The organism is Streptomyces sp. DSM 41931 (assembly GCF_050271085.1).
Classification (GTDB): domain Bacteria; phylum Actinomycetota; class Actinomycetes; order Streptomycetales; family Streptomycetaceae; genus Streptomyces; species Streptomyces albogriseolus.
In genome coordinates, this window is record NZ_CP189902.1 from 2851455 (window position 1) to 2907935 (window position 56481).

51 protein-coding genes, 1 tRNA gene and 1 pseudogene (2 of these 53 running past the window's edge) are annotated in these 56481 nt (G+C 72.1%); 25 read left to right on the plus strand and 28 right to left on the minus strand.

Annotation, left to right across the window (positions count from 1 at the left end; translation table 11 throughout):
- On the minus strand, window positions 1-91 hold the 5' portion of the coding sequence (locus ACP7TJ_RS13055; RefSeq protein ID WP_093765665.1) for an SMI1/KNR4 family protein. Its footprint begins 929 nt before the window's first position; 91 of the gene's 1020 nt are visible here — the first part of the coding sequence; it begins with the start codon at window positions 89-91; its stop codon lies beyond the left edge, outside the window.
- Window positions 92-435: 344 nt separating this feature from the next.
- Between ACP7TJ_RS13055 and ACP7TJ_RS13060 the strand changes: the two genes are divergently transcribed.
- Window positions 436-966 carry a YwqJ-related putative deaminase gene (locus tag ACP7TJ_RS13060; RefSeq protein ID WP_093765676.1) on the plus strand — a complete coding sequence of 177 codons (531 nt, stop codon included), beginning with the start codon at window positions 436-438 and terminating at the stop codon, window positions 964-966.
- A 43-nt stretch (window positions 967-1009) separates the two neighbouring features.
- Complete coding sequence (locus tag ACP7TJ_RS13065) at window positions 1010-1504, plus strand: SUKH-3 domain-containing protein (RefSeq protein WP_093765664.1); 495 nt, start codon at window positions 1010-1012, stop codon at window positions 1502-1504.
- A gap of 17 nt (window positions 1505-1521) precedes the next feature.
- Here ACP7TJ_RS13065 and ACP7TJ_RS13070 read toward each other — a convergent pair whose 3' ends face one another.
- Window positions 1522-2835, minus strand: coding sequence for a sensor histidine kinase (locus ACP7TJ_RS13070; protein WP_367449308.1), 1314 nt, complete (start codon window positions 2833-2835; stop codon window positions 1522-1524).
- 167 nt (window positions 2836-3002) lie between these two features.
- Here ACP7TJ_RS13070 and ACP7TJ_RS13075 point away from each other — a divergent pair, with 167 nt between their 5' ends.
- From ACP7TJ_RS13075 to ACP7TJ_RS13105, 7 genes are all read left to right on the plus strand, one after another.
- Window positions 3003-3875, plus strand: coding sequence for a helix-turn-helix domain-containing protein (locus tag ACP7TJ_RS13075; protein WP_093765662.1), 873 nt, complete (start codon window positions 3003-3005; stop codon window positions 3873-3875).
- Window positions 3876-3883: 8 nt separating this feature from the next.
- Window positions 3884-3956 (plus strand) — tRNA-Gln (locus tag ACP7TJ_RS13080).
- A 120-nt stretch (window positions 3957-4076) separates the two neighbouring features.
- Window positions 4077-5522, plus strand: a complete 1446-nt coding sequence (gene glmU / locus ACP7TJ_RS13085; protein ID WP_401542044.1) for a bifunctional UDP-N-acetylglucosamine diphosphorylase/glucosamine-1-phosphate N-acetyltransferase GlmU — start codon at window positions 4077-4079, stop codon at window positions 5520-5522.
- Window positions 5523-5611: 89 nt separating this feature from the next.
- Window positions 5612-6592 (plus strand): ribose-phosphate diphosphokinase, encoded by a 981-nt coding sequence (locus ACP7TJ_RS13090; protein WP_093765660.1) that lies wholly within the window; start codon window positions 5612-5614, stop codon window positions 6590-6592.
- A 206-nt stretch (window positions 6593-6798) separates the two neighbouring features.
- Window positions 6799-7392: a 50S ribosomal protein L25/general stress protein Ctc gene (locus ACP7TJ_RS13095; RefSeq protein ID WP_093765659.1), complete on the plus strand. Its 594-nt coding sequence runs from the start codon at window positions 6799-6801 to the stop codon at window positions 7390-7392.
- A 74-nt stretch (window positions 7393-7466) separates the two neighbouring features.
- Window positions 7467-8069: an aminoacyl-tRNA hydrolase gene (gene pth / locus ACP7TJ_RS13100; protein ID WP_093765658.1), complete on the plus strand. Its 603-nt coding sequence runs from the start codon at window positions 7467-7469 to the stop codon at window positions 8067-8069.
- A gap of 91 nt (window positions 8070-8160) precedes the next feature.
- The gene (locus ACP7TJ_RS13105; protein ID WP_427763238.1) at window positions 8161-8646 is read left to right on the plus strand and encodes a hypothetical protein; all 486 of its coding nucleotides are present in this window, start codon (window positions 8161-8163) and stop codon (window positions 8644-8646) included.
- A gap of 80 nt (window positions 8647-8726) precedes the next feature.
- On the opposite strand, the gene ppc is transcribed toward ACP7TJ_RS13105, so the two are convergent.
- The gene (ppc, locus tag ACP7TJ_RS13110; protein WP_367471633.1) at window positions 8727-11477 is read right to left on the minus strand and encodes a phosphoenolpyruvate carboxylase; all 2751 of its coding nucleotides are present in this window, start codon (window positions 11475-11477) and stop codon (window positions 8727-8729) included.
- 292 nt (window positions 11478-11769) lie between these two features.
- Here ppc and ACP7TJ_RS13115 point away from each other — a divergent pair, with 292 nt between their 5' ends.
- Together ACP7TJ_RS13115 and ACP7TJ_RS13120 are read left to right on the plus strand one after the other, a co-directional pair.
- Window positions 11770-12783: an acyl-CoA desaturase gene (locus ACP7TJ_RS13115; RefSeq protein WP_266546764.1), complete on the plus strand. Its 1014-nt coding sequence runs from the start codon at window positions 11770-11772 to the stop codon at window positions 12781-12783.
- The gene (locus ACP7TJ_RS13120; RefSeq protein WP_266397900.1) at window positions 12780-13454 is read left to right on the plus strand and encodes a TetR/AcrR family transcriptional regulator; all 675 of its coding nucleotides are present in this window, start codon (window positions 12780-12782) and stop codon (window positions 13452-13454) included. The genes ACP7TJ_RS13115 and ACP7TJ_RS13120 overlap by 4 nt, the downstream gene beginning before the upstream one ends.
- On the opposite strand, the pseudogene ACP7TJ_RS13125 reads toward ACP7TJ_RS13120, so the two are convergent.
- Window positions 13451-13583 (minus strand): annotated as a pseudogene (locus ACP7TJ_RS13125) (glyoxalase); the annotation flags it as partial. The gene ACP7TJ_RS13120 and the pseudogene ACP7TJ_RS13125 sit on opposite strands and share 4 nt — an antisense overlap.
- Window positions 13584-13639: 56 nt before the next feature.
- Window positions 13640-14464, minus strand: a complete 825-nt coding sequence (locus ACP7TJ_RS13130; protein WP_427763241.1) for a trans-aconitate 2-methyltransferase — start codon at window positions 14462-14464, stop codon at window positions 13640-13642.
- A gap of 115 nt (window positions 14465-14579) precedes the next feature.
- Here ACP7TJ_RS13130 and tamR point away from each other — a divergent pair, with 115 nt between their 5' ends.
- On the plus strand, window positions 14580-15077 hold the full coding sequence (gene tamR / locus ACP7TJ_RS13135; protein ID WP_006135804.1) for a MarR family transcriptional regulator TamR: 498 nt from the start codon (window positions 14580-14582) through the stop codon (window positions 15075-15077).
- Here the strand turns inward: tamR and ACP7TJ_RS13140 are convergent.
- Window positions 15036-15803: a LuxR C-terminal-related transcriptional regulator gene (locus ACP7TJ_RS13140; protein ID WP_093765653.1), complete on the minus strand. Its 768-nt coding sequence runs from the start codon at window positions 15801-15803 to the stop codon at window positions 15036-15038. The genes tamR and ACP7TJ_RS13140 overlap by 42 nt on opposite strands.
- 230 nt (window positions 15804-16033) lie before the next feature.
- On the opposite strand from ACP7TJ_RS13140, the gene ACP7TJ_RS13145 reads away from it, so the two are divergent.
- Window positions 16034-16489: a GNAT family N-acetyltransferase gene (locus ACP7TJ_RS13145; protein WP_189910846.1), complete on the plus strand. Its 456-nt coding sequence runs from the start codon at window positions 16034-16036 to the stop codon at window positions 16487-16489.
- 74 nt (window positions 16490-16563) lie between these two features.
- Here ACP7TJ_RS13145 and galK read toward each other — a convergent pair whose 3' ends face one another.
- The 3 genes from galK to galT are packed head-to-tail and all read right to left on the minus strand — an operon-like array spanning window position 16564 to window position 19786.
- Window positions 16564-17736, minus strand: coding sequence for a galactokinase (gene galK, locus ACP7TJ_RS13150; RefSeq protein WP_189910847.1), 1173 nt, complete (start codon window positions 17734-17736; stop codon window positions 16564-16566).
- Window positions 17733-18728, minus strand: coding sequence for a UDP-glucose 4-epimerase GalE (gene galE, locus ACP7TJ_RS13155; protein WP_093765650.1), 996 nt, complete (start codon window positions 18726-18728; stop codon window positions 17733-17735). The genes galK and galE overlap by 4 nt, the downstream gene beginning before the upstream one ends.
- Entirely contained in the window at window positions 18725-19786 is a 1062-nt protein-coding gene (gene galT / locus ACP7TJ_RS13160; RefSeq protein ID WP_167743339.1) for a galactose-1-phosphate uridylyltransferase, read from the minus strand. The genes galE and galT overlap by 4 nt, the downstream gene beginning before the upstream one ends.
- Window positions 19787-19962: 176 nt before the next feature.
- Here galT and ACP7TJ_RS13165 point away from each other — a divergent pair, with 176 nt between their 5' ends.
- Window positions 19963-21642 carry a sodium:solute symporter family protein gene (locus ACP7TJ_RS13165; protein ID WP_189910850.1) on the plus strand — a complete coding sequence of 560 codons (1680 nt, stop codon included), beginning with the start codon at window positions 19963-19965 and terminating at the stop codon, window positions 21640-21642.
- Window positions 21643-21663: 21 nt separating this feature from the next.
- Entirely contained in the window at window positions 21664-21978 is a 315-nt protein-coding gene (locus tag ACP7TJ_RS13170; protein WP_093765647.1) for a hypothetical protein, read from the plus strand.
- Window positions 21979-22127: 149 nt separating this feature from the next.
- On the opposite strand, the gene ACP7TJ_RS13175 is transcribed toward ACP7TJ_RS13170, so the two are convergent.
- The 4 genes from ACP7TJ_RS13175 to ACP7TJ_RS13190 all read right to left on the minus strand — a co-directional run bounded on the left by ACP7TJ_RS13175 (window position 22128) and on the right by ACP7TJ_RS13190 (window position 28801).
- Window positions 22128-22799, minus strand: a complete 672-nt coding sequence (locus ACP7TJ_RS13175) for a helix-turn-helix transcriptional regulator (protein WP_093765646.1) — start codon at window positions 22797-22799, stop codon at window positions 22128-22130.
- A gap of 227 nt (window positions 22800-23026) precedes the next feature.
- Complete coding sequence (locus ACP7TJ_RS13180) at window positions 23027-24922, minus strand: PQQ-binding-like beta-propeller repeat protein (protein WP_093765645.1); 1896 nt, start codon at window positions 24920-24922, stop codon at window positions 23027-23029.
- 68 nt (window positions 24923-24990) lie between these two features.
- Complete coding sequence (locus tag ACP7TJ_RS13185) at window positions 24991-26745, minus strand: PQQ-binding-like beta-propeller repeat protein (RefSeq protein ID WP_167743342.1); 1755 nt, start codon at window positions 26743-26745, stop codon at window positions 24991-24993.
- Window positions 26746-26989: 244 nt separating this feature from the next.
- Entirely contained in the window at window positions 26990-28801 is a 1812-nt protein-coding gene (locus tag ACP7TJ_RS13190; protein WP_167743343.1) for an ABC-F family ATP-binding cassette domain-containing protein, read from the minus strand.
- Between the two features lie 156 nt (window positions 28802-28957).
- On the opposite strand from ACP7TJ_RS13190, the gene ACP7TJ_RS13195 reads away from it, so the two are divergent.
- A complete protein-coding gene (locus ACP7TJ_RS13195) occupies window positions 28958-29554 on the plus strand; it encodes a Uma2 family endonuclease (RefSeq protein ID WP_093765642.1) in 597 nt (198 codons plus the stop codon).
- Window positions 29555-29559: 5 nt separating this feature from the next.
- Here ACP7TJ_RS13195 and ACP7TJ_RS13200 read toward each other — a convergent pair whose 3' ends face one another.
- The 6 genes from ACP7TJ_RS13200 to rsmI all read right to left on the minus strand — a co-directional run bounded on the left by ACP7TJ_RS13200 (window position 29560) and on the right by rsmI (window position 35061).
- Window positions 29560-30456: a 4-(cytidine 5'-diphospho)-2-C-methyl-D-erythritol kinase gene (locus tag ACP7TJ_RS13200; protein WP_427763245.1), complete on the minus strand. Its 897-nt coding sequence runs from the start codon at window positions 30454-30456 to the stop codon at window positions 29560-29562.
- Window positions 30453-31340, minus strand: a complete 888-nt coding sequence (rsmA, locus tag ACP7TJ_RS13205) for a 16S rRNA (adenine(1518)-N(6)/adenine(1519)-N(6))-dimethyltransferase RsmA (protein WP_093765640.1) — start codon at window positions 31338-31340, stop codon at window positions 30453-30455. Before rsmA ends, ACP7TJ_RS13200 begins: the two co-directional genes overlap by 4 nt.
- A gap of 50 nt (window positions 31341-31390) precedes the next feature.
- Entirely contained in the window at window positions 31391-32650 is a 1260-nt protein-coding gene (locus ACP7TJ_RS13210) for a ubiquitin-like domain-containing protein (protein ID WP_427763247.1), read from the minus strand.
- 116 nt (window positions 32651-32766) lie between these two features.
- Complete coding sequence (locus ACP7TJ_RS13215; protein ID WP_266397931.1) at window positions 32767-33648, minus strand: TatD family hydrolase; 882 nt, start codon at window positions 33646-33648, stop codon at window positions 32767-32769.
- A gap of 10 nt (window positions 33649-33658) precedes the next feature.
- Window positions 33659-34012, minus strand: coding sequence for a hypothetical protein (locus ACP7TJ_RS13220; RefSeq protein ID WP_193459197.1), 354 nt, complete (start codon window positions 34010-34012; stop codon window positions 33659-33661).
- Between the two features lie 182 nt (window positions 34013-34194).
- Window positions 34195-35061 carry a 16S rRNA (cytidine(1402)-2'-O)-methyltransferase gene (rsmI, locus tag ACP7TJ_RS13225; protein ID WP_093765636.1) on the minus strand — a complete coding sequence of 289 codons (867 nt, stop codon included), beginning with the start codon at window positions 35059-35061 and terminating at the stop codon, window positions 34195-34197.
- A gap of 85 nt (window positions 35062-35146) precedes the next feature.
- Here rsmI and ACP7TJ_RS13230 point away from each other — a divergent pair, with 85 nt between their 5' ends.
- From ACP7TJ_RS13230 to ACP7TJ_RS13240, 3 genes are all read left to right on the plus strand, one after another.
- Window positions 35147-36892 (plus strand): dolichyl-phosphate-mannose--protein mannosyltransferase, encoded by a 1746-nt coding sequence (locus ACP7TJ_RS13230; RefSeq protein WP_427763250.1) that lies wholly within the window; start codon window positions 35147-35149, stop codon window positions 36890-36892.
- Between the two features lie 181 nt (window positions 36893-37073).
- Window positions 37074-38705, plus strand: coding sequence for a penicillin-binding transpeptidase domain-containing protein (locus ACP7TJ_RS13235; protein ID WP_167743353.1), 1632 nt, complete (start codon window positions 37074-37076; stop codon window positions 38703-38705).
- Window positions 38706-38875: 170 nt separating this feature from the next.
- Entirely contained in the window at window positions 38876-40501 is a 1626-nt protein-coding gene (locus ACP7TJ_RS13240) for a penicillin-binding transpeptidase domain-containing protein (RefSeq protein WP_208840497.1), read from the plus strand.
- Between the two features lie 181 nt (window positions 40502-40682).
- On the opposite strand, the gene ACP7TJ_RS13245 is transcribed toward ACP7TJ_RS13240, so the two are convergent.
- Window positions 40683-41045, minus strand: a complete 363-nt coding sequence (locus tag ACP7TJ_RS13245) for an SsgA family sporulation/cell division regulator (RefSeq protein ID WP_093765618.1) — start codon at window positions 41043-41045, stop codon at window positions 40683-40685.
- 211 nt (window positions 41046-41256) lie between these two features.
- On the opposite strand from ACP7TJ_RS13245, the gene ACP7TJ_RS13250 reads away from it, so the two are divergent.
- The 4 genes from ACP7TJ_RS13250 (at window position 41257) to ACP7TJ_RS13265 (ending at window position 45123) form a co-directional block, all read left to right on the plus strand.
- Complete coding sequence (locus tag ACP7TJ_RS13250) at window positions 41257-42351, plus strand: energy-coupling factor ABC transporter permease (RefSeq protein WP_367461405.1); 1095 nt, start codon at window positions 41257-41259, stop codon at window positions 42349-42351.
- Between the two features lies 1 nt (window position 42352).
- The gene (gene cbiQ / locus ACP7TJ_RS13255; RefSeq protein WP_401542082.1) at window positions 42353-43114 is read left to right on the plus strand and encodes a cobalt ECF transporter T component CbiQ; all 762 of its coding nucleotides are present in this window, start codon (window positions 42353-42355) and stop codon (window positions 43112-43114) included.
- Entirely contained in the window at window positions 43102-43872 is a 771-nt protein-coding gene (locus tag ACP7TJ_RS13260; protein WP_093765615.1) for an energy-coupling factor ABC transporter ATP-binding protein, read from the plus strand. The genes cbiQ and ACP7TJ_RS13260 overlap by 13 nt, the downstream gene beginning before the upstream one ends.
- Window positions 43873-43953: 81 nt before the next feature.
- Window positions 43954-45123: a serine hydrolase domain-containing protein gene (locus tag ACP7TJ_RS13265; RefSeq protein WP_427763254.1), complete on the plus strand. Its 1170-nt coding sequence runs from the start codon at window positions 43954-43956 to the stop codon at window positions 45121-45123.
- Window positions 45124-45165: 42 nt separating this feature from the next.
- On the opposite strand, the gene ACP7TJ_RS13270 is transcribed toward ACP7TJ_RS13265, so the two are convergent.
- The 4 genes from ACP7TJ_RS13270 to ACP7TJ_RS13285 form a co-directional block, all read right to left on the minus strand.
- Window positions 45166-45441, minus strand: a complete 276-nt coding sequence (locus ACP7TJ_RS13270; RefSeq protein ID WP_093765613.1) for a DUF1876 domain-containing protein — start codon at window positions 45439-45441, stop codon at window positions 45166-45168.
- Window positions 45442-45552: 111 nt separating this feature from the next.
- Window positions 45553-46065: a YbaK/EbsC family protein gene (locus ACP7TJ_RS13275; RefSeq protein WP_427763257.1), complete on the minus strand. Its 513-nt coding sequence runs from the start codon at window positions 46063-46065 to the stop codon at window positions 45553-45555.
- A gap of 130 nt (window positions 46066-46195) precedes the next feature.
- Window positions 46196-48415, minus strand: coding sequence for an MMPL family transporter (locus ACP7TJ_RS13280; RefSeq protein ID WP_093765674.1), 2220 nt, complete (start codon window positions 48413-48415; stop codon window positions 46196-46198).
- 141 nt (window positions 48416-48556) lie between these two features.
- Window positions 48557-49159, minus strand: coding sequence for a TetR/AcrR family transcriptional regulator (locus tag ACP7TJ_RS13285; protein ID WP_093765611.1), 603 nt, complete (start codon window positions 49157-49159; stop codon window positions 48557-48559).
- A gap of 187 nt (window positions 49160-49346) precedes the next feature.
- Here ACP7TJ_RS13285 and ACP7TJ_RS13290 point away from each other — a divergent pair, with 187 nt between their 5' ends.
- Complete coding sequence (locus ACP7TJ_RS13290) at window positions 49347-52598, plus strand: S41 family peptidase (protein ID WP_427763260.1); 3252 nt, start codon at window positions 49347-49349, stop codon at window positions 52596-52598.
- A 75-nt stretch (window positions 52599-52673) separates the two neighbouring features.
- Here ACP7TJ_RS13290 and ACP7TJ_RS13295 read toward each other — a convergent pair whose 3' ends face one another.
- From ACP7TJ_RS13295 to ACP7TJ_RS13310, 4 genes are all read right to left on the minus strand, one after another.
- Entirely contained in the window at window positions 52674-52850 is a 177-nt protein-coding gene (locus tag ACP7TJ_RS13295; RefSeq protein WP_093765609.1) for a hypothetical protein, read from the minus strand.
- Between the two features lie 76 nt (window positions 52851-52926).
- Complete coding sequence (locus tag ACP7TJ_RS13300) at window positions 52927-53811, minus strand: SDR family oxidoreductase (protein WP_093765608.1); 885 nt, start codon at window positions 53809-53811, stop codon at window positions 52927-52929.
- Complete coding sequence (locus ACP7TJ_RS13305; RefSeq protein WP_427763262.1) at window positions 53808-54746, minus strand: alpha/beta fold hydrolase; 939 nt, start codon at window positions 54744-54746, stop codon at window positions 53808-53810. The genes ACP7TJ_RS13300 and ACP7TJ_RS13305 overlap by 4 nt, the downstream gene beginning before the upstream one ends.
- A complete protein-coding gene (locus ACP7TJ_RS13310; protein ID WP_093765606.1) occupies window positions 54743-56260 on the minus strand; it encodes a flavin-containing monooxygenase in 1518 nt (505 codons plus the stop codon). Before ACP7TJ_RS13310 ends, ACP7TJ_RS13305 begins: the two co-directional genes overlap by 4 nt.
- Before the next feature lie 132 nt (window positions 56261-56392).
- On the opposite strand from ACP7TJ_RS13310, the gene ACP7TJ_RS13315 reads away from it, so the two are divergent.
- A protein-coding gene (locus ACP7TJ_RS13315) for a MerR family transcriptional regulator (RefSeq protein ID WP_093765605.1) crosses the window boundary here: on the plus strand, window positions 56393-56481 show its start. The gene runs 577 nt beyond the window's last position; 89 of the gene's 666 nt are visible here — the first part of the coding sequence; its start codon is at window positions 56393-56395; its stop codon lies beyond the right edge, outside the window.

Below are 56481 nucleotides of genomic sequence, written 5' to 3' on the forward strand. Positions count from 1 at the left end.
CCTGCCCCGCATAGGCCGCGTTCGGCGGCGCGGAAGTGCCCCCAGCCTGACGGCCGGGAGGTGCCCCCAGCCCGAGCCGACCTGTCGTCATGGCGGTTGCCCCCTGCGGCACTCTGTACGCCCCGCCCCACCCCGCCATCGGGGAAGTCACGGACCGTATTCGACTGTCACGTCTGTCTCGACTGCTTCACCACCACGACCCCTCGGCGCCCGCACACGGAACACCGCCGGATCGCGGTGCCGACAGCCTATGCGGTACGCCCCCACCGGTCACCGGGCACCGGTCACCAGGCCCTCCGCTTCCGTGACCCCACGTCACCCTCCCGTGACAGCCCGCCCCCGCCCTGGCGTGTCGCCCCGCCCCAGCTTCCCCAGCCGCCACGCGATTTGGCACTCTGTGACCACCGGGGGGATGCTCGGGAGGGGATGACGATCATGAACGCGACGCAGACGGGGACGCACACCGGGCCGGCCGGCGACCCCCGCTCCGGCGACCCCCGCATCGGCTGGAGCGCCACCGACAGCACCCCCGCACCCGCCCTCCGCCACCGCCGCGACGGCATCCTCCCCACCATCGCCGCCGCCCTCTCCGTCCGCGGCGCCACCCTCACCGGCACCGCCGCCCGCGGCGACACACCCCCCGCGCTGCACCCCCTCGTCCAGGACTTCCTCGACACCCTCACCAGCGACCAGCGCGACCGCTTCACCGGACGCTGCGCCGAAACCATCCTCATCTCCCGGCACATCGCCACCGCCGACGCCGCCCGCAGCAAAAGAGCCGCCCGCAAACCCATGACCAACGGCGAGGCCCGCAAGGCCCTCAAGCACGCCAAACTCACCACCCGCCGCATCCGCGAGGACGGCGACCCCCTCCACGGCAGCTACGCCGCCCCCTGCCGCGCCTGCACCGCCCTCACCGCCCACTTCGGCGTCCGCACGGTCGACCCCGCCGCCACCGACGGCTGAACCACCCCCGCACCACCACACGACCTAGACGAACGAAGGGCAGATGCACACCGACCGCACCTCGACCACCAGGTTCGCCGTCCCCGTCGACGCCGCACTGCGCGCCGCCGGCTGGCAACCCGGCCGCTGGGACATCAAACAGGCCGAGATCTGGGCCGACACCCTCCGCGACCACACCTCGCCCGCCGGACACCGCCACGCCGTCTTCCCCGCCGCCGTCGAAGCCTGGGCCGAATTCGGCGGACTCCACATCCGGCCCACCGGACCCGGCCGCCAGATCGCCCCCACACCCCTCCACGTCGACCCCCTCCACGGCCTGCACCTCGCCCGCACCCTCGGCGACCTCGGCCGCGCCCTCGACACCGAGGTCTGCCCCCTCGGCGCCGAGACCGACACCCAGGCACTCCTCGCCATCGACGCACAAGGCCGCGTCTACGCCCTCGACCACACCGGCGACTGGTACCTCGGCCCCGACATCGACCACGCCCTCGCCACCCTGGTCTCCGGCATCCAGCCCCAACGCCTCACCACCGGCTGACCGGGACGGCCCCCGGCCTACGACGCCGGAATCACCGCAGACACCCGGAAACCCCCCGCATCCGTCGGCCCCGACACGAACACCCCGCCCAACGCCGACACCCGCTCCCGCATCCCCACCAGACCATTGCCCCCCGACGGCAACCCCGCCGACGAACCCACCCCCGACGGCGGCTCGTTCTCCACCTGCATCGCGATCTCCGACACCCGATGCGCCAGCCGCACATACGTCTTCGCACCCGCCGCATGCTTGTGGACGTTCGTCAACGCCTCCTGCACCACCCGGTACGCCGTCGCCTCCACCTCCGGCGCGTACGACCGGTACTCCCCCTCCACCGACAGATCGACCACCATCCCCGCCGCGGCCGACTGCCCCACCAACTCGTCGATCTCCGCCAGCGACGGCCCCTCCGCCGGCTCCTCCGCAGCCACCCGCGACGCCGCAGCCGCGGCCGCGGCACCCACCGCCGCCAACGGCACCGAACCACCCCCCGGCCGGGCCCGCACCCCGTCCCCGCCCGCACGCAGCACCCCGAGCATCTCCCGCAGCTCCGTCAGCGCCTGCCGACCCATGTCCCCCACCAGCGCGGCGTTCCGCACCGCCTTCTCCGGATCCTTCCGCGCCACCGCCTGCAACGCCGCCGCATGCACCACCATCAGACTCACCCGGTGCGCCACCACGTCGTGCATCTCCCGCGCGATCCGCGTCCGCTCCTCACCCCGCGCCCACTCCGCGCGCTCCTCCGCCCGCTCCGCGAGCAACTGAAGCTCCCGCTCCAGACTGTCCGCCCGCTCCCGCAGACTCTCCATCAGCCGCCGCCGCGCCCCCACATACAGACCCAGCAACACCGGAGGAGCCGTCACACCCAGCGCCATCGTCACCGACGCGAACGGCACCAGCCAGTCACCGACCTCCACGTCCCCGCGCGCGATGTCCTGCCGCATCCGCACGAACATCACGATCAGCACCCCGACCGACTGCATCCCCGCCAGCGACCCGATGATCCGCCGCGGCAGGTCCGACGCCGCCAGCGAATACAGACCCACGATCCCCAGCAGGAACCCCATCGCCGCCGGCGTCACCGCGATCGCCACCAGCACCACCGCGATCGGCCACCGGCGCCGCACCAGCAGCACCGCCCCCGCCGCCAGCCCGAACACCACCCCCACCGCGACCGGGATCCCCGCCTCCCACGCGAACGGAACCCCCTCGACCCCGCACTCCAGCGCGGACACCACCGCGAGCCCCACATCGAGCACGGCACTGCGCCGCCGCTCCCACCACCAGGGCCCTCCCCGGGCCGTCACATGGTCTTCCCCCGTCGTGGTCATGCCCCCAGCCTAAAGGCGCTCCCAGCCCCATTTCCGTCGACTTTTCACCTCGCCACCGGACCACACCGTCCGACCGATCAGCCGCGATACGCCCCACAATCCCTCGAACTGCTGAATCGCTCACCGTTCGAGGGGGGAACCATCCATTCCGCCCGGACGGTATGCCCATGGCACATCCGACCGGCAAATACGCCGACTTCGAAGCCCTCCGCGACCAGGCCGTCGCCCTGCGACGCGCGGGCCTCAGCCGACGCCAGATCCGCGACCGGCTCCACGTCGACAACAACGACATCCTCAACCGCCTCCTCCAAGGCGAACCCGCCCCCGACTGGACCAGACGCCCCAACGCCAAGGACGACCTGCGGGCAAGGGCCCGCGAGCTACGCCTTCAGGGCTGGACGTACGACCAGATCCAGGTCGAGCTGGGGTGCTCCAAGAGCTCGATCTCCTTGTGGGTGCGGGATCTGCCGAAGCCGGAGCGCCGCGCCCCTTCGGAGCAGGCACGGCTGGCGAACCGGATGCGCTGGGAGCACGAGCTGGCCGTCCGGGACGAACAGCGCCGACGGACCAAGGAGGCCGCCGCCCTGGAGATCGGCCCGCTGTCCGACCGCGACCTCTTCCTCACAGGTGTGGCCCTCTACTGGGCCGAGGGCGCGAAGGACAAGCCCTACGACCGGCGGGAGAACGTCCTCTTCGTCAACAGCGACCCCGGCGTGATCAAGCTGTACCTGGCCTGGCTCGACCTGCTCGGCGTCGAGCCCGATCGCCTGCGGTACCGCGTGATGATCCATATGACCGCCGACGTGGAGGGCGCGAAACGGTACTGGGCGGATCTGGTCGGCGTGGACGTCTCCGTCTTCCAGAAAACGACCATCAAGAAGCACAACCCGGCGACCGTCCGGAAGAACGTCGGCGACACCTATCGCGGCTGTCTGGTCGTCCGGGTGTCACAAGGCGCCGACCTGTACCGGCGCATCGAAGGCTGGTGGACAGGAATGGTCTCCGGGATCACCACGCCACCCGCCTCGGGTAAGGTCTGACGCAGCCATCCGCCATGGGGTAACTGGTAGCCCGCGAGCCTTTGAAGCTCTGTAGTGCTGGTTCGAATCCAGCTGGCGGAGCTGCATGGTTCGGGTCCTGACCGGCAACCGGTCAGGACCCGCGCTCATGTCCCCCCGGAAACGCCCCGGTATCCTGCGGATGTCCATCCCCCCACCTCCAACACAGCCGAAGGGCATCCCGTGAGCGCCAATCGCCCGGCAGCCGTCGTCGTTCTCGCAGCGGGTGAGGGCACCCGTATGAAGTCGGCCACACCGAAGGTCCTGCACGAGATCTGTGGTCGTTCCCTGGTGGGTCATGTGCTCGCCGCCGCCGGTGAGCTGGACCCGGCGCACCTGGTCGTCGTCGTGGGTCACGCCCGTGAGCAGGTGACCGCGCATCTCGCCGAGGTCGCCCCCGCGGTGCGGACCGCCGTGCAGGCGGAGCAGAACGGCACGGGGCACGCCGTGCGGATGGGCCTGGAGGAGCTGGGCGGTTCCGTGGACGGGACCGTGGTCGTGGTGTGCGGTGACACCCCGCTGCTGACCGGTGAGACGCTGCGCCGGCTGTCCGAGACGCATGTGGCGGACGGCAACGCGGTGACGGTGCTGACGGCGGAGGTGCCGGACGCGACGGGGTACGGCCGGATCGTGCGGGACGGTTCCGGTGCGGTGACCGCGATCGTGGAGCACAAGGACGCGTCGGACGAGGTGCGGGCGATCCGGGAGATCAACTCGGGTGTGTTCGCGTTCGACGGGGCGCTGCTGGCGGACGCGTTGAAGAGGGTGCGTACGGACAACAGCCAGGGTGAGGAGTACCTGACGGACGTGCTGGGGATCCTGCGTGAGGCGGGGCACCGGGTGGGTGCGTCGGTGGCGGGGGATCACCGGGAGATCGCGGGGATCAACAACCGTGTGCAGTTGTCGGAGGCGCGGCGGATTCTGAACGAGCGGTTGCTGACGGCGGCGATGCTGTCCGGTGTGACGGTGGTGGATCCGGCGTCGACGTGGGTGGACGTGACGGTGACGTTCGAGCGGGACGCGGTGGTGTTGCCGGGGACGCAGTTGCACGGTGTGACGCATCTGGGTGAGGGCTGCGAGGTGGGTCCGAACACGCGTTTGACGGACACCCGGGTGGGTGCGGGTGCGCGTGTGGACAACACGGTGGCGACGGGTGCCGAGGTGGGTCCGGGGGCGTCGGTGGGTCCGTTCGCGTATCTGCGGCCGGGGACGCGGCTGGCGCGTAAGGGCAAGATCGGCACGTTCGTGGAGACGAAGAACGCGTCGATCGGCGAGGGGTCGAAGGTTCCGCATCTGTCGTATGTGGGTGATGCGACGATCGGCGAGTACTCGAACATCGGTGCGGCGAGTGTGTTCGTCAATTACGACGGACAGGACAAACATCACACGACGGTCGGGTCGCACTGCCGGACCGGGTCGGACAACATGTTTGTTGCTCCTGTCACGGTCGGAGACGGTGCTTACACGGCTGCGGGCTCGGTGATCACGAAGGATGTGCCGCCGGGTTCCCTGGCGGTGGCCCGTGGCCAGCAGCGCAACATCGAGGGCTGGGTGGCTCGTAAGCGTCCGGGGAGTGCTGCCGCGAAGGCCGCGGAGGCGGCGTCGCGGGAGCCGGCCGGCGAGGACTGACCGGAGAGCGTCCCGTTCGGGACGGCGTACCGTGAGAGGTGCGGAAACGCGCACCCCACCAGCTGAGACACCTCTGAGGAGACAGTGCTGTGACCGGGATCAAGACGACCGGCGAGAAGAAGATGATGTTCTTCTCCGGCCGCGCCCACCCCGAGCTTGCCGAGGAGGTCGCCCAGCAGCTGGGTGTCGGGGTCGTCCCGACGAAGGCCTTCGACTTCGCGAACGGCGAGATCTATGTGCGGTATCAGGAGTCGGCCCGTGGTGCCGACTGCTTCCTGATCCAGAGCCACACGGCGCCGATCAACAAGTGGATCATGGAGCAGTTGATCATGATCGACGCGTTGAAGCGTGCGTCGGCCCGTTCGATCACGGTGATCGTGCCGTTCTACGGGTATGCCCGGCAGGACAAGAAGCACCGCGGCCGTGAGCCGATCTCGGCGCGTCTGATCGCGGATCTGATGAAGACGGCGGGTGCGGACCGTCTGCTGACGGTGGACCTGCACACGGACCAGATCCAGGGCTTCTTCGACGGTCCGGTGGACCATCTGTTCGCGCTGCCGCTGCTCGCGGACTACGTGGGCGCGAAGGTGGACCGTTCGAAGCTGACGGTGGTGTCCCCGGACGCGGGCCGGGTGCGGGTGGCGGACCGCTGGTGCGACCGGCTGGGTGCGCCGCTGGCGATCGTGCACAAGCGCCGGGACAAGGACGTGGCGAACCAGGTCACGGTGCACGAGGTGGTCGGTGAGGTGAAGGGCCGCGTGTGCGTGCTGGTGGACGACATGATCGACACGGGTGGCACGATCTGTGCGGCGGCGGACGCGTTGTTCGCGCACGGCGCGGAGGACGTGATCGTGACGGCGACGCACGGTGTGCTGTCGGGTCCGGCGGCGGACCGGTTGAAGAACTCGAAGGTGAGTGAGTTCGTGTTCACGAACACGCTGCCGACGCCGAGTGAGCTGAGCGAGAGCCTGGACAAGATCACGGTGCTGTCGATCGCGCCGACGATCGCGCGCGCGGTGCGTGAGGTGTTCGAGGACGGTTCCGTGACCAGCCTGTTCGACGAGCAGTAAGGGTTCTGCGGTCCGACGTCCGTTCGACTGCCGGTGATCGTTTTGGGTACGGCCTCCTGGCCCGGGTAAACTGCACGAGTTGCTCGGCGAGGGAGGCCGTACCGCTTCTTCGGAAGCTCGTACGGCGGTCCGTTATCGACGCGCTCTTCGTAGCAGGCCGTTCGTGGCCGGGTGACCACGTCCGTTTCTGACTATGAGGAGTGATCATGTCCGAGGTGAAGATCGCCGCCGAGACGCGCACCGAGTTCGGCAAGGGTGCCGCCCGTCGTATCCGTCGTACCGACAAGGTTCCCGGTGTTCTGTACGGGCACGGTTCCGACCCGCTGCACCTGACCCTCCCGGGCCACGAGCTGCTGCTCGCCCTGCGTACGCCGAACGTTCTGATCTCGCTGGAGATCGACGGCAAGACCAACGAGCTGGCCATCCCGAAGGCCGTCCAGCGTGACCCGCTGAAGGGCTTCCTGGAGCACGTCGACCTGCAGCTGGTGAAGCGCGGCGAGAAGGTCCAGGTCGAGATCCCGGTGCAGGCCGAGGGCGAGCTGGCCCCGGGCGGCAACCTGCTGGAGCACGTCCTGAACGCGCTGCCGGTCGAGGCCGAGGCCACGCACATCCCGGAGCAGGTCACCGTGTCCGTCGAGGGCCTGGCGGCCGGTGCCTCCGTGCTCGCCAAGGACATCACGCTCCCCAGCGGTGTCACCCTGGCGGTGGACGAGGACGCCGTGGTGCTGCAGGTCCTGGCCGCGCAGGCCGAGGAGGCGCCCGAGGGTGCCGAGGAGGGCGAAGAGGCCGCCGAGGCCTGAGCCTTTCGGATCCAGTCGTACGTCGGCCGCTGCTCCCGTGCGGGGCGGCGGCCGACGCGTATGCAGGAGGAAGCGTGGGCGTGACGGAGGACGCGGCGGGCCCCTGGCTGATCGCCGGGCTGGGCAATCCGGGACCGGGGTACGCGATGAACCGGCACAACGTGGGGTTCATGGTCGCGGATCTGCTGGCGGAGCGGACGGGCGGCCGGTTCAAGCGGGCGGCCAAGGCGCAGGCGCAGGTCGTGGAGGGGCGGATCGGGCCTCCGGGACCGGGCAGCCGGCGGGTGGTGCTGGTGAAGCCGATGTCGTACATGAATCTGTCGGGCGGGCCGGTGAACGCGCTGCGGGAGTTCTACAAGGTGCCGCCGCAGCGGGTGGTGGCGGTCCACGACGAGCTGGACATCGACTACGGGGCGCTGCGGCTGAAGCTGGGCGGCGGGGACAACGGGCACAACGGTCTGAAGTCGCTGACGGGCGCGTTCGGGCGTGACTACCACCGGGTGCGGTTCGGGATCGGGCGGCCTCCGGGGCGGATGCCGGTGGCGGACTTCGTGCTGAAGGACTTCTCGTCGGCGGAGCGCAAGGAGCTGGACTACTTCGTGGACCGGGCGGCGGACGCGGTGGAGTGTCTGGTGACGGAGGGTCTGGAGCGGGCGCAGAGCGCCTACAACGCGTGAGGTGCGGCTGAGGGTGACTTCGGGGGACATGTCGCCTGGTGTCTCCCTCCGGAGTTGACCGGGCGCGAGGTCATGGCCAAAGATCGCGGCCATGCCTTCCGCTGTCCGTTCCTCGCGCGGTTCCTCCGCGCTGCGCCTCGGCCGGTTCGCGGCGATGGGCGCGGTCGCCGTGCTGATCCTGATCGCCGGTGTGTGGGCGTCGTGGGGGACGGCGCAGCACGTGATGCTGGCCAAGGGCCGCGAGCGCGGCACGGTCGAGGTGACGCGGTGCGCCGAGGACGCCTGCGAGGGCCCGTACCGGCCGCTGTCGCCGGGGTCGCAGCCGCGCGCCAAGGTGGTCCTCGACGACACGGTGGCCGTGGAGAAGGGCCGCACCTACACGGTGGTGCTGAAGCCGGACGGCGCGGAGGCGGTGCGCTCCGGTCCTGCCGGGGTGCTGTACGCGTGGGTGCCGCTCGGGGGCGCGCTGCTGCTGGCGTCGGTGGTGGTGGCGGGCGGCCTGCTGCGGACGCGCGCGGCGTGGGTGATGGCGCTGGCGGGCGCGGGACTGCTGACGGCGGCGTTCGTGGCGCTGTAGACGCGTCCGGACGTGAAGGGGGCGGTGCCCTCGGGTCCGTGGGACCTGGAGGGCACCGCCCCTTTGTCGCGTTCCGGTCGTCAGCCGGTGTTGCGCAGGCCCGCCGCGACACCGTTGACGGTGAGCAGCAGGGCGCGGGAGAGCAGCGGGTCGGGCTGGTCGCCGGCGGCGGCCGCGTCGCGCTGGCGCTTGAGCAGGGCCACCTGGAGGTAGGAGATCGGGTCCAGGTAGGCGTCGCGGATGGTGAAGGTCTGCTTGAGGACGGGGTCGGCGTCCAGCAGTTCCCGCTCGCCGGTGACGCGCAGCACCTCGGTGACGGTCAGTTCGTGCTCCGCCTTGATGGTGTCGAAGACGTGCTTGAGCTCGTCCGGGACGAGGGTGTCGACGTAGTGCTGGGCGATCCGCAGGTCCGTCTTGGCGAGGGTCATCTCCACGTTGGAGATGAAGTTGCGGAAGAAGTGCCACTGCTCGTACATCTCGTCGAGCACGCCCTCTCCTCCCAACGTCGCAGTCAGGCCGGCCTCGCGCAGCGCCTTGAGGCCGGAGCCGACGCCGAACCAGCCGGGGACGATCTGCCGGGACTGGGTCCAGCCGAACACCCACGGGATGGCGCGCAGACCGTCGAGGGAGACGCCGGAGCCGGGGCGGCGGGAGGGCCGCGAGCCCAGGTGCAGCTCGGCGAGCTGGTCGACCGGCGTGGAGGCGAGGAAGTACGTCGGCAGGTCGGGGTCCTCGACGAAGGACCGGTACGCGGCGTGGGCGGCGTCGGAGACGACGTCCATGGCGGCGTCCCAGCGGGCGAGGGCCTCGACGGACTGGCGGGGCGCGGTGTGCAGGGCGGACGCCTGGAGGGTGGCGGCGACGGTCAGTTCGAGGTTCTCGCGGGCGAGGGACGGGATGAGGTACTTGTCGGAGATGACCTCGCCCTGCTCGGTGACCTTGATCTCGCCCTCGAGGGTGCCCCAGGGCTGGGCGAGGATCGCGTCGTGGGTGGGGCCGCCGCCGCGGCCGACGGTGCCGCCGCGGCCGTGGAAGAGGCGCAGCCGGACGCCGTAGCGGTGGGCGACGTCGCGCAGCCGGCGCTGGGCGCGGTGGATCTCCCACTGGCTGGTGGTGATGCCGCCGAACTTGGAGGAGTCGGAGTAGCCGAGCATGACCTCCTGGACGTCGCCGCGCAGGGCGACGAGGCGCCGGTAGGAGGGGTCGGCGAGCATGTCCTCCAGGATCGTGTCGGCGGCCTTGAGCTCGTCCGTCGTCTCCAGCAGCGGCACGATGCCGATCTTCGCCCAGCCGGCGTGCAGGTCGATCAGGCCGGCCTCGCGGGCGAGGAGGGCGGCGGCGAACACGTCGTCGGCGCCCCGGCACATGGAGATGATGTACGACTCGACGACCTCGGGTCCGAAGACCTCCAGGGCGCGCTTGACGGTCCGGAAGACGCCGAGGGTCTTCTCGCCGGCCTCGTCGACGGGCGCCGGGGTGGGCGCGAGGGGCCGGCGGGAGCGCAGTTCCTTGGCGAGGAGCTTGGCGCGGTACTCGCGGGGCATGTCGGCGTAGCGCCAGGATTCCTCGCCGAGCCGGTCGAACAGCTGGCCGAGGGCGTGGTGGTGGGCGTCGGCGTGCTCGCGGACGTCCATGGTGGCGAGCTGGAGGCCGAAGGCGGCGAGGGTGCGGATGGTGCGGGCGAGGCGTCCGTCGGCGAAGAGGCCGCCGCGGTGCTCGCGCAGGGAGGCCTGGATGATCCGCAGGTCGGCGATGAGCTCGCTGGTGCCGAGGTAGTCGCGGCCGGGCTCGTGCGGGGTGCCCTTGGCGAGGCGGAGCTTGGTGTTCTCCAGCTTCTGCCGGATGCAGGTGGCCTTGAGCCGGTAGGGCTCCTCGGCGTTGAGGCGCTTGTAGCGGGGGCTGATCTCGGGGAGCGCCTCGAGGTCGGACTGGAGGGAGGCGAGCAGTTCCTCGGTGGCTCCGGTGTAGCGGATGGAGTTGGAGAGGAAGCCGCGCAGCTCGTCGATCATCTCCAGGGCGTCGTTGATGCCGTGCTCGTGCTGGAGGATCAGGACGTCCCAGGTGACCTGGGGGGTGACGTTGGGGTTGCCGTCGCGGTCGCCGCCGATCCAGGTGCCGAAGGTGAGGGGGCGGGTGTCGTCGGGCAGGTGGACGCCGACGCGCTCGAGTTCGGCGGTGAGGTCCTCCAGGACGTCGCCGACGGCGCCGGCGTGCAGCTCGTCGAGGTAGTAGATGGCGTTGCGGGCCTCGTCGGCGGGCTCGGGGCGCACCACGCGCAGTTCGTCCGTCTGCCAGACGAGGTCGATGTTCTCCGCCAGGCGGGTGTCGAGGCGGCGCCGGTCGGAGGCGAGGACCGGGGTTTCCAGGAGGGCGGCGATGCGGCGGAGCTTGTTGAGGACGGAGCGGCGGGCGGCCTCGGTGGGGTGGGCGGTGAAGACGGGCCGCACGTTGAGGTGGCGCACGGTCTGGCGCAGGTGCTCGGGGTCGGCGTCCTTGAGCCGGTCGGCCGTGCGGGAGAGCAGGCCGCCCTCGGCGGCGCGGCGGGCGGCGAGTTCGCGTCCGCGGTGCACCTGTTCGGTGACGTTGGCCAGGTGGAAGTAGGTGGAGAAGGCGCGCACCAGCTTGGCGGCCGTCTCCAGCTCGGTGCCGCGCAGCAGCTCGGCGGCGGCCTCGCCGTCCTCGCGGGTGAGGCGGCGGACCTTCTCGACGAGTTCGAGGAGTTCCGGGCCCTCCTGCCGTACCAGGGTCTCGCCGAGGAGGTCGCCCAGTCGGCGGATGTCGGCACGCAGTTCGGCGCTCGTCGTGGTGGTCTGGTCGTCGGCACTGCTCACAGGTGCGGCTCCTTGCAGTGTTGAAGCTCATCTGGGAGGGAACCCGAACGAGCGTCTCGCGCGGCATGAGCCGCTTGCGGGCCGGACGTCCGGGAAGAAATCAGAGCGGACCGCGCTGTCCGACCGACTTCCAAGGATAGGTGTCGAGCCGGACGCGCTGGCCCGCGGGCTCTTGCCGCGGGGCGACGCACTGCCATACTTACGATGCCGTAGGTTACGGGACCGTAGGAAAGCGATGCGGTTCCGGCGGCCCGGCACCTTCCCTCAGTCCACATACCCCACAGGGGAACGCATGACCTCAAGCTCCGACGTGCTCGACGAAGCCCAGAAGCAGTCCCGGTCCGACGACACCGCGCCCTCCGCCACGCTGGGCGGGGAGCGGAAGCGGTCCATCGAGCAGATCACGCTGCTGCTCTTCATCGTCGTCCCCTTCCTCGCGCTGCTGGCGGCCGTGCCGCTGGCGTGGGGATGGGGGGTGAGCTGGCTGGACCTCGGCCTGCTGGTGTTCTTCTACTTCCTGGGATGCCACGGCATCACCATCGGCTTCCACCGTCACTTCACGCACGGCTCGTTCAAGGCGAAGCGGCCGCTGAAGATCGCGCTGGCCGTCGCCGGTTCGATGGCGGTCGAGGGACCGCTGGTGCGCTGGGTGGCCGACCACCGCAAGCATCACAAGTTCTCCGACGCGGAGGGCGACCCGCACTCGCCGTGGAGGTACGGGGAGACCGTTCCGGCGCTGATCAAGGGCCTGTGGTGGGCGCACATCGGGTGGATGTTCGACGAGGAGCAGACGCCGCAGGACAAGTACGCGCCGGATCTGATCAAGGACCCGGCGATGCGGCGGATCTCCCGTCTGTTCGTGCTGTGGACGGTGCTGTCGCTGGCGCTGCCCGCGCTGATCGGCGGTCTGGTGACCATGTCCTGGTGGGGTGCGTTCACCGGCTTCTTCTGGGGGTCACTCGTCCGGGTGGCTCTGCTGCACCATGTGACGTGGTCGATCAACTCGATCTGCCACGCGGTGGGCAAGCGTCCGTTCAAGTCGCGGGACCGTTCGGGCAACGTGTGGTGGCTGGCGGTGCTGTCGTGCGGTGAGTCCTGGCACAACCTGCACCACGCCGACCCGACGTCCGCGCGCCACGGTGTGGAGCGCTGGCAGGTGGACTCCTCGGCCCGGCTGATCCGCTGGTTCGAGCAGCTGGGCTGGGCGTACGACGTGCGGTGGCCGTCACGCTCGCGTATCGATTCGCGCCGTGTCACCGCGGATGCCTCCGCCCGGAGCGGGAAGGAACCCGCAGAGGCGGCATGATGGTCGCTGTGGCGACCGACTCCAGCACTCCCAGCAATGACAAGCCGCGGCGTGCGCGCCGCACCCGGATGACCGGTGCCGAGCGCCGCCAGCAGCTGCTGGAGATCGGCCGCACCCTCTTCGCGGCGAAGGGGTTCGAGGGCACGTCGGTGGAGGAGATCGCGGCGAAGGCCGGGGTCTCCAAACCCGTGGTGTACGAACACTTCGGCGGCAAGGAGGGGCTGTACGCGGTCGTGGTGGACCGGGAGATGCGGCGGCTGCTGGACATGGTGACCAGCTCGCTGACGGCCGGCCATCCGCGTGAGCTGTGCGAGCAGGCCGCGTTCGCGCTGCTGGACTACATCGAGGAGTACACGGACGGGTTCCGCATCCTGGTCCGTGACTCCCCCATCCCCCAGTCGACGGGGACCTTCGCCTCGCTGATCTCGGACATCGCCACCCAGGTGGAGGACATCCTGGGCCGCGAGTTCAAGAGCCGCGGCTTCGACCCGAAGCTGGCCCCGCTGTACGCGCAGGCGCTGGTCGGGATGGTGGCGCTGACCGGCCAGTGGTGGCTGGACGTGCGCAAGCCGAAGAAGGCGGAGGTGGCGGCCCACCTGGTGAACCTGGCCTGGCACGGCCTGGACGGCCTGGAGCCGAAGCCGCGGCTGATAGGCCACCGCAAGTCCTAGGCGGGGCCGGGCTCCAGGAACTCCAGGCGGTTGCCGACGGGGTCCTCGCTGAAGAAGCGGCGGTGCCCCGGGGAGCAGATCGTCCCAGGTGACCGGGGCGCCGTGGGCGGCCAGCCTGGCAGCAGATCCTCCGATCCGGGTGGTGCGGCGAGCTGCACATGGTCGACGGCGGTCAGCATCGCTTTTCAGCCCTCCTTCACGGCGACGGCGAACACGCGGCGGAAGCGGAACGGGGTGCCGTGCGCGGTGGCCGGGTAGGCCGCGCGGAGGGCGGCGCGGTACTCGGTGAGGAACTCCTCCCGCGCCGCGGGGTCGTCGTCGAGGGCGGTGAGGACGGGCCGCAGCCCGGTGCCCTTCACCCAGTCGAGCACGGGGTCCTCCCCCGTCAGCAGATGGACGTACGTGGTCTCCCAGGCGTCCACCGTGCAGCCGAGGGCGGCCAGGCGGTCCAGGTACTCCTCGGGCGGCAGGACGGCGTCCTCGTGGCGCAGCACCCCGGAAAGGCGCTCCCGCCACCGCGGGGAGGCGGCGAGGTCGCGCATCAGGGTGTGGCTGGGGGCGTCGAAGTTGCCGGGCACCTGGAAGGCGAGGACGCCGCCGGGCGCGAGCCCGTCGATCCACGTCCCGAACCGCTCCACGTGCCCGGGCACCCACTGCAGGGTGGCGTTGCTGGCGATCAGGTCGTACGGCTCCCCGGGCGCCCAGGTGCCGGCGTCGGCGTGGGCGAAGTCGAGCCGGCCGCCTCCGCCGGTGGGGCCTTCGTGGTCGGCGCGGGCCTTGTCGAGCATCTCCGGGGAGTTGTCGTAGCCGGTGATGCGGGCGGCGGGCCACCGTTCGGCGAGGAGGGCGGTGACGTTGCCGGCGCCGCAGCCGAGGTCGGCGATGCGGGGCGGGTCGCCGGGGAGCCCGGGGACGCGGGCGAGCAGGTCGGTGAAGGGCCGGGTGCGGTGCCCGGCGTGACGCAGGTACTGGACGGGATCCCAGACGGGACGGGCGGATGCTGCGGACACGGGACCTCCCGGATCACGGATCGGCACGACGTCAGCGTGCCCCCACAACCATCTCGACGTCAAGATACTTGACATCAAGAGACTTCACATCGACACAACCACTACACTGATCCTTATGGAGGACGAGGTCGATCGGCTGGTCGCAGCGTGGCGCCGGGAGCGCCCGGACCTCGACGTGGAACCGCTCGAGGTGCTCAGCCGGGTCAGCAGACTGGCCCGGCACCTGGACCGGGCACGCCGCCTCGCCTTCACCGAGCACGGCCTGGAGTCCTGGGAGTTCGACGTGCTGACGGCGCTGCGCCGCGCCGGCACCCCGTACCAGCTCTCCCCCGGCCAGCTCCTCACGCAGACGCTCGTCACCTCGGGCACGATGACCAACCGTATCGACCGGCTCACCAAGAAGGGCCTGGTGGAGCGGCTGCCGGACCCCAGTGACCGGCGCGGTGTGCTGGTGCGGCTGACCGACGAGGGCAAGGACCGCGCGGACCAGGCGCTGGCCGGTCTGCTCGCCCAGGAGCGGGCGATCCTCGGCGAGCTCACCCGCGCCCAGCGGGTGGAACTGGCCGGGCTGCTACGCCAGTTGACCGCCCCGTTCGACAACATCCCCGGATAGGTCCACCGGTCCCACCCCGGCCCGCCGGGCCAGGGCGACCGCGGCCAGCGTGGAGTGCACGCCCAGCTTGCCGAGGACGTTCTGCATGTGGGTGCGCACGGTGTGCGGGGACAGGTACAGGCGCTCGGCGACGGCTTTGCGCCCCAGACCCGCGACCATGCAGCGCAGCACCTCCCGCTCGCGCGGGGTCAGCGACTCCACCAGGCGCTCGCTCTCCGTGCGATGGCGCCGGGCGGCGGTCAACTCCCGCAGGACGCCGGTCAGCAGCGCGGGCGGCAGATGGGTCTCGTCGCGCAGCACGCCGCGGATGACGGTGAGCAGCCGGCTCAGCGAGCAGTCCTTGGCGACCCAGCCGGAGGCGCCCGCCTGCAGGGCGAGGGCGGCGCGGGCCGGGTCGTCCTTCTCGGCGAGCACGACCACCCGCACCTGCTGCTGCGCCGCGCGCACGCCGCCCACCAGGGAGATGCCGTCCACGGCGCCGTCCTCGTCGACGGCCTGCACGGGCACGGCCGGGCGTCCGTCCGGCGCCGGGACGCCCAGGTCTGCGTCGACGAGCAGCACGTCGAACCGCCGCCCCTCGGCGGCCGCCCGCTCCAGGCACCGCAGCGCCGCCGGACCGCTGCCCGCCGCGGACACGTCGACGTCCGGCTCCGCGGCCAGTGCCGCGGCCAGCGACTCGGCGAAGATGCGGTGGTCGTCCACGACCAGGACTCGAATGCGAACCACGTAACCCCCTTCCCCACGCTCTTCCCAGAGCAGGGGACTACCCCGTCGCCGGTGGACGACACCGGCACGGACACGGCACCGGGACCCCCCGTGGCTTTCCCTCGCCGGACGCGGGACGGACACCGTCTCGCCCCTGAACGCTCGCCGGCCCCCACCGGCGCTGTTCATCAGAGTACGGGCGGGGGCCCGGAGCGGAAGCTGATTTGCAGAACTTGCGGCCTTGCGCGTTTATGGTGTGCCGCATGTTTCGTCTTGAGACAGAAGTCGACAAGGCCCGACGCGATCTGCTCCACAAGCGGCTCCGGGACACCAACACGGCGGCCTCCCCGGTTCTGCGCGCACTGCGCGGAACCCCCGCCGAGCGGGAATCCCCTTTGCACGTGTGGGCGTTGGACGCGAACGGCGATCTCGCGGGCGGCCTGGTCGGCCACACCTGGACGACCTGGCTGCACGTGACCTACCTGTGGGCCGACGCCGCCCACCGCGGCATGGGCCTCGGCTCCACGCTCCTGGCCGAGGCGGAACGCCTCGCCGCCACGGAGCGCGCCTGCACGCACAGCCGCGTGGAGACCTGGGACTTCCAGGCCCCGGACTTCTACAGGAAGCAGGGGTACGAGGTGGTCTGCGTGATCCCCGACTACCCTCCGGGCGTCACGGAGTACACGTTGACCAAGCGACTCACCTGAGCGGCCAGGACCCTCCGGATGAATGCCCCGCCCGGCGACGGCCGCGGCGGGGCATCCCCGAGCGAGCGCAGCGGCTACCGCACCCGCCGCGCCCCCGCCGAAGGCACCGCCTCGAAGACGCGGGGCGTTGTGAAGCCCGCCGCCGCGAAGGCCTCCTCGACCGCCTTCGTGACGGCCGGGACGTCCGCCTCCTCCGTCAGGACGATCGCCGAGCCGCCGAAGCCGCCGCCCGTCATGCGGGCGCCGAGCGCGCCTGCGGTGACCGCCGTGTCGACGACCAGGTCGAGTTCGGGGCAGGAGACGCGGAAGTCGTCGCGCAGGGAGGCGTGGCCCTCGATCAGCAGGGGGCCGATGGCACGGGTGTCGCCCGACTCCAGAAGGGAGACGACCTGTTCGACGCGGTGGTCCTCGGTCACCACGTGGCGGACCAGGCGGCGGACCTCCTCGTCGTCGCCGAGACGGGCCAGCGCCGCGTCCAGGTCCTCGTGGGGGACGTCCCGCAGGGCGTCGACGCCGAGCAGGGCCGCGCCCTTCTCGCAGCCCTCGCGGCGCTTGCCGTACTCGCCCTCGCTGTGGCTGTGCTTGACCTGGGTGTCGACGACGAGCAGGCGCATGCCCTCGGCGGCCAGGTCGAAGGGGATCTGACGCTGGGACAGGTCGCGGGTGTCGAGGAACAGGGCGTGCCCCGCCTCGCAGCAGGCGGACGCCGTCTGGTCCATGATGCCGACGGGCGCGCCGACGTAGACGTTCTCCGCGCGCTGGGACAGGCGGGCGAGCTGCCAGCCGCGCAGGCCGAGGCCGAAGAGGTCGTTCAGCGCGAGGGCGACGACGACCTCCAGGGCGGCCGAGGAGGACAGGCCGGCGCCCGCCGGGACGGTGGACGCGAGGTGGACGTCCGCGCCGGTGACCGCGTGGCCGGCCTCGCGCAGCGCCCACACCACGCCCGCCGGGTAGGCGGTCCAGCGCTTGTCGGACTCGGGGGCGAGGCCGTCCACCGTGAGCTCCACGACGGGGCCGCCGATGTCGGCGGAGTGCAGGCGCAGCACGCCGTCGTCGCGCCGGGAGACCGCCGCGACGGCGGTGTGCGGCAGGGCGAACGGCATGACGAAGCCGTCGTTGTAGTCGGTGTGCTCGCCGATGAGGTTGACCCGGCCGGGTGCCGCCCACACTCCGTCGGGCGTACTCCCGTACAGCTCCTCGAACCGTTCGGCGACGGCTTCCGCGGCGGCCGCGCTGGACTCGCTCATGCCCTGGATCCCTGACCCTTCGTCGTCTTCTGGCTGCCGCGCTGCTGCGCGAACTCCCACGCGTCCGCGACGATCCCCTCGAGGTCCGCGCGTGACGGGTTCCAGCCGAGCTTCTCGCGGGCCGCGGCGGCGGACGCGACCAGGACGGCGGGGTCGCCGTCCCGGCGCTCCGCGACGACTTCGGGGATCGGATGCCCGGTGACCTTGCGGACGGTCTCGATCACCTCGCGGACCGAGAAGCCGTTGCCGTTGCCGAGGTTGCACACCAGGTGCTCGCCGGGCGTGGCCGCCTTCAGCGCGAGCAGATGGGCCTCGGCCAGGTCGGCGACGTGGATGTAGTCGCGGACGCAGGTGCCGTCGGGCGTCGGGTAGTCGTCGCCGTAGACGGAGATCGCCTCGCGCCGGCCCTGGGCGACCTGGAGCACCAGGGGGATGAGGTGCGACTCGGGGTCGTGGCGCTCGCCGTACGTCCCGTAGGCGCCGGCCACGTTGAAGTAGCGCAGGGAGACCGCGCCGAGCCCGTGGGCCTGCGCCTCACCGGTGATCATGTGGTCGACGGCGAGCTTGGAGGCGCCGTAGGGGCTGGTGGGGCGGGTGGGGGCGGTCTCCGGGATCGGGACCTGCTCGGGCTCGCCGTACGTGGCGGCCGTGGAGGAGAACACCAGCCGGCGCACGCCGGCCTCGCGCATCGCGCCGAGCAGCGCCATGGTGCCGCCGACGTTGTTGTCCCAGTACTTCTCCGGCTTCCGCACGGACTCGCCGACCTGGGAGAAGGCGGCGAAGTGCAGCACGCCGTCGTACGAGGAGTCCAGCCACTTGGCGGCGTCGCGGATGTCGCCCTCGACGAAGGCGGCGCCCTCGGGGACGCCCTCACGGAAGCCGGTGGAGAGGTTGTCGAGCACGACGACCTCGTGACCGGCCTCGACCAGATGCTGGGCGACGACGCTGCCTACGTATCCCGCGCCCCCGGTGACCAGGTACTTCCCGCTCATGAACTCGCTACCTCCCGCAGTCGCTCGGCCGCGCGCTCCGGCGGCACGTCGTTGATGAACACGTTCATGCCGGACTCGGAGCCCGCGAGGAACTTCAGCTTGCCGGACGTACGGCGGATGGTGAAAAGCTCCAGATGCAGCGCGAAGTCGTCGCGCGTGACGCCGTCGAACTCCGCGAGCTGCCCGAACGGCGCCTGGTGCCAGGCGGCGATGTACGGCGTCGGCGGTTCGTTCTCCCCGAAGATCCGGTCGAAGCGGCGCAACAGTTCCAGGTACACCCGGGGGAACTCCGTGCGCGCCGCCTCGTCGAGTCCCAGCAGGTCGGGCACCCTGCGCTTGGGGTACAGATGGACCTCGTACGGCCAGTGCGCCGCGTAGGGCACGAACGCCACCCAGTGTTCACCCTCCAGGACGACCCGCTCGCCGGCGCGTTCCCGCTCGACCACGGCGTCGAACAGGTTCTCCCCGCCCGTCGCCTCCTTGTGCGCCGCCACCTGGCGCAGCATCAGGGCGGTGCGGGGGGTGGTGAAGGGGTAGGCGTAGATCTGCCCGTGCGGGTGCTGAAGGGTGACCCCGATCTCGGCGCCCCGGTTCTCGAAGCAGAACACCTGTTCAACGGAGGGCAGATGCGACAGCTCGGACGTGCGGTCCGTCCAGGCGTCCAGCACCAGCCGCGCCTGCCGTTCCCCCAGCGAGGCGAAGGAGGCGTCGTGGTCGGAGGTGAAGCAGACGACCTCGCAGCGGCCGGAGTCCCCGGCGAGCGAGGGGAAGCGGTTCTCGAAGACCACCACGTCGTACGACGAGTCGGGGATCTCGCTCAGCCGGCCGTCCCGCGACGGGCACAGCGGGCACTCGTCGGCCGGCGGGTGATACGTGCGGCCCTGCCGGTGCGAGGCGATGGCGACGGAGTCGCCCAGGAGTTCGTCGCGGCGGATCTCGGACGTGGTCACGGTGGCGTCCAGCGGGCGGCGGTCGACCGCGTCGCGCACGGTGTCGTCGGCGAGGTCGTAGTAGACGAGCTCGCGTCCGTCGGCCAGCCGGGTCGAGGTCTTCTTCACTGTGGCACTCCTCCGCACCCGCCCGTTACTCAACACAATCGAACATAACACATCACAACCCATCAGCCAACGTCGCTCATCACAATCAAACAAAGAACGTGTACGAACGTGTTCAGCTATTGAACACGGAGGCGTAGATTCCGCGTCGGATCAGTTCGCGAACGAAGCGAGTGCGTATGCATACCCCCACATACCTGGCCGCGGAGCTTCGGCTCCCCACCAACTGGCTGGACTACACGATCCTCGGGATCTACTTCGTCGTCGTGCTGGGCATCGGCTTCGCCGCCCGCCGGTCGGTCAGGACGAGCCTGGACTTCTTCCTGTCCGGCCGCTCCCTGCCCGCCTGGGTGACCGGGCTCGCGTTCATCGCGGCCAACCTCGGCGCCACCGAGATCCTCGGCATGGCCGCGAACAGCGCCCAGTACGGCGTCTACACCACACACTGGTACTGGATCGGCGCCATCCCCGCGATGGTGTTCCTGGGCCTCGTGATGATGCCGTTCTACTACGGCTCCAAGGTCCGCTCGGTCCCCGAGTTCCTGCTGCTGCGCTTCGACAAGGCGGCGCACCTGCTCAGCTCGGTCCTGTTCGCCGCGGCCGCCATCCTCATCGCGGGCGTCAACCTCTACGCCCTCGCGATCGTCGTCGAGGCCCTCCTCGGCTGGCCGCAGTGGGTGGCCATCGTCGTCGCCGGCTTCTTCGTCCTCGCCTACATCACCCTCGGCGGCCTGTCCTCGGCGATCTACAACGAGGTCCTGCAGTTCTTCGTCATCCTCGCCGCGCTCATCCCGATCACCGTGCTCGGCCTGCGGAGCGTCGGCGGCTGGGGCGGCCTGACCGACAAGCTCACCGCGTCCCGCGGCGACGACTTCGTGACGGCCTGGGGCGGCACCGGCATCGGCAGCGACAACCCCCTCGGCGCCAACTGGCTGACCATCGTCCTCGGCCTCGGCTTCGTCCTCTCCTTCGGCTACTGGACGACCAACTTCGCCGAGGTGCAGCGCGCGCTGTCCGCGAAGAACCTCTCGGCGGCCCAGCGCACCCCGCTGATCGCCGCGTTCCCGAAGATCTTCATCGTCTTCCTGGTGATGATCCCTGGCCTGGTCGCCGCCGTACTGGTCCCCAAGATCGGCACCAACGGCTCGGACCTGCAGTACAACGACGCCATCCCGTACCTGATGCAGCAGCTGCTGCCCAACGGTGTGCTGGGCATCGCCGTGACCGGTCTGCTGGCCGCGTTCATGGCGGGCATGGCGGCGAACGTCTCCTCCTTCAACACCGTCTTCACCGCCGACATCTGGGCGAAGTACGTGGTGAAGGACCGCGAGGACTCCTACTACGTCCGCTTCGGCCGCCTGATCACCGCGATCGGCGTGCTCGCGTCCATCGGCACGGCGTTCCTGGCCAGCTCGTTCTCCAACATCATGGCCTACCTCCAGACGCTGTTCTCCTTCTTCAACGTGCCGATGTTCGTCGTCTTCATCATCGGCATGTTCTGGAAGCGGGCGTCGATGAAGTCCGGCTTCTGGGGCCTGATCGCGGGCACCACCGCGGCGATGGTGAACTACTTCTGGATCTACAAGCAGGGCATCATCGACATCCCCACCGACCAGGGCGCCAACTTCGTCTCCGCGATCGCGGGCTTCGTCGCGGGCGCGGTCGTCATGGTCGCGGTGTCGCTGTTCACGGCGCCGAAGCCGCAGGCCGAGCTGCAGGGGCTGGTGTACGGCACCCGCTCGCCCGGCATGGCGGAGCCGCCCGCGGAGGGCGACGACGCGTGGTACCGCAAGCCGGCGCTGCTGGGCTGGGGCGCGGTGATTCTGGCTGCCGCCTGCTACATCCCGTTCTCGTTCTGACCGCGGGAGGATTGAGAGAGCATGTCCGATCACTACTCCGAGGAAGATCTCCAGAAGGAGATCACCGAGCTGGAGACCAAGTCCGCGACGGCCGCGCGGTTGTTCGACATCCGGCGGATCATCGGTGGGTTGTTCGTGTTGTACGGGGTGATCGTGATGATCGCCGGGTTTACCGCGTCCGATGCCGACATCGAGAAGGCGGAGGGGGTCAACATCAACCTGTGGACGGGGCTGGGGATGCTGATCCTCGGGCTCCTGTTCCTCCTGTGGCTCTGGCTCCGCCCGACCCCGCCACCACCGGCGGTCCCTGAGGACGAGGACGCGTCCAGTTCCTGACGCATGGGCGTTTCCCACACGGGGTGTGCACCCTCGCCTACGGGGGTTGCACACCCCGTGTGCATGTGAGCCACGGGCGTGGGTGCGGGCCGGGGGGGCGGCGCAGCCCGACCCAAGCCCTCACCGGACAGGACGATGCGCCGCAGGCGTCACGGCCGCGTCGACGCCCGGTCCAGCAGGCCCGTACGCGCGGCCAGCGCCGCCGCTTCCAGCCTCGACCCCACCCCCAGCTTCATCAGCACCCTCTGCACATGCGTCCGCGCCGTCGACGGCGCGATCCCCATCCCCGCCGCGATCAGCCGCGTGTCCTCCCCCTCCGCGACCCGCACCAGCACCTCGACCTCCCGGGGCGTCAGCATCGACAACAACCGCGCCCCCTCGTCGTCCGGCTGGGCCGCGGGGTTCAGCAGCTCCCCGAACGCCCCCTGCAACAGCGCCGGCGCCACCGCCGCCTCCCCCGCCCGCGCCTTCAGCATCGCCCGCTCGACGCCCTCGATCCGCTCGTCGTGCCGCACGTACCCCGACGCCCCCGCCGCGAACGCCGCCGCGATCCCCCGCGGCGACGGCACCGGCCCCAGCACCACGACCGCCACCTGCGGCCGCTCCCGCTTGATCTTCACCACCGGATCGAACGTCCCGGCCTCCGCCGGCGCCGCCGTCCCCAGCAGACAGACCTCCGGCGCCCTGCTGATCACCAGGTCCGCGGCCCCCGCCGCGGGCGCCGCCGCGGCCAGCACCCTGTGCCCTCGCAGCTTCAGCGCCGAGGCCAGCGCCTCGGCGAGCAGTCGGTGGTCGTCGACCACCATCAGCCGCACTCCCATCGGACAACCATCCCCCCAGACAACACGCCCCCGGATGCCCCCGGAAGCTACACGCTTGTTCGACGTCGCGCTCCCCCTACCGGCGAGAATCGCCCCGGAACGCCGAAATTCTCGTGTTCGATGGCGAAGAGCGCGTGATGAGCGGTACGCGAACGGCCCCGTCCCTGAGCTGGGACGGGGCCGTCGGCGAAGCAACCGCGAACGATCACTCCATGCTCATTCCATGATCACTCCGTGCCGAACGCGATCACCGAGTACTCCTTCTCACGCGTCGTGAAGTCACTCGCGTACACGGAGGACATGTACAGACCGCCCTGCCCGTACTGGATCTCCGAGTACTCCGGCGACATCCGCGACTCCACGTCACGCACCGCCTCCGTCGACGGGTTCTCCATCAGGAGCGTCTCCTTGAAGGACTCGCCGTCGATGCTGACGATCTGCCCGCCCTTGTCGTACGGCGGCCGCTTGTACGCGATGACGTTGGGGCCGTCCATGCGCAGCGGGTAGATCTCGTAGTTCTCGCCGGCGTCGGCGCGCTGGCCGGTCTGCTTGCCGGTGGCCAGGTCGAACGCCACGACCTCGTTGGTCTGGCTGTACGACTCGCCGCCGCTGTCGTGCTCCTCGGTGGCGATGTACAGCCGGTCGTTGCCGACCGTGACGCCCGAGCAGTTCTCCACCTTGTAGATGCCGTCGCAGCGGGCGGCGAACTCGTCGCCCGGCGCGGAGAGGCGGGCGCGCAGCTTGCCGGTCTTGCTGTCGATGGAGAAGAAGTCGGAGATGCCGCTGCCGTCACCGGCGCTGTCGCCGACGTCGGCGGCCACCACGAGCGGGTCGGTGGAGACGACGGCCGCGTACTCGATGCCCTCGTCCATCTTGTACTCGGCGAGGACGTCGCCCGACGTGGGGTCGACGGTCTGTATGTGCAGCTGGCGCTGGTCGTACGAACCGCACTTGCGGACCGCGACCAGCTTGGGGCCGCCGCCGTACCCGGCGTCGTAGCAGGAGTCGGACGTCTTCGGCGCCCACCGCTCGTCACCGGTGGCGACGTCCCAGGCGGCGCCGCCGCTGGTGGAGCCGGCCGCGACGGTGCCGCCGCTGAGCGTCACGTTGTTGAAGCTGATCGGCATGGTGCCGGACTTGGCGGTCTTCGACCACACCTTGGTGCCGGCCTCCAGGTCGATCACCGCGACCTCGGTGCAGCTCTTGGGGTCCTGCGCGGTCGGCATGGCCGGCTTGTGGACGATCGCCGTCTTGTTGTCCTCGGTGAGGTGCGGGGTCGCCGTGCACACCGGACCGGGGAGGTCCAGCGTCCACTTCTTGGTGCCGGTCCCGCGGTCGTAGCCGGTGATCTCCGACAGCCCGCTCTTGGCGTAGACGGAGTCGGTCAGCCAGGAACCGGAGATGGGGATGCTCGTGGTGCCCTTGGGCACCTTGGGCGAGGGCACCTGGAACAGCACCTTGGACCCGGTGGAGGCCGGCGCCTTCTCCTTGGCCTCGCCGGTGGTGGCGCCTCCGTCGCCGGAGCCGCCGCCCTCCTTGCCGTCGCCCTTCCCGCCCTTGGTGTCGCCACCCTCGGCGGTGGTCTGCTTGTCGTCGTCCTTGCCGGACGAGTTCGCGTACCAGACGCCGCCGCCGACGATCAGCGCGATCGCGACGACGGCCGACACGATGATGGCAACCTGGGCGTTGATCTTCCGCCCGCCGCCCTGCTGTCCGGCCTGCGCCTGCATCGGCACGGTCGGCTGCGCGTAGCCGTACGGGGGCTGCTGACCGTACGGTCCCGGCTGCTGCGGCTGACCGTAGGGACCGGGCTGGCCGTACGGGCCGGGCTGCTGGGCCGGGTAGCCGTATCCGGCGGGCGGCTGCTGCGGGTAGCCGTAGCCGGGGCCCTGCGGGGGCGTCGGCGGCGCGGCGGGCGGCGGCGTGCCCGGCGCCTGCGGGTAGCCGTACCCCGGCTGCGGCGCCTTGCTCAGATCAGGCCCGGCGGGCGGCTGCTGCGCGGGCGGGGTGGGAGGCGTGGCGGGAGCCGAGGGCGCCGGCTGCTGCGGCTGAGACGGTTCCTGCGGCGGCCCGAACCCCGGCTGCTGCGGGGGCTGGTTGGGCGGCGGAGGCGGCTGGGTCATGGCGTGGGTACCTCGAGGGAAGGGGGACGGCGGGCGGCGGGAAAGTGAGGAGAGCGGCGCTCACGGCCTCATTCGCCGTAGGCGAGCATCAACTTCTCCTTCGCGTCGTCGTTGCCGTTCAGCCGGGTGGTCGACAGGTAGAAACGGCCGTCGACCCAGTCGATCGCCTTGCTGAAGAAGCCGTTCTCGATGTCGGCGACCGCCTGCGGGTTCTGCATCAGCGTGGCCGGCTTGTGGCTCGCGCCGCCGACGGGCAGGGCGACGATGCGGCCGCCGGCGTCGTAGGAGGGCTCGACGTACGCGATGAGCTTGCCGCCCTCCACCTTCATCGGGACCATCGACTCCTCCACGGGGGAGGACTCGCGCCACAGCTCCTTGCCGTTGGCGAGGCTGATGGCGACGAGTTCGTTGGCCCCGGTGGTGGCGGCCGTCGGCAGGTAGAGGGTGTCGCCCTCGACGACGACGCCCTCGCAGCCCTGGAGGTCGCGGGCGAGGATGGCCCAGCCGCAGCCGGGGTCGAACTTCTCGTCGACGGCGACCTGGGAGCGCAGCTTGCCCGCGGCGGTGAAGGCGGCGATGTTCCACGACTTCTTGTCGCTGCCCTCCTCCTCCTTGGTGGCGTAGACGACCAGCGGGTCGACGGAGAAGGTGCGCTCGACCCGCCAGCCCTTGGCGTACTGGTAGGTCCACTTGACCTTGCCGGTGGCGGGGTCGAGCTCGCGGACCTCGTCGTGCGCGTTGGCGCCGCCGGCGCCGCAGGACGCGACCTGGATCAGCCGCTCGCCGCCCGCGAACGCGGCGGGGAAGCAGGGGGCGTCGCCGTACCGCTTGGAGTCGAACAGCTTCTTGCCGGTGCGCACGTCGTACGCCGTGCCGGACTGCGAGCGGCCCACCATCAGCGTGTTGCCGGCGAGGGACATCTCGATGGAGAGCACGCTGTCGAACAGCTCGCCGTCGGCGACCTCCTGCGTCCAGCCCTTCTCGCCGGTGACGAGGTCGACGAGCTGGAGCTGGTTGCACTCGGCGCTGTCGCTGCTGCCGCTCATGGACGCGACGACGATCTTGTCGTCGGCCGTCTTCTCCGGCGTGACCGCGCAGATCTTGTGGGGGAAGCTGATGGTGTCCCAGGCGGGCTTGCCGTCGGTGACGTCGTACCCGTAGAGGTCCTTGTAGGCCGCCTTGACCGCGGTCTTGCCGGTGATCCACTGGCCGGGGGCGTCGGCGCCGGAACCGGGGGCGTCGGGCGCCTCCTTGTACCAGAGCACCTTGGACTCGCCCGCCTGGCGGCCCTCGTTGAGGTCCTCCGTCTCCTCGCCGCCGTCGCCGCTGCCGTCACCGGGGTTGACCGGGGCGCCGCCGGACTTGCCCGGCTTGGGGTCGTCGGTCTGCTGGGCGACCGGCTCCTTCTTGTCGTCGTCGCCTGAGACGGCCCATACCGTGCCCCCGACGATCAGCGCGACCGCCACCGCGGCGGCGGCGATCAGCAGCGGCTTGCCCTTGAAGGGGTTGCGGGAGCCGCCGCCGGGCGGGGTGCCGGGCGCGCCGGGGAACCCGGGCTGCTGCGGATAGCCGTACCCCTGCTGGCCGTACGGGCCGGGCTGCTGCGGCTGGCCGTACGGGCCGGGCTGCTGGTACGGCCCGGAGGCGTAGGGGCCGGGCTGCTGCGGAGGCTGCTGCGGGTAGCCGTACCCGGGCTGCGGGGCGCCGGACGGCTGACCCTGCGGGGGCGGAGGGGTCTGCGGCGGCCCGAAACCACCGCCCGGCGGCGGGTCCTGCGGAGGTCCGAAGCCGCCCTGAGGCGGCTGGTTGGGCGGCTGAGTCATCAGCGCGTTCCCCCTTGCTCACTGATTTTTAGCCACGCCCTGAGGTACGTGATGACCCAGAGTCGTCGTCGGTCACTTACCGGACGGCTCTTTCTATCACCCGGCACCGACACGCCACCGGGCCGCGTCCTCCCCTGTTCCCAAGGGAGGACCGGCCTGTGATGCGCCCGTTACGTGCCTTCACGCCCTCTTCACGCGGCGCGCGCTCCCCGCGCGCGGGCGCGTGACGCGGCTCTCGCGCCGGTCAGGCGTCCTCGGCGAGTTCCAGCCAGCGCAGCTCCAGTTCGTCGCGCTGGCCGGCCAGGTCCCGCAGTTCGGCGTCCAGTTCGGCCACCTTCGCGAAGTCCGTGGCGTTCTCGGCGATGGCGGTGTGGAGGGTGGCCTCCCTGGCCGAGATCTTGTCCAGCTGGCGCTCGATGCGCTGGAGTTCCTTCTTGGCGGCACGCTGGTCGGCGGCGCTCTTCTCGGGCGTCGCGCCGCGGGCCGGAGCGGCGGCCTGGGCGGAGGCGGCGGCGGCCTCCTCCATGCGCTTGCGGCGCTCCAGGTACTCGTCGATGCCACGCGGCAGCATCCTCAGGGTGCCGTCCCCGAGCAGGGCGAAGACCCGGTCGGTGGTGCGCTCGACGAAGAACCGGTCGTGGGAGATCACGATCATGGAGCCGGGCCAGCCGTCGAGGACGTCCTCGAGCTGGGTCAGGGTCTCGATGTCGAGGTCGTTGGTGGGCTCGTCGAGGAAGAGGACGTTGGGCTCGTCCATCAGCAGCCGCAGCAGCTGGAGACGGCGGCGCTCACCGCCGGAGAGATCCCCGACGGGCGTCCACTGCTTCTCCTTGTTGAAGCCGAAGGTCTCGCAGAGCTGACCGGCGGTCATCTCGCGGCCCTTGCCGAGGTCGACGCGCTCGCGCACCTGCTGCACGGCCTGCAGCACCCGCCAGGTGGGGTCGAGTTCGGCGACCTCCTGCGACAGATAGGCCAGCTTGACCGTCCTGCCGACGCGGATGCGGCCCGCCGCCGGCTGCGTCTCGCCCTCGCTGAGGGCGGCCTCCGCGAGCGCCCGCAGCAGGGACGTCTTGCCGGCGCCGTTGACGCCGACCAGGCCGATGCGGTCACCGGGGCCGAGCTGCCAGGTCACGTGCTTCAGCAGCACCTTGGGACCGGCCTGGACGGTCACGTCCTCCAGGTCGAACACGGTCTTGCCGAGCCGCGAGGAGGCGAACTTCATCAGCTCGCTGCTGTCGCGCGGCGGCGGCACGTCCGCGATCAGCTCGTTGGCGGCCTCGACGCGGAAGCGCGGCTTGGAGGTGCGGGCGGGGGCGCCGCGGCGCAGCCAGGCCAGCTCCTTGCGGACCAGGTTCTGCCGCTTGGCCTCCTCGGTGGCCGCGATGCGCTCGCGCTCGGCGCGGGCGAAGACGTAGTCGGAGTAGCCGCCCTCGTACTCGTGGACGACGCCGCGCTGCACGTCCCACATGCGGGTGCAGACCTGGTCGAGGAACCACCGGTCGTGGGTGACGCAGACGAGCGCGGAACGGCGGTTGCGCAGGTGCTCGGCGAGCCAGGCGATGCCCTCGACGTCGAGGTGGTTGGTCGGCTCGTCGAGGACGATCAGGTCCTGCTCCTCGATGAGCAGCTTGGCCAGCGCGATCCGGCGCCGCTCGCCGCCGGACAGCGGTCCGATGACGGTGTCGAGCCCCTTGGGGAAGCCGGGCAGGTCGAGCCCGCCGAACAGTCCGGTGAGCACGTCGCGGACCTTGGCGTTCCCGGCCCACTCGTGGTCGGCCATGTCGCCGATGACCTCGTGCCGGACGGTCGCCCCGGGGTCGAGCGAGTCGTGCTGGGTGAGCACGCCGAGCCGCAGCCCGCCGGAGTGCGTCACGCGCCCGGTGTCGGCCTCCTCCAGCCGGGCCAGCATGCGGATCAGCGTGGTCTTGCCGTCCCCGTTGCGCCCCACGACCCCGATCCGGTCCCCCTCGGAGACGCCGAGCGAAATCCCGTCCAGCAGCGCACGGGTGCCGTACACCTTGCTGACGTTCTCGACATTGACCAGATTGACGGCCATTTCTCTCCTGCCCGGTGGATCGATCAGCTTTCCAGCGTAGGCCCTGCCGGGGGGCGGTCGTGACGCGAGGAGATGGTCACCCTTTGTGATGACGTGATCGGAAACGGGCGGCTACCGTAAGGGGCAGGCAGCAGGATCCCGTCCATGGGAGGAATCATGACCGCCGAACCCGTGAAGCACCGCGTCCGGTGGCCGGTGCCGCCGCAGGACGGCTACACCGTGGACGACCTGTTCACGCTGCCCGATCTCCCGCCGCACACCGAGTTGATCGACGGGAGTCTGGTTTTCGTGAGTCCGCAGCGTCGCTTCCACTTCCTTGTGATCGACCTCTTGGTCAACGGACTGCGCAGCTGCCTGGGCCCGGAGTTCAGTGTCGAGCGGGAGATGGCCGTGATCCTGGACAAGCGCAACGGCCCCGAACCCGATGTCAGTGTGGTGCGGGCCGATGCCGTCACCGGGCTGGACCAGACCAGTTTCCAGGCCGAGGACGTCCTGCTCGTCGTGGAGGTGGTCTCACCCGATTCGGAGTCCCGCGACAGGACGACCAAACCGCTCAAATACGCCCTCGCGGGAATTCCGAACTACTGGCGCGTGGAGCAGGACGGAACCAACGGCCGTCCCCTGGTCCATGTCTACGAGCTCGACCCGATGACGCAGTCCTACGTGCACATGGGCGTGCACCGCGACCGGATCAAGGTCGACAAGCCTTCCGCCATCGCCATCGACCTGAGCCCGGTGGAAGCGCGGCCCTGAGCCGTTCAGACCACCGTAGCCCCCGCCACCGGCCCCGACGCCGTGCGTACGTCCCGGCAGGCGCCGGAAGCCCGCAGCGCCGCCGCTACGGCCTCCGCCGCCTCCGCGTCCCGCGCCAGGAACGCCGTCGTCGGCCCCGACCCCGACACCAGCGAGGCCAGTGCCCCCGCCGCGCGCCCCGCGGCCAGCGTGTCCGCCAGCTCCGGGAACAGCGACAGCGCCGCCGGCTGAAGATCGTTGGACACGGTGGCCGCGAGCGCTTCCGCGTCGCCCTTGGCGAGTGCGCCGAGCAGTTCCCGCGAAGCCACCGGCTCCGGAATCTCCCGCGCTTCTGCCAGCCGGTCGAACTCCCGGAACACCGCCGGTGTGGACAGCCCCCGCGAGGCCATCGCGAACACCCAGTGGAAGGCGCCCCCGACCTCCAGCTCCGTCAGCCTCTCGCCCCGCCCGGTGCCGAGCGCGGCCCCTCCCACCAGGCTGAACGGCACGTCGCTGCCCAGCTCGGCGCAGATGTCGAGGAGTTCCTCACGCGAGGCCCCCGTGCCCCACAGCGCGTCACAGGCCAGCAGGGCGCCCGCGCCGTCCGCGCTGCCGCCCGCCATGCCGCCCGCGACGGGGATGTCCTTGGCGATGTGCAGATGGACGTCGGGCGTGCGGCCGTACCGCCCGGCGAGCGCCAGTGCGGCGCGGGCGGCGAGGTTGGTGCGGTCGAGGGGGACCTGCGCGGCGTCGGGTCCTTCGCAGGTGATGCGCAGCCCGTCCGGCGACGGGGTGGCGGTCACCTCGTCGTACAGGCCGACCGCGAGGAAGACGTTGGCCAGCTCGTGGAAGCCGTCGGGGCGGGCCGCGCCGACCGCGAGCTGCACATTGACCTTGGCGGGGACGCGGACGGTGACGCTCACTGCGGGCCCTGCTCCTTGTGCTCGGCGTCCTTGTGCTCGGCGATGCGCGCGAACTCCTCGACGGTCAGCGACTCGCCCCGCGCCTGCGGCGAGACGCCCGCCGCGACCAGCGCGGCCTCGGCCGCGGCCGCCGAGCCCGCCCATCCGGCGAGGGCGGCGCGCAGCGTCTTGCGGCGCTGCGCGAAGGCCGCGTCGACCACGGCGAACACCTCGCGCCGGGTCGCGGTGGTCTTCAGCGGCTCCGCGCGCCGCACCAGCGACACCAGGCCGCTGTCGACGTTCGGCGCGGGCCAGAACACGGTGCGGCCGATCGCCCCGGCGCGCTTGACCTCGGCGTACCAGTTGGCCTTGACCGAGGGCACGCCGTACACCTTCGAGCCGGGGGCGGCGGCGAGCCGGTCGGCGACCTCGGACTGGACCATCACCAGGGTGCGCTCGATGCTCGGGAAGGTCTCGAGCATGTGCAGCAGCACCGGGACGGCCACGTTGTAGGGAAGGTTGGCGACCAGCGCGGTCGGGGCCGGGCCTGGCAGCTCGGTGACGTGCAGGGCGTCGGAGTGGACCAGCGCGAACCGGTCGGCGCGCTCCGGCATGCGGGCGGCGACGGTGGCGGGCAGCGCCCCGGCCAGCACGTCGTCGATCTCCACCGCGGTGACCCGGTCGGCGGCCTCCAGCAGCGCCAGCGTGAGCGAGCCGAGGCCGGGCCCGACCTCGACGACGACGTCGTCGGGGCGTACCTCCGCGGTGCGCACGATGCGGCGGACCGTGTTGGCGTCGATGACGAAGTTCTGGCCGCGCTGCTTGGTGGGCCGTACGCCGAGGGCGGCCGCCAGTTCGCGGACGTCGGCGGGGCCCAGGAGGGCGTCGGGGGTGGGGCTGGTCACGGGACAAGGGTACGGGGCGCGCGGGTACGCCCCGGTCACCGCCGGTGCCGTCACCCGCGCAGCCGGGCCCCGCAGTGCGGCCAGGCGGCGGCGCCGCTGCGGACGTAGAGCCGCTGCGCGCGGTACGTCTGCTCGGCCGGGGGCGCGTCCTGGGGGCGGCCCGCGCCGCCGAGGTCGCGCCAGGTGCGGGCGTCGAACCGGTACAGCCCGCCGTACGTGCCCGACGGGTCGGTGGTGCCGGACCGGCCGCCGGACTCGCACCGCGCGAGCGCGTCCCAGTCCAGCGCGTCCGCGCCCCGTACGGACATCGGGACGGGCCGGGTGCCGACCCGTACCCGGCGCGCGACGGGCTCGCGCACCACGTCCGTGGACAGCAGGCGCGGCCGCTGCCGGACGCCGTTGACGGTGCGCTGCGCGTAGGTGAGGCGGCGCAGCCCCGGCCGTCCGGCCCGGTCGACGACCACCGTGCCGTGGGCCAGCGCGGGGTCCTCGACGCGTTCCTCGGTGAACGGGATCTCCTCGTCGCGGATCTCCGTGCCGTCGGTGATGCGCAGCACGGTGACGGTCTGGCCGTCGCGCGGGAAGCTGCCGGGGGCGACGGAGGTGGTGTCGCGGCCGCGCAGGGTGACCCCGGCCTGGCGCACGGCCTCCCGCACGGTCGCGGCGTTGGTGCGGACGGTGCGCGCCCGCCCGTCGGCGAGGACGGTCACCGCGCGTTCGGTGCGGACCTCCAGGGCGAGCCCGGCGGGTCCGACGCGGGTGCCGGGCGGAACGGACAGATGGGCGCCGGCGACCCGGACGCCCAGCCGCCGCAGCGCCTCGTGGACGGTGGCCGCGGTCGTCCACACCTCCTGCCGGGTTCCGTCGAGGGTGAGCAGCAGCGGACGGGCGTGCCGCACCTCGATCGTGTCGCCGTCCTGCAGGGCGGTGCCGGGGGCAGGACTGATCTCGTCGTACGGTCCGGTGCGCACGCCTTCCTCGGCGAGCAGCCCGGTGACGTCGTCGGCGAAGGTGTGCAGGGTGCGGGGGCTGCCGTCGACGGTCAGCTCGACGCCCTTGTCCTCGGCGACGAAGGCGCTGGTGCCGCCCGCGAGGAACGCGACGACCAGCGCCCGCGGCAGCAGCCGGCGCACGGCCTCGGCCCGCTCGGCGTACCGGCCGGGGCGCCGGTGCGCGGACCGCCGGGACGGTGCGGCGGCGGGCGGGCGGCGGGGCAGGGCGGGCACGGTGTCCGCCTCGTGGATCCCGCCGCACAGGGCGTGCGTCGGACACGTCTTCGGATACGTCTCGAACCGCGGGGTGGTGCTCACTCCGACACGCTCCAGGGCTGGCCACGGGAGCCCCCGAGGGGGCTCCCAGAACCTAGCCGAGCGGCGATCGCTCTCCCAAGCGACACGACTACGGAACGTGAATGTGCCGGGGCCCGTCAGTAGCCGAAGGCGCGCGCGGTGTTGGCGCCCAGCGCGGTGGCCAGCGCGTCCTCGTCGATGCCGCGCACGGCGGCCATGGCACGCACGGTGACCGGCACCAGGTAGGGGGCGTTGGGCCGGCCGCGGTAGGGCGCCGGGGTGAGGAACGGCGCGTCGGTCTCCACCAGGACCAGCTCCAGCGGGGCGACGGCCAGCGCGTCCCGCAGGTTCTGCGCGTTCTTGAAGGTGACATTGCCGGCGAACGACATGTAGTAGCCGGCGCGGGCGCAGATCTCCGCCATCTCCGCGTCCCCGGAGTAGCAGTGGAAGACGGTGCGCTCGGGGGCGCCCTCCTCCTTCAGCACGCGCAGCACGTCCGCGTGGGCGTCGCGGTCGTGGATCACGAGCGTCTTGCCGTGCCGCTTGGCGATCTCGATGTGGGCGCGGAAGGACCGCTCCTGCGCCTCCTTGCCCTCCTCACCGGTGCGGAAGTGGTCGAGACCCGTCTCGCCGACACCCTTGACCTGCGGCAGCGCGGCCAGCCGGTCGATCTCGGCGAGCGCCGCGTCCAGCGCCGCGTCCCCGCCCGCCTCACGGGCACCTTGGCGCGACCAGCCGTCGGGGTCACCGAGCACGATCCGCGGGGCCTCGTTGGGGTGCAGCGCGACGGTCGCGTGGACCGCGTCGTGGGCCGCCGCCGTCTCCGCCGCCCACCGGGACCCCTTGAGGTCGCAGCCGACCTGCACCACGGTCGTCACCCCCACCGACGCGGCCTTGGCGAGGGCCTCCTCGACCGTGCCGGACTGCATGTCGAGGTGCGTGTGGGAGTCCGCGACCGGCACCCGCAGGGGTTCCGGGAGCGGCGGTGCGGCGTTCTTGCCGGGGTCGTTGGCAGGCATGCCTCCGATCCTACGGAAGCGGCGCGGGACCCTTCGGGGTCCAGGGGGCCTCGACCGGTCCTGCGGCGGGCACCCGGCGCCCCCGGTGGGCGGCGTCGCGGGCCGAGGCGACCCGGCCCGGGCGCAGAATCCGTACGAGGTGCCCGTCGCAGCTGTGGCAGGTGGGCCGGTTGAGCGGGGAGGGCACGATCCGGCCGTCCGCGACGTACAGCACGAACGTGCGGCCGTCGGCGTCGACGTGGTGCTCTATCTCGTACGCCTGCTCCCAGCCGTACCCGCAGCGCATGCAGGCGAAGGCGTACGCCTCGGTGACCACGGCGGTGGCGCCCGCGCGCAGTCGGCCCTGTCCGGAGATCTCGGTCATGCCGGCTCCCGTCGGTCCGCTGACGGGACGGACCCGCGTCCGCCCCCACCGACCAGTGGACTCCCCCTGTGCCGTGAACACACGGGCGCGGACGCAGTATTGGCGCCGATTTGGCCGTGGATTGCCACAATGCCCCGAGCTCTTTACCCACGCCCGGGTTCGTGCGGCGGGGACGCTCCGCGTCAGCGCCCCCCGGGGCCCCGCCCGTCGGCGTTCTTGGCCGCGACCACCGCGTCGAAGACCTGGCGCTTCGGCAGGCCGGCCTCCGCCGCGACCGCCGCGATGGCCTCCTTGCGCCGCTCGCCCGCCTCCTCGCGCACCCGCACCCGGCGCACCAGCTCGGCGTCGTCGATCTCCCCGGGGCCCTTCTCGGGGGCGCCCTCGACGACCACGGTGATCTCCCCGCGGACGCCCTCGGCCGCCCACGCGGCCAGCTCGGCCAGCGGGCCGCGCCGGACCTCCTCGTACGTCTTGGTCAGCTCGCGGCAGACGGCGGCGCGGCGCTCGGCGCCGAACACCTCGGCCATCGCGGCGAGGGTGTCGTCGAGGCGGTGCGGGGCCTCGAAGTAGACGAGGGTGCGCCGCTCGTCCGCGACCTCCCGCAGCCGGCCGAGACGCTCCCCCGCCTTGCGGGGCAGGAACCCCTCGAAGCAGAACCGGTCGACGGGCAGCCCCGACAGGGCGAGCGCGGTGAGCACGGCGGACGGCCCGGGCACCGCGGTGACCCGGATGTCCCGCTCGACGGCCGCCGCGACCAGCCGGTAGCCGGGGTCGGACACGGACGGCATGCCCGCGTCCGTGACGAGCAGCACCCGCGCGCCGCCCGCCAGCTCCTCGACCAGCTCGGGCGTGCGGGCGGTCTCGTTGCCCTCGAAGTACGACACCACCCGCCCCTTGGGGGTGACGCCGAGCGCCTGGGTCAGCCGGCGCAGCCGCCGGGTGTCCTCGGCGGCGACGACGTCGGCGCCGGCGAGTTCCTCGGCGAGCCGGGGCGGCGCGTCGGAGATGTCGCCGATGGGGGTGCCTGCGAGTACGAGGGTTCCGGTCACGCGCCCATCCTCCCAGGAGCGGACGGAGGCGGGGCATACCGCCCATGCGCGGGACTCACCGGGCGCCGTTCCCTACGATGGCGCGGTGACCAGTACCGCGTCCTCCACGGACACCCGCCAGGAGCAGTCGCCGCTCGAGCAGCGGCAGACGTGGCAGCACCGGCTGCGGCGTTTCGGCCACCCCACGTCCGCCGTCAGAGGCGACGTCCGCGACCGCCTGGTCCCGCCGTACACCGAGCCGTCGGGCCGCCTGTGGAAGACGCTCGGCGTGCCGCCGGCGCTGTCCGGCCGTCTCGTCCGCTGGTCGGGGTGGGGCGGCCCGCTGCTGGTGACGCTGGTGGCGGGGGTGCTGCGGTTCTGGAACCTGGGCCACCCCAAGGCGGTGATATTCGACGAGACGTACTACGCGAAGGACGCGTGGGCGCTCGTCCACCGCGGGTTCGAGGTCAACTGGGACAAGGAGGCCAACCGGCTCATCCTGGACTCGGGCGGCAGCGTCCCGATCCCCGCCGACGCGGCGTACGTGGTGCATCCGCCGGTCGGCAAGTACGTCATCGGTCTGGGCGAGCTGCTCTTCGGCTTCGACCCGTTCGGCTGGCGGTTCATGACGGCGCTGCTCGGCACGCTGTCGGTGCTGATGCTGTGCCGGATCGGGCGGCGGCTGTTCCGCTCCACGTTCCTCGGCTGTCTCGCGGGCGCGCTGATGGCGGTGGACGGCCTGCACTTCGTGATGAGCCGCACCGCGCTCCTCGACGGCGTGCTGATGTTCTTCGTGCTGGCCGCCTTCGGCTGTCTGCTGATCGACCGGGACAAGGCCCGCGCGAAACTGGCCGCCGCGCTGCCGGTGGACGCCGACGGGCGGGCCCGTCCGGACGTGGAGGCGGCCGAGAACACCCGGATCGGCTTCCGGCCGTGGCGTCTCGCGGCGGGCCTGATGCTGGGCCTGGCGATCGGCACCAAGTGGAACGGCCTGTACATCATGGCCGCGTTCTGTGTGATGTCCGTGCTGTGGGACGTCGGCGCGCGCCGGGTCGCGGGCGCCGTCCGGCCCCGGCTGGCGGTGCTGAAGCGTGACCTGGGCTGGGCGTTCCTCTCGACGGTGCCGGTGGCGGTGGTCACCTACTTCGCGTCGTGGATCGGCTGGATCCTCTCCGCCACGGACGGCAGCGGCGGCTACTACCGCGACTGGGCCACCCGCGACGGCCGGCGGAGCGACTGGTCGTGGCTGTTCCCCGACTGGTGGCGCAGCCTGTGGCACTACGAGAACCAGGTGTACGAGTTCCACGTCGGCCTGTCCTCGCCGCACACGTACGAGTCCAACCCGTGGAGCTGGATCGTCACCGGCCGCCCGGTGTCGTACTTCTACGAGTCCCCCGCGCCCGGGGTGGACGGCTGTCCGGTGGACGCGGGCGAGAAGTGCGCGCAGGAGGTCCTCGCCCTCGGCACGCCGATGCTGTGGTGGGTGGGCTGCCTGGCGCTCCTCTACGTCCTGTGGCGCTGGGCGTTCCGCCGCGACTGGCGCGCGGGCGCGATCGCGTGCGGCATCGCCGCGGGGTACGCCCCCTGGTTCCTCTACCAGGAACGCACGATCTTCTACTTCTACGCGATCGTCTTCCTGCCGTTCCTGTGCCTGGCGGTGGCGATGCTCCTGGGCGCGATCGTCGGCCCGCCCCGCTCCACCGACACCCGCCGCGTGGCGGGCGCGACGGCGGCGGGCGTCCTCACCCTCCTGATCATCTGGAACTTCATCTACTTCTGGCCGATCTACACGGGCACCCCCATCCCGATCGACGACTGGCGGGCGCGGATGTGGCTGGACACGTGGGTGTAGCGCCCCGGGTCCCCCGCCCCCCTCGCCGGGGCGTGGCGCTCCCTCGGGGAGGGGTCTCTTTGGGACAACGATCCAAAACTCAGGCCCCCTTGGGCGCGGGCAGCGCATAGGGTTTCGGGGCGTGCCGGGCTTTTGAACGTGTTCAGCAGGCGCGGGGGTCCGGCCGGGGGAGGAACGCCCGATGGGCAAGGGGGTCAAGGTCGCCGTCGTCGGCGGCGTGTTCGCCGTGATGGTCGGCGGAGCGGGGTACGGGGCGTACAACATCGTCTCGGCCCTGAACGGGAACGGGGGCGGCGGATCGGGCGCGGCGCAGACGCGCGGGTCGGGGCCGCCGGACCAGGACGAGGTGCGCGAGACGACCGACGCGTTCTTCGGGGCCTGGGAGAAGGGGCAGGCCGCCGAGGCCGCGTCGTACACGAACAACGCGCAGGACGCGGGCGCGCTGCTGTCCGCGTACGGCGAGGAGGCGCGGATCGGCCGGGTGGACATCACGCCGGGCGCCCCGCGCGGCGCCACCGTGCCGTTCACGGTGAAGGCGACCGTCTCCGCCGACGGCGTCTCCAAGCCCCTGCGGTACACCAGCGCCCTGACGGTCGTGCGCGGGCAGACCACCGGCCGGGCGCTGGTCGACTGGGAGCCGTCCGTCGTGCACCCGGACCTGAAGGACGGGGACACCCTCGTCACCGGCGAGTCCGCGCAGCCGCCCATCGAGGCGGTGGACCGCGACGGCACGGTGCTGACGAGGGAGAAGTACCCCTCCCTGGGCCCGGTGCTCGACACCCTGCGGCAGAAGTACGGCGACAAGGCGGGCGGCAGTCCGGCCGTCGAGCTGTCGATACGGCACGCGACCGACGAGGCGGACACCCCGCTGCTCACGCTCGCCAAGGGCGAGCCGGGCACGCTGCGCACCACGCTCAGCGCCGGGGTGCAGGCGGCCGCCGAGAAGGCGGTGAAGGACTTCCCGGAGTCGTCGGTGGTGGCGCTGAAGCCCAGCACCGGTGAGGTGCTGGCGGTGGCCAACAACCGCGGCGACGGCTTCAACGCGGCTTTCCAGGGCCAGGTCGCCCCCGGCTCCACCATGAAGATCATCACCGCCGCGATGCTCATCGACCACGGCGTGACCTCCATGAACGGCCCCGCGCCCTGCCCGGACACCGCGACCTGGCAGAGCCAGACCTTCAAGAACCTCACCGGCATGGAGCCGAACGAGGGCGCCACCCTGGCCAACAGCTTCCTGCGGTCCTGCAACACGGCCTTCGTCAAGCTGATCGACGAGCAGCCGATCGACGACGCCTCGCTCACCGAGGAGGCGCAGGAGCGGTTCGGGCTCGGCCGGGACGACTGGAAGACCGGCATCGCCTCCTTCGACGGCAGCGTGCCGGCCTCCGGCGGCCCGGACCGGGCGGCGAACGCCATCGGCCAGGGGCAGGTGCAGATGAACCCGTTGAACATGGCGTCCGTGACGGCCACCGCCGTCACCGGCGCCTTCCGCCAGCCGTACCTGGTCTCCCCCGAGCTGGACGGCCGGCAGCTGGCGCAGGCGAAGGGCCTGCCGGCCGGGACGGCGGCCCAGCTCAAGGAGATGATGCGGCTCACCGCCACCCAGGGCACCGCGCAGAAGGCGATGTCCGGCCTGGGCGGTGACATCGGCGCGAAGACCGGTTCCGCGGAGGTCGACGGGAACGCCACGTCGGACAGCTGGTTCACCGGTTTCCGCGACGACGTCGCGGCGGCGGCCATGGCCCAGCAGGGCGGCCACGGCGGCGACGCGGCGGGGCCGATTGTCGCAGCCGTGCTACGAGCGGGCGGCTGAGCGCACGGCCCGTCCGGCGGGACTTTAGGGTGGGGGCCGTCGTCGGCGCGGCTGCGCCGGCGGGGCCTTGACTCGATCGAGAGCCACGCGGGCCGCGGGGAGGCCGGGGCGGGGCGACGGAGGAACGGACACCAGTGGGGAACAGAGGGCGCGCCGGGGACCGGCGGAACATGAGACCGGTCGTGATCGGCGCGGCGATGGCCGTGCTCATGGGCGGCGCCGGCTACGGCGCGTACGCACTCGTCGACGGCGCCGGCCGGGGCGGCGGGGACTCCGCCGCGCAGGCGGAGACCGTGAAGTCGGGGCCGCTGTCGGCCGACGAGGTCACCGCCGCCGCCGAGACGTTCCTGACCGCCTGGCAGTCCGGCCAGGTCGCCGAGGCCGCCGCCGCGACCGACGACCCGGTGGCCGCCAAGGCGGCGCTCGCCGCGTATGTGAAGGACGCCCGCGTCCGGAACCTCGCCCTCACCCCGGGCGCCCCCGCCCGGGACTCGGTCACCTTCTCCGTCAAGGGCACGGTGTCGTACGAGCGGACGACGAAGCCGCTGGCGTACGACAGCACGCTGACCGTGGTGCGCCGGGCCGGGGACGGGGAGCCGCGGGTGGCCTGGCGGCCGTCCGTGCTGCACCCGGAACTGCGGGAGGGCGACAAGCTGGTCACCGGCGAGGCGGGCACCCCGCCGGTGAAGGCGCTGGACCGCGACGGCGGCGAGCTGACCACCGAGAAGTACCCCTCGCTCGGGTCCGTGCTGGACGGGCTGCGCGAGAAGTACGGCGAGAAGGCGGGCGGCGAGGCCGGCGTCGAGCTGCGTGTGGTGCGCGGCGAGGAGTCGAAGAAGGCGGAGCTGGCCGACACGACCCTGCTGGAGCTGAGCGAGGGCACGCCGGGCACGGTGAAGACCACGCTGAGCCCGTCCCTGCAGGCGCTCGCCGAGGCCGAGGTGGCGAAGCGGAAGCAGGCGTCGGTGGTGGTGGTGCGGCCGTCGACCGGCGAGATACTCGCGGCGGCGAACTCCTCGCGCGGCTTCAACGTCGCCTTCCAGGGGTCGCTGGCGCCGGGCTCCACGATGAAGGTGGTCACCTCCTCGATGCTGATCGAGAAGGGCCTCGCGTCGATCGACAAGAAGCACCCGTGCCCCAAGTACTTCAGCTACGGCGGCTGGAAGTTCCAGAACCTCGACAAGTTCCAGATCAAGGACGGCACGTTCCGCGCGAGCTTCGCCGCGTCCTGCAACACCGCCTTCATCAGCCAGGCCCCGAAGCTGGAGGACGACGACCTCACCCAGCACGCCCAGGACTACTTCGGGCTGGGCAGGAACGACTGGCAGGTCGGCGTGTCCACGTTCGACGGCGCGGTGCCCGTGCAGTCCAAGGCCCCGATGGCCGCGTCGCTGATAGGCCAGGGCGGGGTGCGGATGAACCCGCTGAACATGGCGTCGGTGTCGGCGACGGTCAAGGCGGGCGTGTTCCACCAGCCGTACCTGGTGTCGCCGGAGGTCGACGGACGTCAGCTGGCGACGGCGCCGCGCACGCTGTCCGCGGACACGCTGGCGCAGTTGCGGGAGCTGATGTCGTACACCGCGACCGCCGGCACCGCCGCGGAGGCGATGGCCGGGGTGGACGGTGAGCGGGGCGCGAAGACGGGCTCGGCCGAGGTGGACGGACAGAAGAAGCCCAACGGCTGGTTCACCGCCTACCGCGGCGACCTGGCGGCGGCCGCGGTCGTCCAGTCCGCCGGCCACGGCGGCTCCACGGCGGGCCCGATCGTGGCGACCCTGCTGAAGGCGGGCGGCTGAGGGACCCGGTACGGCCGTCGCCCGCCCCGGGCGGCACGCCGCGAGGGCGGGGGCGCCCCGCGCCCCGACCCCTCGGCCCGGGGCAGCCGGGCCGGCAGGGCCGCCTCGCCGGGGTGCGGCGGGCATCAGACGCTGTCCGCCCCCGCGGCCGGGCCGCCCGGGCGGATCTCCGGCCGGGCGGTCAGTGCGGGACCGGCTGGGCCGCCGTCACATGCGTGAGGCGGAGGAAGCGGGACAGGGTCTTGGAGTCGAACTCGACCACCGAGTGGCCCTGGCCGGAGTGGAACTCCACCACCGCCTGCACCCGGCCGCACGGCCACACCCGTATGCCGCCGCTGTCGACGGGCGCGGTGAGGCCGTGTTCCAGCAGGTCCCGTTCGACGACCCATTCCAGGGGCCGCGTCCCCGGCAGGGCCACCCGTACATGGCGGGGGTCGGACTCCGGGTCGTACCGCAGCACCACGGGGACGGCCCCGTGACTCTCCAGCAGAGGGCCGTCATCCGTCACGATGTGGACTCGCGCGTACTGCTCGATCACGGACATCGGTGGGCCCCTTACGCTGCGTCGTACGCCCGGCAGGACATACATGCCTTACGAGCCGTTTACCCACCCCCGTCCCCATCGTGCACCCAAATCGGAATCCGCGCTTCCGAGCAGCCTCTCTCACAGATGAGACAGACGGGACGCACGGCGGGACGTAGAACAAGTCACTCGCTCTTGCGAAAGGTTCGCAAGAGGCCACATCATCGAGTCCGTGCACGCACCTGACGGATTCATCGACGTCCCCGTATCCGCCGCCGCCGGCCTCCTCGCCGCCGGCGCGATCGCCGTGAGCCTGCGCGGCGCGCGCCGCGAGCTGGACGACACCGCACGCCCCGGTGCGGGCGCCGGCGCCGAGCGCACCGCCCCGCTGGCCGGGCTGGTGGCGGCGTTCATCTTCGCCGTGCAGATGCTGAACTTCCCGGTGGCGGCCGGCACCAGCGGCCACCTCCTCGGCGGCGCCCTCGCCGCTATCCTCGTCGGCCCGTACACGGGTGTGCTGTGCGTGTCCGTGGTGCTGATGCTCCAGGCCGTGCTGTTCGCCGACGGCGGCCTCACCGCGCTCGGTGTGAACATCACCACCATGGCGATCACCACCACCGTGGTGGCCTACGCGCTGTTCCGCGGCCTGGTGAAGGTGCTGCCGCGGTCCCGCCGCTCGGTGACCGCCGCGTCCTTCGTGGCCGCCCTGGTCTCCGTCCCCGCCTCCGCGGTCGTCTTCACGCTGCTGTACGCGGTGGGCGGCACCACCGACGTGTCGATCGGCAAGGTCGCCACCGCGATGGTGGGCGTGCACGTCCTGATCGGCCTCGGCGAGGCCGCCATCACCGCGCTGACCGTCGGCGCGGTGATCGCCGTCCGCCCGGACCTGGTGCACGGGGCGCGCGGGCTGCGGCAGAGGCTGAAGCTGCGGGTGAACGGCGAACTGGTCGACGCCCCGGAGACCGCGGAGCCCGTCCCGGCCGCCGCGCGCTCCCCGCGCAAGGTCTGGATCGCCGGCCTGGTCACCTCGCTGGTGCTCGCCGGGTTCGTGAGCTTCTACGCCTCGGCGGACCCGGACGGCCTGGAGAAGGTCGCCGCCGACCACGGCATCGACCAGCAGGCCGAGGAGCACGCGGTCGCGGACTCGCCGCTCGCCGACTACGGCGTGAAGGACGTCGACGACGCCCGGCTGTCCGGCGGTCTCGCGGGCGTGATCGGCGTCGGCGTGACGGTCGTCGCGGGCACGGGCGTGTTCTGGGCGGTCCGCCGCCGGCGCACCACCGACGAGCAGGCGGAGGCCCCGTCCCCCGCCGGCACGAGCGTCTGACGTGGGCGCGGGTCACTCCCACCGGCTCTACCGGCACGGCCACTCCCCCGTGCACGCGCTGCCGCCGCACACCAAGCTCGCCGCGGTGCTCGCGTTCGTGATCGTGGTCGTGTCGACGCCGCGCGAGGCGATGTGGGCGTTCGCGGCGTACGCCGTGCTGCTCGCCGCGGTCGCGTACGCGGCGCGCGTGCCGGCCGCCTTCCTGCTGAAGCGGCTGCTGATCGAGGTGCCGTTCGTCGCGTTCGCCGTGCTGCTGCCGTTCGTCGCCGAGGGCGAGCGGGTCGACGTCCTCGGGCTGTCGCTGAGCGTGAACGGCCTGTGGGGCGCCTGGAACGTGCTGGCCAAGGGCACCCTCGGCGTCGCCGCGTCGGTGCTGCTCGCGGCCACCACCGAACTGCGGGAGCTGCTGCACGGCCTCCAGCGGCTCAGGCTGCCGCCGCTGCTGGTGCAGATCGCGTCCTTCATGGTCCGCTACGGCGACGTCATCACCGACGAGATGCGCCGGATGCGGATCGCCCGCGAGTCCCGGGGCTTCGAGGCGCGCGGGATACGGCACTGGGGTGTGCTCGCCAAGTCGGCGGGCGCGCTGTTCATCCGCTCCTACGAACGCGGCGAGCGCGTCCACCTGGCGATGGTGAGCCGCGGCTACACCGGTGTCATGCCGGTGATCGACGAGGTGGCGGCGTCCCGGGCGCAGTGGTCGTACGCCCTGGCCCTCCCCTGCACCGCCCTCGTCGTGTGTCTGCTGGGATGGACCCTGTGAGTACTGCTTCCCTGGAGGTCTCCGGCCTCGCGTTCGCCTACCCCGACGGCCATCAGGCCCTGTTCGGCGTGGACTTCACCATCGGGCGCGGCGAGCGGGTCGCGCTGCTCGGGCCGAACGGCGCCGGCAAGACCACCCTCGTGCTGCACCTCAACGGCATCCTCAGCGGCGGCGCGGGCACGGTGAAGGTGGCCGGGCTCGAGGTCGGCAAGCGGAACATGGCGGAGATCAGGCGCCGGGTCGGCATCGTCTTCCAGGACCCGGACGACCAACTGTTCATGCCGACGGTGCGGGAGGACGTCGCGTTCGGTCCGGCGGCGGCCGGGCTGAAGGGGGCCGAGCTGGAGGCGCGCGTGGACCGGGCGCTGGAGCGGGTCGGCATGGCGGAGTTCAAGGACCGCCCGCCGCACCACCTCTCCTTCGGGCAGCGGCGCCGGGTGGCCGTGGCGACCGTGCTGGCGATGGAGCCGGAGATCCTCGTCCTGGACGAGCCGTCCTCCAACCTCGACCCGGCCTCGCGCCGTGAACTGGCCGACATCCTGCGGTCGTTGGACGTCACGGTCCTGATGGTCACGCACGACCTGCCGTACGCGCTGGAGCTGTGCCCGCGCGCGCTGATCCTCAGCGACGGCGTGATCGCGGCCGACGGCCCGACGGCCGGTCTGCTCGCCGACGACGGCCTGATGCGGGCACACCGCCTGGAGCTGCCGTACGGCTTCGACCCGCGTTCCGTGGCGGCGCCGCCCGGCCGTGGGTGACGGGCGCGCCGCACCCCGGAATCGCAGGCGCGGCGGCGTGGTTGCACCCACTGTCGCAGGCGAGTGGAAGGACGACAGGACGTGGACGTCGAGGTGCGCGGCACGGTGGCCGGCGGCTGGGAACCGGTCCGGGAGGCGTTCGCCCGGAACTTCGAGCGGCTCGGGGAGCGCGGGGCGGCGCTCGCCGTGTACCGGGACGGGCGCCGCGTCGTGGACCTGTGGGCCGGGACGAAGGACGTCGACGGCGCCGCGCCCTGGCAGCGGGACACCGCCCAGGTCGTACGGTCGGCGACGAAGGGCGTCGCGGCCGCCGCGCTGCTGATGCTGTACGAGCGGGGCCTGCTGGACCTGGACGCGCCGGTCGGACGGTACTGGCCGGAGTTCAAGGCGCACGGCAAGGAGGGCACGCTGGTCCGGCACGTCCTCGGGCACCGCGCCGGGCTGCCGGTGCTGGACCGTCCGCTGAGCTTCGCCGAGGCCACCGATCCGGTACGGGCCGCCGAGGCGGTCGCCGCGCAGGCCCCCGTGTGGGAGCCGGGCACGGACCACGGCTATCACGCGCTGACGTACGGCTGGCTGGTGGACGAGCTGGTGCGCCGGGTGACGGGCCGGGGCACCGGCGAGTGGATCGCGTCCGAGATCGCGGCTCCGCTGGGCCTGGACCTGTGGGTGGGCCTCCCGGACTCCGAGGCGCACCGCGTCGGCCGGGCCGGCACAATCGAGGCGCCCGAGCCGTCGGGGGCGCTGCGCGCCCGTCCCAAGCGCTCGGTCACCGCCGCCTACGCCGACCCCGGTTCCCTCACCCGCCGCGCCTTCGCCGCGATCGAGCCGTCCCCGGACCACAACGACCCGGCGTTCCACGCGGCCGCCCTGCCCGCCGCCAACGGCATAGCGACGGCGGACGGGCTGGCCCGCTTCTACGCGTCACTCGTCGGGCCGGTCGACGGGGTGCGTCTGCTCTCCCCGGACACGGTGGAACGCGCCCGCGCCGAGGAGTCGGCGGGCCCCGACCGGGTCCTGGTGGTCGGCACCCGTTTCGGGCTCGGCTACATGCTGCACGGCAGTGCCTCCCCCTTCCTGGCCCCGGGCTCCTTCGGCCACCCCGGCCGCGGCGGCTCCCTCGGCTTCGCCGACCCGGAGTCCGGCGTCGCCTTCGGCTACGTCACGGGCGGTTTCCGCAGGACGGTCACCGCGGACCCCAGGGCCCAGGCGCTGATCCGCGCGGTACGGGAGTGCGTGCCGGCGTCCTGAACACGGTCGCCCTGGACGCGGTCGCCCTGGACGCGGATCGTCCTAGACGTGGATCGGGTGGGAGACGCGGCCGGCCGCCTCGTCGATCTCGCGGTGCGCCTTGTCGAGCATCTGCATGGCGAGTTCGTTCAGGGCCCGGGCGCCGGCGATCTCCTCCCCGACCCGCGGCTGATTGGGGTCGGTGTAGTGCCGGGACGCGTGCCCGTGGCCGCGCACCTCGGACCCGTCGGGCAGCCTGACCATCGCGACCGCGCGGGTGTGCTGGTCGTCCTCCATGAACTCCAGCTCCACGTGCCATCCCACTGCGGTGTGCATCATGACGGATCACCTCCGGATGTCCTCTCGTTCCAGAGTGCGCCTCCCCCCGCCGCCCTGCACCCGGCGGGCGGCACGGGCGACGCGTCGTTCTCCACACCGGCGCCCGAGGCGTCACGCCTCGCGTTCCCGGACGTCCACCAGCGTGGCGCCCGCGTGGGTGATCAGGTCCTTCGGGGGCATCGGGAAGACCGTGTAGGGGGTGCCGGCCGCGGCCCAGACCACGGGGTGGGCGAGGAGGGAGCGGTCGGCGAGGACGCGGGTGCGGGTGCGGTGGCCGAAGGGGGGTACGCCGCCGATGGCGTACCCCGTGGTCTCGCGCACGACGTCGGCCTTCGCACGGGCGACACGCGCCGCGCCCAGTTCCTCGCGGACCCGCTCGAGGTCGACGCGGGACGCGCCGTCCATGAGGACCAGGACCGGCTCGCCGTCGGCGGCGAAGATCAGCGACTTGCAGATCCGGCTGAGCTCGCAGCCGATCGCGGCGGCGGCCTCGGCGGCGGTGCGGGTGGCCTCGGGGAAGCGGCGGACCTGGCCGACCACGTCCCCCAGGCCCCGTTCCCGCAGGGCCTCGGCGAAACGGGGGTGGGCCGCGGAGCCCTCGGTGTCGGTGGCTGAGGTGGTCATGCGCGGCACCGTAACCGGCGGAACCCGGCGCACGCGACCTCGTTCCGTGCGGTGGACGCACACGGGGAAGCCGGTGAGGGCGCCCCGTCCCCACGGAGCCCTCACCGGCTGGTCGTGACCGTCCGGGCGGTCAGGCCCGGACGAGTTCCTTGTCCTCGTCGTCCTTGTCCGCCGCGCGGTCGTGCACGGCGAGGCTCTCGCCCTCGACGTCCACGTTGGGCAGCGCCCGGTCCAGCCACTTCGGCAGCCACCAGGCCTTGGCGCCGAGCAGCGCCAGGACGGCCGGGACGATGGCCATGCGGACCACGAACGCGTCGAAGAGGACGGCGATCGCGAGGCCGAAGCCGATCATCTTGACCATGGAGTCGCTGGACCCGATGAACCCGGAGAACACCGCGATCATGATGATCGCCGCGGCGGTCACCACCCGCGCGCTGTACCGGAATCCGGTGACCACGGCCTGCGCCGGCTTCTCGCCGTGGACGTGGGCCTCGCGGATGCGGGTGACGAGGAAGACCTCGTAGTCCATGGCCAGTCCGAAGACCACGCCGACCATGAAGATCGGCATCATCGACATGATCGGGCCGGTCTCCTCGACGCCCATCAGGCCGGACAGCCAGCCCCACTGGTAGACCGCGACGACCGCACCGAGGGCCGCCAGCACGGAGAGCAGGAAGCCGAGGGCCGCCTTCAGCGGGACCAGGATCGAGCGGAACACCACGATCAGCAGCAGGAACGCGAGCCCGACCACCAGCACCAGGTACGGCACCAGCGCGTCGTTCAGCTTCTGCGAGACGTCGATGTTCATCGCCGTGGCGCCGGTGACGAGGACGTCGGCGCCGGTGCCGTCCTTGATGTCGGCGCCCACGGCCCGGATGTCGTGCACCAGGTCCTCGGTGGCGGCCGACGACGGCTTGGCGTCCGGGATGACGGCGATCGTCGCGGTGTCGCCGGCCTTGTTGGGCGCCGCCGGGGCGACGTTCACGACGTTGTCCAGGGCCTTGATCTCGTCGCCGGCCTGCTGGAAGACGGCCTCCGGGTCGTCGCTGCCCTCGGCGTCGACCACGACCACCAGCGGGCCGTTGAAGCCGGGGCCGAAGCCCTCGGAGAGCAGGTCGTAGGCGCGGCGCTGGGTGGTGGACGTCGGCTGGGAGCCGTCGTCGGGCAGGCCCAGCTCCAGGGAGCCGGCCGGGACCGCGGCGGCGCCCAGGCCGACCACGCCGAGGAGCAGCACGGCCAGCGGACGGCGGACGACGAAGCTCGCCCAGCGGGTGCCCATGTTGGGCCGGTCCGCCTTGTCGTTCTTGGCGCGTCCGCCGCCGAGCAGCTTGCTCTTCTCGCCCGCGGGGCGGACGCGGCGGCCCGCGTAGCCGAGCAGGGCGGGGATGAGGGTGAGGGCGATGAGGACCGCGACGGCGACCGTGCCGGCGGCGGCGATGCCCATCTTCGTCAGCATCGGGATGTTGACGACGGACAGGCCCACCAGGGCGATGACGACGGTCAGGCCGGCGAAGACCACGGCGGATCCCGCGGTGCCCACGGCCCGTCCGGCCGCCTCCTCGCGCTCACGCCCCTCGGCCAGTTCGGCGCGGTAGCGGGAGACCACGAACAGGGCGTAGTCGATGCCGACCGCGAGACCGATCATCGAGGCCAGGATGGAGGTGGTGGAGCCCAGGTCGAGCGTGCTCGCCAGCGCGGTGATGGTGGCGACGCCGATGCCGACGCCGACGATCGCGGTGAGCAGCGGCAGTCCGGCGGCGAGCAGCGAGCCGAGGGTGACGACCAGGACGACCGCGGCGACGCCGATGCCGATGATCTCCGCGGAGCCGGTCTCCGGGACGGCCTGGAGGGCGTCACCGCCGATCTCGACGGTCAGCCCGGAGTCGCGGGCGTCCTCGGCGGCGGCCTTCAGGGCCTCGCGGGACGACTCCTCCAGCTCCATGCCGGGGACCTCGTAGGTCACCGAGGCGTAGGCGACCGAGCCGTCCTGGCTGACGCCGCCGCCCTGGTACGGGTCGGTGACCTGGGTGACCTCGGCGCCCCCGGACAGCTCGTCGACGGTCTCCTGGACCGCCGCCTTGTTGCCGGGGTCGGTCATCTTCTGGCCGTCGGGCGCCTTGAAGACGACGCGGGCGGTGGCTCCGTCGGCGCTGGCGCCGGGGAACCGTTCGTCCAGCAGGTCGAAGGCCTTCTGGGCCTCGGTGCCGGGGATGGAGAAGGAGGAGTTGCCGGCGGCGGGCGCGCCGGCCGCTCCGGCGCCCGCGAGCGCCAGCAGCGCCACCCAGAAGAGGGCGACGACGTGCCGTTTCCGGAAGGAGAACCGGCCGAGTCGGTAGAGGAACGTGGCCACGAGGGCGTACTCCCGGTCAGGTCGTGGATGTTTCAGGGCAGGCGGGATCAGCCCGACGACGCTGGAGCTGCCCCCCATGCCTTTCGGGGCCATGGGGGAGGTGACGTCAGGGAGCGGCTGACTCCGGGGCTGACTGGGGGGTCAGTGGGGTGGGGCGACTCCGAGGGCGGGGAGCACCACGGCGTCGATGTACGACGTGAGGAACGCCTGCGTGGGCGGCCGCTCGTCGATCAGCATCCGTGTGGCGAACGCCCCGACGAGCATGTGCACGATGTAGTCCAGCGCCGGGTTGTCCGCGCGGACCTCGCCCCGTCGGATCGCACGGTCGACGATCCGGCGGAACTCCTCGACCTCCGGCTCCACCAGCAGCTCGCGGAGCGCCTGGCGGAGGTCGTCGTTCTGGTGCACCGCCATGGCGAGGGCCCGCATGAGGGCGACGTTCTCCGCCATGACGCAGTCGTCCTCGCGGCCGATGATGGTGTGCAGGTCGCCCCGCAGGGACCCGGTGTCCACGTCGGCGAGGCCGCCCGGCTTCTGGCTGTGCATCGCCCGGACCACCAGCTCGGCCTTGCCGCCCCACTGGCGGTAGAGCGTGGCCTTGCTGGACCGGGTGCGGGCGGCCACGGCGTCCATGGTGAGGGCGTCGTAACCGACCTCACGGAGCAGGTCGAGCACGGCCCGGTACAGCTCGGCCTCGCGCTCGGGGGTGATCCGGCTGCGACGTGACGTCGCGATGTCACTCATACCGACCACCTTTCCGCTCCGGGTCCCACCGCGTCAAAGAAACGACACGGTTTCGTACAAGAAGAAGGTACCCCGCCCACTAACGAAACGAAACGGTTTCGTTCGTGTTCTGCGTCACGGTTGTCAGTTCCGTGTAAGCGACGGGCACGAGTTGCTGCGGTCCGCCCCCCGGAAAAGCATGGGGAGGGTGACGTATCTGCGGCTGCCGCACCTCCAGGACGACCTGCTGTGCTTCGTGGCGGAGGACGACCTCTGGCTCGCCCCGCTGGACGGACCGGGCCGCGCCTGGCGGCTCACCGCCGACCGCACCAAGCTCGGCCACCCCCGCCTCTCCCCCGACGGCCGGCACATCGCGTACACGAGCTGGCGCAGCCTGGACCCCGAGGTGCACCTGGCGCCGGTGGACGGCGGCCCCGGACGGCGGCTGACGTACTGGGGCAGCTCCGACACCCGGGTCTGCGGCTGGTCCCCGCCCGACGAGCAGGGGCACGCCGCGATCCTCGCCGTCACCTCGCACGGCGAGCCCTTCTCCCACTTCACCTGGGCGTACAAACTCGGCCTCGACGGCAGCCCCGGGCGCAAGCTCCCCTGGGGCCCGGTCTCCGACATCCAGGTCGCCGACCTGGCGGACGAGCGCAAGTCACTGCTGCTCACCGGCACCCCGCCGCACGAACCGGCGTCCTGGAAGCGCTACCGGGGCGGCGCCACCGGCCGGCTGTGGCTGCACGGGCACCGTCTGCTGGAGGGGCTCGACGGGCATCTGCACGCGCCGATGTTCGTCGGCGGCCGGATCGCCTTCCTCTCCGACCACGAAGGCATCGGCAACCTCTACTCCTGCGCCCACGACGGCACCGACCTGCGCCGCCACACCGACCACGACGCCTTCTACGCCCGTCACGCCTCCACCGACGGCGCCCGCGTCGTCTACCAGTGCGCGGGCGACCTCTGGATCGTGGACGACCTGGCGCCCGACGCGGAGCCGCGCAGGCTCGACGTGCGGCTGAGCGGTCCGCGCTCCGGCCGGCGCCCGTACCAGGTGCCCGCCGCTCAGCACCTGGACGGCCTGTCCGTCGACGAGACCGGCCGGGCCAGCGCGGTCGTGGTACGCGGCAGCCTGTACTGGCTCACCCACCGCGACGGTCCCGCCCGCACCCTGACCGACACCCCGGGCGTACGGGTGCGGCTGCCGGAGATGCTCGGCGCGGGCGGCCAGGTCGCGTACGTCACGGACGCCGAGGGCGAGGACGCCGTGGAGATCGCCTCGCTGCCCCGGGCGACCGGACCCCGCGCCCACCGGAGGCTGGCCGCCGGGAAGCTGGGCCGGGTGCTGGAGATGGTCGCCGACCCCGAGGGGCAGCGTCTCGCGGTCGCCGCCCACGACGGGCGGCTGCTCCTGGTGGACACCGACGAGGCGACGGACGGGACGGCGGAGGAGGTCACCGAGCTGATCCACTCCGGCAACGGCCCGGTGCGCGACCTCGCCTTCTCCCCCGACGGCGCCTGGCTGGCCTGGTCCCATCCGGTGATCGGCCGGTCGCTGCGGCAGATCAAACTCGCCCGGATCAAGGACCGGCTGGTCCTGGACGTCACAAGCGGTCGCTTCGAGGACGAGAACCCGGTCTTCACCCGGGACGGCCGCTATCTGGCGTTCCTGTCCTGGCGCGGCTTCGACCCGGTGTACGACGTGCACACCGGCGACCTGTCCTTCCCGCTGGGCTGCCGCCCGTACCTGGTGCCGCTGTCGTCGGCGACGCCCTCGCCGTTCGCGCTCAACCCGGAGGGGCGGCCCGCCGCCGGAGGTCTCGACCCGCTGGACGAGGAGGGCGAGGAGGGCGGCACGGTGACCGTGGAGGCGGAGGGCCTGGAGAGCAGGGTGACGCCCTTCCCGGTGGCCGCCTCCAAGTACTCGGGCCTGTACCCGGTCGCGGGCTGCGGTCTTGTGTGGCTGCGCTGGCCGATCTCGGGCGCGCTCGGCGAGACGTTCGCCAACCCCGACGACACCACCGGCCGGCCCACCCTGGAGCACTTCGACGTCCCCAAGGCCAAGAAGTCCGAACTCGTCACCCACCTCGACTTCTTCGCGGTCAGCGGCGACGGCGCCCGGCTGGTGGTGGTCGACGAGGGCGAGCTGCGCGCGGCGCCCGCCACCGAGCCGGGCGACGGCGACTCCACGGTGTGGATCGACCTGCGCCGCGTCAAGCACGAGGCGGACCCGGCGGCCGAGTGGCGCCAGGCGTACGCGGAGGCCGGGCGGCTGATCCGCGCCTACTTCTGGGAGCCGGACATGTGCGGCATCGACTGGGACGGCGTGCTGGAGCAGTACCGCCCGCTGGTCGAACGGGTCGCCTCCCCCGACGAGTTCGCCGACCTGCTGCGCGAGGTCCTCGGCGAACTGGGCACCTCGCACGCCTACGTCACCGCCGCCCGCCGCAACGAGGGGCCCCCGCACTACCAGCGCCGCCAGGGCCTGCTCGGCGCCAACCTGGTGCACCGGGAGGCGGGCTGGACGGTGAAGCGGATCCTTCCCGGCGACTCCTCCGACTCCCGCGCCCGCTCCCCGCTGGCCGGCGCGGGCGTCCGGGAGGGCGCGGTCCTCACCCATGTCGACGGCCGCCCGGTGGACCCCGTCGCCGGACCGTACCCGCTGCTCGCGGCGGCGGGCGGCACTACGGTCGAACTGACCTTCATGCCGGACGGCGAGGGCCCGCCCCGGCGGGTCGCGGTCGTCCCGCTGATCGACGAGACGCCCCTGCGCTACCAGGACTGGGTGGCCAAACGCCGTGCCGTCGTGCGGGAGTTGAGCGGAGGACGCTGCGGGTATCTGCACATCCCCGACATGGGCGGCTCCGGCTGGGCGCAGTTCAACCGGGACGTGCGGATGGAGATGTCCCGGCCCGCGCTCATCGTGGACGTGCGCGGCAACGCGGGCGGGCACATCAGCGAGCTCGTGGTGGAGAAGCTGACCCGCACCATCATCGGCTGGGACCTCACCCGGGACGCCCAGCCCGTGTCGTACGCCTCCAACGCGCCACGCGGGCCCGTGGTGGCGCTGGCCGACGAGGCGACCAGCTCCGACGGCGACATGATCACCGCCGCGTTCAAACTGCTCGAGCTCGGCCCGGTGGTGGGGCAGCGCACCTGGGGCGGGGTGGTCGGCATGACCGGCCGGCACCGGCTCGGGGACGGCACGGTGATCACGGTGCCGATGAACGCGGCCTGGTTCGACGCGTACGGCTGGTCCGTGGAGAACCGGGGCGTCGACCCCGACCTGGAGGCGCTGCGCACCCCGCTGGACTGGGCCGAGGGCCGGCACGCGGTCCTGGACGACGCCGTGCGGCTCGCCCTGGACCTGCTGGAGGCCGAACCGCCCGCCTCGCCCCCGGGATACGCCGACGTGCCCGACCGGTCGCGTCCCACGCTGCCGCCGCGGAGCCGCTGAGGACGTGAGAAAGGGGTGCCCCCTTCGCCAGGGGCACCCCTTCCTACGGCACGTCACTGCCCGGGTGGTTCGACGTCAGACCTCGTGGTCCTGGTCGAAGCGCTCCTCGGACTCGCGGCGACGCTGCGGGTCCGTCTCGTCGTCCCGACGGCGGCCGCGGTTCTGCAGCTGCTCCTTGCCCTGCTGGGCGCGCTGCTTGGCCTGCTGCTGGAACTGGCCGGCCTTCTCCTGCATCTGGTCCTTCATACCCATGTGGGTTCACTCCCGTTGTGGGGTGGGGGAACTTGCCCCATCAGATTCACACGGGCGGTGACCCTGCGCATGTCGATCAGTCACGCACCGTAGCGCGGTGCTGTTCGTCGGCGGTGCCGCCCGCTCCGACCAGCCCGATGCGCAGCCCGTCGAGCCGGCCCGCGAACCGCTTCATCTCCCGTTGCCCCACGGTGCCGATGAGGGCGGGGAGGTAGCCGCGGATGCCCTGCATGCCGCGCAGCCACGCCTGCCCGTAGACGTGCGCGGAGCGCCGCTCGATGCCGGCGACGAGGCGGTCCACGGCGGGTCCGAGCGGGTAGGTCCTGTTGGCCGGCCAGGGCAGCCGCTGCCTCAACTCCCGCATGACGTCGTCCTGGTCGGCGCCGCGCACCATGTCGGTGTCGGTCCACGACAGATAGCCGACGCCCACCTTCACGCCCTGGTGGCCGACTTCGGCGCGCAGCGCGTGCGCGTACGCCTCCACACCGGACTTGGAGGCGCAGTACGCCGTCATCATCGGCGCGGGGGTGATCGCGGCGAGCGACGCTATCTGGAGCAGATAGCCGCGGCTCTCGGTGAGCAGCGGCAGGAACGCCCGCGCGGTGACGGCCGATCCGACGAGGTTGACCTCGATCACCCGCCGCCAGGCCTCCGGGTCGGACTCGGTGAACGGGCCGCCCGTCGCCACACCGGCGTTGGCGACCACGATGTCCACCCGGCCGAACCGCTCCCGCACCTCCGCGGCGACCCGGGTCATCGCCTCGTGGTCGGTGACGTCCGCGTACCAGTGGTCGCTGTCGCCGTGCAGCCGCGCGGAGACGTCCTTCAGCGCGTCCGGTTCGAGACCGACCAGCGCCACCTTCACTCCGCGCGCGGAGAGTTTGCGGGCGAGCAGCTCCCCGACCCCGCGCGCCGCGCCGGTGACGACGGCGACCTTTCCTTCGAGACTGACCCTGCTCATGCGCTCTCCTCGGCGGGTACGGGGGGCTGTGGGGCACTCACGTGGGCGGTGACGAGGTCCCGGATCCGCGCGGTGACCAGGCCGGGCGCCTCGACGGGGGTCATGTGGCCGACGCCGGGCAGTTCGGTGAGGCCGCGGCAGTCGGGCAGCGCGGCGGCGAGCGCGCGGGCGTGCACGGGCGGGGTGAGCCGGTCGGCGGTGCCGACGACGACCTCCGCGGGCACGGTCAACTCGCGTACGGCGGCGTCGAGATCGAGGCCGGCGAGGACGTGGGACCAGGCGTGGCGCACGGCGCGGGGGCAGGCGTGCACGATGCGGGCGCAGGCCTCCACCATGTCGGGCGCCGAGGCGGGGCCCATGGTCGCGTACTTGAGGATGCGGCGGGCGGCCGGGGTGACCGGGCCGAGCGGGGCGCGGCTGGCGATGATCCGCCCGGTGATCCAGGTCCGGACCCGGCCCGGCCGCAGCGGCAGCACCGTGGACTCGGGGACGAGCCGCGCACTGCCCGTGCTGCACAGCAGGACGGCGGCGGCGTGTTCGCGGAACGCGGGCCGTCCGGCGGCGGCCATCATCGTCATGCCGCCCATGGAGTGCCCGGCGATCACGGCGCGTTCGCCGGGGGCGAGGGTGGCGGTGAGGACGGCCTCGAGGTCGTCGGCGAGCGCGTCCGTGCTGCACGCGGGGCTCGCCGGGGTGCGTCCGTGGCCGCGCTGGTCGTAGGCGATCACCCGGTGGTCGGCGGCGAGTTCGCGGATCTGCGCGGCCCAGAAGGCGGTCGAGCAGGTCCAGCCGTGCGCGAGGACGACGGCGGGCGCGCCCTCCGGTCCGTGCACCTCGACGTGGACCGGGGCGCCGTCGGCGGACGTGGCGGTCAGTACGCGCACCGGGGCGGGCGGGGCGTAGCGCCCGGTGGTGACGGGGGACGGGCGGCTCACGCGGCCACCTCCGCGTTCTCCGCGCCGGCCTCGGGCCGCGTCCCGGTGGCGCGCAGCACGGCGTACTCGGCGAGGTCGACGCGGCGGGTGGCGCGCCGGAACTCGGCTGTCGTACCGGGCCAGATGGTGGTGTTGCGGCCACTGGCGTCGAGGTACCAGCTGGTGCAGCCGCCGGTGTTCCACACCGTGCGCTTCATCCGCTCCTGCACCCGGTGGTTCCAGGCGCGGACCGCGCTGGGGCGGGCGTCGAGGGCGACCCGGCCCCCGAGGACGTCGAGCTGGCGCAGGTAGTCGGCCATGTAGTTCAGCTGGGACTCGATCATCAGGATCATCGAGGAGTTCCCGAGACCGGTGTTGGGGCCGATGATCGTCATCCAGTTGGGGAAGCCGGCCGCGGAGGCGCCGCGCAGCGCCTGCATGCCGCCCGACCAGGTCTCGGCGAGCGTGGTGCCCTCGGGGCCGACGACCCGCTCGGCGATCGGCATGTCGGTGACGTGGAAGCCGGTGGAGAAGACGATCGCGTCGACCTCGGCCTCGGTGCCGTCGGCGGCGACCAGGGTCGAGCCGCGCACCTCGGTCAGCCCGCTCGCGACGACGTCCACGTTGGGCTGCGCGAGGGCCGGGTAGTACGTGCTGGACAGCAGGATCCGCTTGCAGCCGATGCGGTAGTCGGGCGTGAGCTTGGCGCGCAGCGCCGGGTCCTTGATCGCCCGCGCCATGTTCCGCCTGGCGAGCTGCTCGACGAAGCCCAGCTCGCCCGGGTGCTTGGTGAACGCCTGGACCTGGAGCTCGCGGATGCCCCACAGCACCCCGCGGCGCAGCTTGGTGGTGAACGGCAGCGCCCGGTGCACGGCGCGCTCGGCGGCGCCGATGGGCCGGTCCATGCGGGGCAGCACCCAGGCGGGGGTGCGCTGGAACAGGGTGAGCTTCTCCACCTGCGGCTGGATCGACGGGACGATCTGGATCGCGGAGGCGCCGGTGCCGATCACGGCGACGCGCTTGCCGCGCAGGTCGTAGTCGTGGTCCCAGCGGGCGGAGTGGAACACCTTGCCGGGGAAGGCGTCGAGGCCGGGCACGTCCGGCAGCTTGGGCTCGGACAGCGGCCCGGTGGCGGAGACGACGACGTCCGCGCTCCAGTTCCCGCCGGTGGTCTCGATGTCCCAGCGCAGCCGCTCGGCGTCCCAGGTCATCCGCTTCACCTCGGCGTTGAAGCGGAGGTGCGGGCGCAGCCCGAAGGTGTCGGTGACGTGCTCCAGGTAGGCGCGGATGTGCTCCTGGCCGGAGAAGGAGCGCGGCCAGTCGGGGTTGGGCGCGAAGGAGAAGGAGTACAGGTGCGAGGGCACGTCGCAGGCGCACCCGGGGTAGCTGTTGTCGCGCCAGGTGCCGCCGACGCCGCCGGCCCGCTCCAGGACGACGAAGTCCGTGATCCCCTCGCGTCGCAGCCGTACGGCGGCCCCGAGTCCGCCGAATCCCGACCCGATCACCGCGACCCGTACATGCTCGTGCTCGGCCATCCCAAAGCCTCCGCGCATCGCTCAGAACCATGCCAGTGAACACTGGCGCAATGGGGAGCGTAGAGCAGTGCCGTACTCATGGGTAGGGGGCGTGCGAGGAAAGTTACCGCCGGTACGACCTAGGCTTCAGGCGTGGCAGACGACAGCGGCACCCCCACGGAACGGCGCGAGTACCGCACGGAGGAGCTGGCGCGGCTCGCCGGCATCACCGTGCGCACCCT

Coding starts and splice junctions, on each gene's coding strand:
- ACP7TJ_RS13060 (WP_093765676.1), top strand. CDS start 436: ATGAACGCGACGCAGACGGGGACGCACACCGGGCCGGCCGGCGACCCC.
- ACP7TJ_RS13065 (WP_093765664.1), top strand. CDS start 1,010: ATGCACACCGACCGCACCTCGACCACCAGGTTCGCCGTCCCCGTCGAC.
- ACP7TJ_RS13070 (WP_367449308.1), bottom strand. CDS start 2,835: ATGACCACGACGGGGGAAGACCATGTGACGGCCCGGGGAGGGCCCTGG.
- ACP7TJ_RS13075 (WP_093765662.1), top strand. CDS start 3,003: ATGGCACATCCGACCGGCAAATACGCCGACTTCGAAGCCCTCCGCGAC.
- ACP7TJ_RS13095 (WP_093765659.1), top strand. CDS start 6,799: ATGTCCGAGGTGAAGATCGCCGCCGAGACGCGCACCGAGTTCGGCAAG.
- ACP7TJ_RS13105 (WP_427763238.1), top strand. CDS start 8,161: ATGCCTTCCGCTGTCCGTTCCTCGCGCGGTTCCTCCGCGCTGCGCCTC.
- ACP7TJ_RS13115 (WP_266546764.1), top strand. CDS start 11,770: ATGACCTCAAGCTCCGACGTGCTCGACGAAGCCCAGAAGCAGTCCCGG.
- ACP7TJ_RS13120 (WP_266397900.1), top strand. CDS start 12,780: ATGATGGTCGCTGTGGCGACCGACTCCAGCACTCCCAGCAATGACAAG.
- tamR (WP_006135804.1), top strand. CDS start 14,580: ATGGAGGACGAGGTCGATCGGCTGGTCGCAGCGTGGCGCCGGGAGCGC.
- ACP7TJ_RS13145 (WP_189910846.1), top strand. CDS start 16,034: ATGGTGTGCCGCATGTTTCGTCTTGAGACAGAAGTCGACAAGGCCCGA.
- galK (WP_189910847.1), bottom strand. CDS start 17,736: ATGAGCGAGTCCAGCGCGGCCGCCGCGGAAGCCGTCGCCGAACGGTTC.
- galE (WP_093765650.1), bottom strand. CDS start 18,728: ATGAGCGGGAAGTACCTGGTCACCGGGGGCGCGGGATACGTAGGCAGC.
- ACP7TJ_RS13165 (WP_189910850.1), top strand. CDS start 19,963: ATGCATACCCCCACATACCTGGCCGCGGAGCTTCGGCTCCCCACCAAC.
- ACP7TJ_RS13170 (WP_093765647.1), top strand. CDS start 21,664: ATGTCCGATCACTACTCCGAGGAAGATCTCCAGAAGGAGATCACCGAG.
- ACP7TJ_RS13175 (WP_093765646.1), bottom strand. CDS start 22,799: ATGGGAGTGCGGCTGATGGTGGTCGACGACCACCGACTGCTCGCCGAG.
- ACP7TJ_RS13180 (WP_093765645.1), bottom strand. CDS start 24,922: ATGACCCAGCCGCCTCCGCCGCCCAACCAGCCCCCGCAGCAGCCGGGG.
- ACP7TJ_RS13185 (WP_167743342.1), bottom strand. CDS start 26,745: ATGACTCAGCCGCCCAACCAGCCGCCTCAGGGCGGCTTCGGACCTCCG.
- ACP7TJ_RS13190 (WP_167743343.1), bottom strand. CDS start 28,801: ATGGCCGTCAATCTGGTCAATGTCGAGAACGTCAGCAAGGTGTACGGC.
- ACP7TJ_RS13195 (WP_093765642.1), top strand. CDS start 28,958: ATGACCGCCGAACCCGTGAAGCACCGCGTCCGGTGGCCGGTGCCGCCG.
- ACP7TJ_RS13215 (WP_266397931.1), bottom strand. CDS start 33,648: ATGCCTGCCAACGACCCCGGCAAGAACGCCGCACCGCCGCTCCCGGAA.
- ACP7TJ_RS13220 (WP_193459197.1), bottom strand. CDS start 34,012: ATGACCGAGATCTCCGGACAGGGCCGACTGCGCGCGGGCGCCACCGCC.
- ACP7TJ_RS13235 (WP_167743353.1), top strand. CDS start 37,074: ATGGGCAAGGGGGTCAAGGTCGCCGTCGTCGGCGGCGTGTTCGCCGTG.
- ACP7TJ_RS13240 (WP_208840497.1), top strand. CDS start 38,876: ATGAGACCGGTCGTGATCGGCGCGGCGATGGCCGTGCTCATGGGCGGC.
- ACP7TJ_RS13245 (WP_093765618.1), bottom strand. CDS start 41,045: ATGTCCGTGATCGAGCAGTACGCGCGAGTCCACATCGTGACGGATGAC.
- ACP7TJ_RS13260 (WP_093765615.1), top strand. CDS start 43,102: ATGGACCCTGTGAGTACTGCTTCCCTGGAGGTCTCCGGCCTCGCGTTC.
- ACP7TJ_RS13270 (WP_093765613.1), bottom strand. CDS start 45,441: ATGATGCACACCGCAGTGGGATGGCACGTGGAGCTGGAGTTCATGGAG.
- ACP7TJ_RS13275 (WP_427763257.1), bottom strand. CDS start 46,065: ATGACCACCTCAGCCACCGACACCGAGGGCTCCGCGGCCCACCCCCGT.
- ACP7TJ_RS13285 (WP_093765611.1), bottom strand. CDS start 49,159: ATGAGTGACATCGCGACGTCACGTCGCAGCCGGATCACCCCCGAGCGC.
- ACP7TJ_RS13295 (WP_093765609.1), bottom strand. CDS start 52,850: ATGGGTATGAAGGACCAGATGCAGGAGAAGGCCGGCCAGTTCCAGCAG.
- ACP7TJ_RS13300 (WP_093765608.1), bottom strand. CDS start 53,811: ATGAGCAGGGTCAGTCTCGAAGGAAAGGTCGCCGTCGTCACCGGCGCG.
- ACP7TJ_RS13310 (WP_093765606.1), bottom strand. CDS start 56,260: ATGGCCGAGCACGAGCATGTACGGGTCGCGGTGATCGGGTCGGGATTC.